Annotated in this window: 54 protein-coding genes, 1 tRNA gene and 1 riboswitch (2 of these 56 cut by a window edge); of the genes, 50 read left to right on the top strand and 5 right to left on the bottom strand. The window is 48.9% G+C overall.

Annotated elements, in window-relative coordinates; genetic code table 11:
• The 16 genes from HMPREF9453_RS11010 to brxL form a co-directional block, all read left to right on the top strand.
• Window positions 1-233, top strand: the 3' end of a protein-coding gene (locus HMPREF9453_RS11010) for a YadA-like family protein (protein ID WP_008858981.1). The gene continues 6,376 nt to the left of window position 1, outside the view; only the last 233 of its 6,609 coding nucleotides appear in the window; its start codon lies off the left edge, out of view; it ends in the stop codon at window positions 231-233.
• A 23-nt stretch (window positions 234-256) separates the two neighbouring features.
• Window positions 257-484: a helix-turn-helix domain-containing protein gene (locus HMPREF9453_RS02445; protein ID WP_232217306.1), complete on the top strand. Its 228-nt coding sequence runs from the start codon at window positions 257-259 to the stop codon at window positions 482-484.
• Between the two features lie 242 nt (window positions 485-726).
• The gene (locus tag HMPREF9453_RS02450; protein ID WP_008858983.1) at window positions 727-981 is read left to right on the top strand and encodes a hypothetical protein; all 255 of its coding nucleotides are present in this window, start codon (window positions 727-729) and stop codon (window positions 979-981) included.
• Between the two features lie 50 nt (window positions 982-1,031).
• Window positions 1,032-1,886: a MerR family transcriptional regulator gene (locus tag HMPREF9453_RS11015; protein ID WP_008858984.1), complete on the top strand. Its 855-nt coding sequence runs from the start codon at window positions 1,032-1,034 to the stop codon at window positions 1,884-1,886.
• Between the two features lie 326 nt (window positions 1,887-2,212).
• The gene (gene lepB / locus HMPREF9453_RS02460) at window positions 2,213-2,767 is read left to right on the top strand and encodes a signal peptidase I (RefSeq protein WP_008858985.1); all 555 of its coding nucleotides are present in this window, start codon (window positions 2,213-2,215) and stop codon (window positions 2,765-2,767) included.
• A 210-nt stretch (window positions 2,768-2,977) separates the two neighbouring features.
• Window positions 2,978-3,054: transfer RNA gene (locus tag HMPREF9453_RS02465), tRNA-Pro, on the top strand.
• A 60-nt stretch (window positions 3,055-3,114) separates the two neighbouring features.
• Window positions 3,115-3,978, top strand: coding sequence for a zinc metalloprotease HtpX (gene htpX / locus HMPREF9453_RS02470; RefSeq protein ID WP_008858986.1), 864 nt, complete (start codon window positions 3,115-3,117; stop codon window positions 3,976-3,978).
• Between the two features lie 23 nt (window positions 3,979-4,001).
• Entirely contained in the window at window positions 4,002-4,412 is a 411-nt protein-coding gene (ndk, locus tag HMPREF9453_RS02475) for a nucleoside-diphosphate kinase (protein ID WP_187368047.1), read from the top strand.
• A gap of 10 nt (window positions 4,413-4,422) precedes the next feature.
• The gene (locus HMPREF9453_RS02480) at window positions 4,423-4,926 is read left to right on the top strand and encodes a cob(I)yrinic acid a,c-diamide adenosyltransferase (protein WP_008858988.1); all 504 of its coding nucleotides are present in this window, start codon (window positions 4,423-4,425) and stop codon (window positions 4,924-4,926) included.
• A 936-nt stretch (window positions 4,927-5,862) separates the two neighbouring features.
• Entirely contained in the window at window positions 5,863-8,271 is a 2,409-nt protein-coding gene (locus HMPREF9453_RS02485; protein WP_008858989.1) for a U32 family peptidase, read from the top strand.
• The gene (locus tag HMPREF9453_RS02490) at window positions 8,272-10,620 is read left to right on the top strand and encodes an endonuclease MutS2 (RefSeq protein WP_008858990.1); all 2,349 of its coding nucleotides are present in this window, start codon (window positions 8,272-8,274) and stop codon (window positions 10,618-10,620) included. It begins immediately after the preceding gene.
• A gap of 1,504 nt (window positions 10,621-12,124) precedes the next feature.
• A complete protein-coding gene (locus tag HMPREF9453_RS02500) occupies window positions 12,125-12,730 on the top strand; it encodes an RNA polymerase sigma factor (protein ID WP_008858991.1) in 606 nt (201 codons plus the stop codon).
• A gap of 124 nt (window positions 12,731-12,854) precedes the next feature.
• Window positions 12,855-13,061 (top strand): DUF2922 domain-containing protein, encoded by a 207-nt coding sequence (locus HMPREF9453_RS02505; RefSeq protein WP_008858992.1) that lies wholly within the window; start codon window positions 12,855-12,857, stop codon window positions 13,059-13,061.
• Between the two features lie 14 nt (window positions 13,062-13,075).
• On the top strand, window positions 13,076-13,303 hold the full coding sequence (locus HMPREF9453_RS02510; protein ID WP_008858993.1) for a DUF1659 domain-containing protein: 228 nt from the start codon (window positions 13,076-13,078) through the stop codon (window positions 13,301-13,303).
• Between the two features lie 959 nt (window positions 13,304-14,262).
• Window positions 14,263-15,354, top strand: coding sequence for a hypothetical protein (locus HMPREF9453_RS02515; RefSeq protein WP_008858995.1), 1,092 nt, complete (start codon window positions 14,263-14,265; stop codon window positions 15,352-15,354).
• A gap of 183 nt (window positions 15,355-15,537) precedes the next feature.
• Complete coding sequence (gene brxL, locus HMPREF9453_RS02525; RefSeq protein WP_008858996.1) at window positions 15,538-17,013, top strand: protease Lon-related BREX system protein BrxL; 1,476 nt, start codon at window positions 15,538-15,540, stop codon at window positions 17,011-17,013.
• A 1,251-nt stretch (window positions 17,014-18,264) separates the two neighbouring features.
• Here brxL and HMPREF9453_RS02530 read toward each other — a convergent pair.
• Both HMPREF9453_RS02530 and HMPREF9453_RS02535 read right to left on the bottom strand, forming a co-directional pair.
• Window positions 18,265-18,540 carry a helix-turn-helix domain-containing protein gene (locus HMPREF9453_RS02530; protein ID WP_008858997.1) on the bottom strand — a complete coding sequence of 92 codons (276 nt, stop codon included), beginning with the start codon at window positions 18,538-18,540 and terminating at the stop codon, window positions 18,265-18,267.
• Window positions 18,541-18,581: 41 nt separating this feature from the next.
• On the bottom strand, window positions 18,582-18,851 hold the full coding sequence (locus HMPREF9453_RS02535; RefSeq protein WP_008858998.1) for a DUF7724 family protein: 270 nt from the start codon (window positions 18,849-18,851) through the stop codon (window positions 18,582-18,584).
• An 824-nt stretch (window positions 18,852-19,675) separates the two neighbouring features.
• Between HMPREF9453_RS02535 and HMPREF9453_RS02540 the strand changes: the two genes are divergently transcribed.
• The 20 genes from HMPREF9453_RS02540 to HMPREF9453_RS02635 all read left to right on the top strand — a co-directional run bounded on the left by HMPREF9453_RS02540 (window position 19,676) and on the right by HMPREF9453_RS02635 (window position 37,347).
• Window positions 19,676-20,740 (top strand): M24 family metallopeptidase, encoded by a 1,065-nt coding sequence (locus HMPREF9453_RS02540; protein ID WP_008858999.1) that lies wholly within the window; start codon window positions 19,676-19,678, stop codon window positions 20,738-20,740.
• A gap of 16 nt (window positions 20,741-20,756) precedes the next feature.
• Window positions 20,757-21,317 carry an elongation factor P gene (gene efp / locus HMPREF9453_RS02545; protein WP_008859000.1) on the top strand — a complete coding sequence of 187 codons (561 nt, stop codon included), beginning with the start codon at window positions 20,757-20,759 and terminating at the stop codon, window positions 21,315-21,317.
• A 12-nt stretch (window positions 21,318-21,329) separates the two neighbouring features.
• Window positions 21,330-21,695, top strand: a complete 366-nt coding sequence (locus HMPREF9453_RS02550) for an Asp23/Gls24 family envelope stress response protein (RefSeq protein WP_008859001.1) — start codon at window positions 21,330-21,332, stop codon at window positions 21,693-21,695.
• Window positions 21,692-22,039: a hypothetical protein gene (locus HMPREF9453_RS02555; RefSeq protein WP_008859002.1), complete on the top strand. Its 348-nt coding sequence runs from the start codon at window positions 21,692-21,694 to the stop codon at window positions 22,037-22,039. Before HMPREF9453_RS02550 ends, HMPREF9453_RS02555 begins: the two co-directional genes overlap by 4 nt.
• Before the next feature lie 11 nt (window positions 22,040-22,050).
• Window positions 22,051-22,437, top strand: a complete 387-nt coding sequence (gene nusB / locus HMPREF9453_RS02560) for a transcription antitermination factor NusB (protein WP_008859003.1) — start codon at window positions 22,051-22,053, stop codon at window positions 22,435-22,437.
• Between the two features lie 2 nt (window positions 22,438-22,439).
• The gene (locus tag HMPREF9453_RS02565; RefSeq protein WP_008859004.1) at window positions 22,440-23,378 is read left to right on the top strand and encodes a tRNA (adenosine(37)-N6)-threonylcarbamoyltransferase complex transferase subunit TsaD; all 939 of its coding nucleotides are present in this window, start codon (window positions 22,440-22,442) and stop codon (window positions 23,376-23,378) included.
• Window positions 23,379-23,757: 379 nt separating this feature from the next.
• The gene (xseA, locus tag HMPREF9453_RS02570) at window positions 23,758-24,822 is read left to right on the top strand and encodes an exodeoxyribonuclease VII large subunit (protein ID WP_008859005.1); all 1,065 of its coding nucleotides are present in this window, start codon (window positions 23,758-23,760) and stop codon (window positions 24,820-24,822) included.
• 4 nt (window positions 24,823-24,826) lie between these two features.
• The gene (xseB, locus tag HMPREF9453_RS02575) at window positions 24,827-25,075 is read left to right on the top strand and encodes an exodeoxyribonuclease VII small subunit (RefSeq protein WP_187368034.1); all 249 of its coding nucleotides are present in this window, start codon (window positions 24,827-24,829) and stop codon (window positions 25,073-25,075) included.
• Window positions 25,035-25,913: a polyprenyl synthetase family protein gene (locus HMPREF9453_RS02580; protein ID WP_008859007.1), complete on the top strand. Its 879-nt coding sequence runs from the start codon at window positions 25,035-25,037 to the stop codon at window positions 25,911-25,913. Before xseB ends, HMPREF9453_RS02580 begins: the two co-directional genes overlap by 41 nt.
• Window positions 25,914-26,786: 873 nt before the next feature.
• Window positions 26,787-27,608 carry a TlyA family RNA methyltransferase gene (locus HMPREF9453_RS02585; protein ID WP_008859008.1) on the top strand — a complete coding sequence of 274 codons (822 nt, stop codon included), beginning with the start codon at window positions 26,787-26,789 and terminating at the stop codon, window positions 27,606-27,608.
• A 48-nt stretch (window positions 27,609-27,656) separates the two neighbouring features.
• Entirely contained in the window at window positions 27,657-28,490 is an 834-nt protein-coding gene (locus HMPREF9453_RS02590; RefSeq protein ID WP_232217307.1) for an NAD(+)/NADH kinase, read from the top strand.
• A gap of 282 nt (window positions 28,491-28,772) precedes the next feature.
• Window positions 28,773-29,081: a 50S ribosomal protein L21 gene (gene rplU, locus HMPREF9453_RS02595; protein WP_008859010.1), complete on the top strand. Its 309-nt coding sequence runs from the start codon at window positions 28,773-28,775 to the stop codon at window positions 29,079-29,081.
• Window positions 29,081-29,407, top strand: a complete 327-nt coding sequence (locus HMPREF9453_RS02600) for a ribosomal-processing cysteine protease Prp (protein WP_008859011.1) — start codon at window positions 29,081-29,083, stop codon at window positions 29,405-29,407. Before rplU ends, HMPREF9453_RS02600 begins: the two co-directional genes overlap by 1 nt.
• A gap of 5 nt (window positions 29,408-29,412) precedes the next feature.
• Window positions 29,413-29,697 (top strand): 50S ribosomal protein L27, encoded by a 285-nt coding sequence (gene rpmA, locus HMPREF9453_RS02605; RefSeq protein WP_008859012.1) that lies wholly within the window; start codon window positions 29,413-29,415, stop codon window positions 29,695-29,697.
• A gap of 1,246 nt (window positions 29,698-30,943) precedes the next feature.
• Complete coding sequence (gene dapB / locus HMPREF9453_RS02610; protein WP_008859013.1) at window positions 30,944-31,735, top strand: 4-hydroxy-tetrahydrodipicolinate reductase; 792 nt, start codon at window positions 30,944-30,946, stop codon at window positions 31,733-31,735.
• 9 nt (window positions 31,736-31,744) lie between these two features.
• Complete coding sequence (locus tag HMPREF9453_RS02615) at window positions 31,745-32,779, top strand: aspartate-semialdehyde dehydrogenase (RefSeq protein WP_008859014.1); 1,035 nt, start codon at window positions 31,745-31,747, stop codon at window positions 32,777-32,779.
• Window positions 32,780-32,996: 217 nt separating this feature from the next.
• The gene (gene dapA / locus HMPREF9453_RS02620; RefSeq protein WP_008859015.1) at window positions 32,997-33,908 is read left to right on the top strand and encodes a 4-hydroxy-tetrahydrodipicolinate synthase; all 912 of its coding nucleotides are present in this window, start codon (window positions 32,997-32,999) and stop codon (window positions 33,906-33,908) included.
• 75 nt (window positions 33,909-33,983) lie between these two features.
• A complete protein-coding gene (locus HMPREF9453_RS02625; RefSeq protein ID WP_008859016.1) occupies window positions 33,984-35,282 on the top strand; it encodes a histidine-type phosphatase in 1,299 nt (432 codons plus the stop codon).
• 134 nt (window positions 35,283-35,416) lie between these two features.
• Window positions 35,417-36,004, top strand: coding sequence for a xanthine phosphoribosyltransferase (locus HMPREF9453_RS02630; RefSeq protein ID WP_148363710.1), 588 nt, complete (start codon window positions 35,417-35,419; stop codon window positions 36,002-36,004).
• A gap of 11 nt (window positions 36,005-36,015) precedes the next feature.
• Window positions 36,016-37,347: a uracil-xanthine permease family protein gene (locus HMPREF9453_RS02635; RefSeq protein WP_008859018.1), complete on the top strand. Its 1,332-nt coding sequence runs from the start codon at window positions 36,016-36,018 to the stop codon at window positions 37,345-37,347.
• A gap of 498 nt (window positions 37,348-37,845) precedes the next feature.
• On the opposite strand, the gene HMPREF9453_RS02640 is transcribed toward HMPREF9453_RS02635, so the two are convergent.
• Together HMPREF9453_RS02640 and HMPREF9453_RS02645 are read right to left on the bottom strand one after the other, a co-directional pair.
• The gene (locus HMPREF9453_RS02640; protein WP_008859019.1) at window positions 37,846-40,638 is read right to left on the bottom strand and encodes a heavy metal translocating P-type ATPase; all 2,793 of its coding nucleotides are present in this window, start codon (window positions 40,636-40,638) and stop codon (window positions 37,846-37,848) included.
• Window positions 40,639-40,881: 243 nt separating this feature from the next.
• Window positions 40,882-42,621 (bottom strand): Rqc2 family fibronectin-binding protein, encoded by a 1,740-nt coding sequence (locus tag HMPREF9453_RS02645; RefSeq protein ID WP_008859020.1) that lies wholly within the window; start codon window positions 42,619-42,621, stop codon window positions 40,882-40,884.
• Window positions 42,622-42,892: 271 nt separating this feature from the next.
• Here HMPREF9453_RS02645 and dapF point away from each other — a divergent pair, with 271 nt between their 5' ends.
• The 6 genes from dapF to coaBC are packed head-to-tail and all read left to right on the top strand — an operon-like array spanning window position 42,893 to window position 47,018.
• Window positions 42,893-43,726: a diaminopimelate epimerase gene (gene dapF / locus HMPREF9453_RS02650; protein ID WP_008859021.1), complete on the top strand. Its 834-nt coding sequence runs from the start codon at window positions 42,893-42,895 to the stop codon at window positions 43,724-43,726.
• Window positions 43,727-43,751: 25 nt separating this feature from the next.
• A complete protein-coding gene (locus HMPREF9453_RS02655) occupies window positions 43,752-44,642 on the top strand; it encodes a YicC/YloC family endoribonuclease (protein ID WP_008859022.1) in 891 nt (296 codons plus the stop codon).
• Between the two features lie 13 nt (window positions 44,643-44,655).
• A complete protein-coding gene (gene remA, locus HMPREF9453_RS02660; RefSeq protein ID WP_008859023.1) occupies window positions 44,656-44,928 on the top strand; it encodes an extracellular matrix/biofilm regulator RemA in 273 nt (90 codons plus the stop codon).
• 2 nt (window positions 44,929-44,930) lie between these two features.
• Window positions 44,931-45,578: a guanylate kinase gene (gene gmk / locus HMPREF9453_RS02665; protein WP_008859024.1), complete on the top strand. Its 648-nt coding sequence runs from the start codon at window positions 44,931-44,933 to the stop codon at window positions 45,576-45,578.
• Complete coding sequence (gene rpoZ, locus HMPREF9453_RS02670) at window positions 45,575-45,775, top strand: DNA-directed RNA polymerase subunit omega (RefSeq protein ID WP_008859025.1); 201 nt, start codon at window positions 45,575-45,577, stop codon at window positions 45,773-45,775. Before gmk ends, rpoZ begins: the two co-directional genes overlap by 4 nt.
• A 40-nt stretch (window positions 45,776-45,815) precedes the next feature.
• Window positions 45,816-47,018 (top strand): bifunctional phosphopantothenoylcysteine decarboxylase/phosphopantothenate--cysteine ligase CoaBC, encoded by a 1,203-nt coding sequence (gene coaBC / locus HMPREF9453_RS02675; protein WP_008859026.1) that lies wholly within the window; start codon window positions 45,816-45,818, stop codon window positions 47,016-47,018.
• Between the two features lie 102 nt (window positions 47,019-47,120).
• Here coaBC and HMPREF9453_RS02680 read toward each other — a convergent pair whose 3' ends face one another.
• On the bottom strand, window positions 47,121-47,774 hold the full coding sequence (locus tag HMPREF9453_RS02680) for a Crp/Fnr family transcriptional regulator (protein WP_008859027.1): 654 nt from the start codon (window positions 47,772-47,774) through the stop codon (window positions 47,121-47,123).
• A 130-nt stretch (window positions 47,775-47,904) separates the two neighbouring features.
• On the opposite strand from HMPREF9453_RS02680, the gene hcp reads away from it, so the two are divergent.
• The 8 genes from hcp to HMPREF9453_RS02720 form a co-directional block, all read left to right on the top strand.
• Window positions 47,905-49,533, top strand: a complete 1,629-nt coding sequence (hcp, locus tag HMPREF9453_RS02685; RefSeq protein WP_008859028.1) for a hydroxylamine reductase — start codon at window positions 47,905-47,907, stop codon at window positions 49,531-49,533.
• A 162-nt stretch (window positions 49,534-49,695) separates the two neighbouring features.
• Window positions 49,696-49,801: riboswitch (SAM riboswitch) on the top strand.
• Between the two features lie 66 nt (window positions 49,802-49,867).
• Window positions 49,868-51,052 (top strand): methionine adenosyltransferase, encoded by a 1,185-nt coding sequence (metK, locus tag HMPREF9453_RS02690; protein ID WP_008859029.1) that lies wholly within the window; start codon window positions 49,868-49,870, stop codon window positions 51,050-51,052.
• Window positions 51,053-51,130: 78 nt separating this feature from the next.
• Complete coding sequence (gene priA / locus HMPREF9453_RS02695; RefSeq protein ID WP_008859030.1) at window positions 51,131-53,509, top strand: replication restart helicase PriA; 2,379 nt, start codon at window positions 51,131-51,133, stop codon at window positions 53,507-53,509.
• 39 nt (window positions 53,510-53,548) lie between these two features.
• Window positions 53,549-54,016: a peptide deformylase gene (def, locus tag HMPREF9453_RS02700; protein ID WP_008859031.1), complete on the top strand. Its 468-nt coding sequence runs from the start codon at window positions 53,549-53,551 to the stop codon at window positions 54,014-54,016.
• Window positions 54,009-54,950 (top strand): methionyl-tRNA formyltransferase, encoded by a 942-nt coding sequence (fmt, locus tag HMPREF9453_RS02705; RefSeq protein ID WP_008859032.1) that lies wholly within the window; start codon window positions 54,009-54,011, stop codon window positions 54,948-54,950. The genes def and fmt overlap by 8 nt, the downstream gene beginning before the upstream one ends.
• On the top strand, window positions 54,931-56,277 hold the full coding sequence (gene rsmB, locus HMPREF9453_RS02710; RefSeq protein ID WP_008859033.1) for a 16S rRNA (cytosine(967)-C(5))-methyltransferase RsmB: 1,347 nt from the start codon (window positions 54,931-54,933) through the stop codon (window positions 56,275-56,277). Before fmt ends, rsmB begins: the two co-directional genes overlap by 20 nt.
• A 21-nt stretch (window positions 56,278-56,298) precedes the next feature.
• Window positions 56,299-57,333, top strand: coding sequence for a dual-specificity RNA methyltransferase RlmN (gene rlmN / locus HMPREF9453_RS02715; protein WP_008859034.1), 1,035 nt, complete (start codon window positions 56,299-56,301; stop codon window positions 57,331-57,333).
• A 258-nt stretch (window positions 57,334-57,591) separates the two neighbouring features.
• On the top strand, window positions 57,592-57,671 hold the beginning of the coding sequence (locus HMPREF9453_RS02720; RefSeq protein ID WP_008859035.1) for a Stp1/IreP family PP2C-type Ser/Thr phosphatase. The gene runs 646 nt beyond the window's last position; the window shows 80 of its 726 coding nt (coding positions 1-80); it begins with the start codon at window positions 57,592-57,594; the stop codon falls past the right edge of the window.

Below are 57,671 nucleotides of genomic sequence, written 5' to 3' on the forward strand. Positions count from 1 at the left end.
TTTCCATGGGTAACGGAGATCCCGGCTTCAATGCAGGCGTTTCCTTCAAGGTAGGACGCGGCGGCGCAGGACGCGAGGCCATGTCCAAGACAGAAATGGCAAAAGTCATCAACAGTCAGTCTAAGGAAATCGATGCCCTGAAGAAGGACAATGCAGACAAGGATAAACGTATCGATGCTCTTGAGCAGAAAATGGCGGAAATCCTGGCTAAGCTGGATAAAAACGGAAAATAGAGCAATCGATGGAAAAGGATGTGATGCCTATGAAAAATGCTGATGCTGTTTGGCCAGAGCGGCTGAAATTCCTTCGAAAATCCAATAATCTGTCACAGACCGATGTGGCCGGTGTGCTTCACTGCAGCCAGGCTGCCTATGGTATGTATGAGCTGGGCAAGAGAAAAATATCGGCAGATAAGCTGCTGATACTGGCACAGTATTACCATGTGTCCGTTGATTATCTGGTAGGACTTCGGGACGAAGTGTGATTAAAAAAAGCAGTGCAGATTCATGATCTGCACTGCTTTTTTATTATGGTTGAAGGATTTAGTGCATATGGTAGAAACATCATTATTTTCTGAATTTGTCGAAAAATCATTCTACTAATAAAGTAAATATCTTGTTAAAAACAGAAAGAATTAATCTTTTAATCCAAATCGTTTATTGACCTTTATGCTAATGATGGTTTATGATAAATATAATAAGTAAGTAAAGTATGGGAGGTTTATAAATGCTTTATCAAAATCCGGAAATGGGTCCCATAGCTCCTGTGTACGTTTCCAGTGGACAATTAGAGGAAATGTACCCCGGGGGGGAAAAAAAAACTGTCAGAAAACATTTTGATTTATCTGGAGAATTCTGTTTCAAAATGAGTCATATCTCCATGGTTTTATGGAAATATATGTACGCTCTGCATCCTTTGAAAATAGGTTTCCAGCAGGAAGGCGGGGTATTCATTTCTTTTAGAAGGATTGCAATGAGCTGACAAGACCAGCTTTGAGGTGTTTATGACAGCATTGCTGCTTGGAGGGAATCTTGAAAAATAACAGACTGTTAATCGGGCAGATGGCCAAACTGAATCACACTACTCTTGCTACACTTCGTCATTATGACAAAGTGGGTATCCTTTCTCCTGTTTATGTAAATCCGGAAACGGGATATCGCTATTATGATGTTCAGCAGTGTCTGGTATTTCATATGATACAGCATCATAAAGCACTCAATATGAGCTTGAAAGAGATAAAAGAAATATTGAGACGGAATGACTATGATTTTCTCGAACAGATATACAAAAAGAAGCTAGATGAGGTGAATCAGGCGCTGGCTGAATTTGAATTTCGGAAAGAGGAGCTGGAGCGGATGATGAAAGGGGCTGACCATTTCTGCCATCGCCCGCCCAATGGATTCATTCAGATGGGCTTTATTACAGCCGAATATGTATATGAAAAAAAGGCAGTTAGAAATTATGTGCTTGAAGATATAGGCAGTGTGATTTATGATGCATCCTCCATTGAAGGACAGTTGATTAAGAGTGGATTTACAGAGGGATATCTGAATTTTCCATTTGTCACACTGAGTCTTGATGATATCAAACATCAGCGGTACCGGACAGAAAAACTGGGAATCATTGTACAGGGAAAAAATAGAAAAATCGCTGGAGTAAAACAGCTGCCCAGCAGTACAAGCGTTTTTGTTTACTTCGAAGACTTCAGCAAGCTTTGCATATATACGGAACAGATTATCGCTTTCTGCCATGCCCATAATTATACCCCTGCCGGCGATATGATATGCCGTCTTATGGGAGTCCTGCACCTGGATGATTTCAAGAAGACTACAGAAGTTTTCCGCCTGTCCATACCGGTGGAGGCCGGAAATATCATTCAAGTCTGAGGGACGTTAATGGCAGGAGGAAGGATAGAGGCAAAGGTCCTTCCTGCATGAGGGTTTCTAAAGGAAATCACTGAAAAGGACTGTGAAAAAATGGAAATCATTTCTTCGCAGTCTTTTTTACATGAAAATTTTCTGATGGCAAGATGCCTGCCATGCATCATCTTGAGCAGGGAAATAGGAAGAAAGGGGCATTCCGTGGACTCACGGTTTTTTCATCAGCAGGTCCCGGGGATTTTATAGGAAAAACTGGCGGAAAGAGGAGTGATGTTGTACAATGAAACATGCGCAGAGGGATTTTACATTTTCAGATAGATGAAGGAGAGTTTATGCACGAAGTTTTAGATTGGGTCTATTCTATTGTGGTGGCCCTGTTTCTGGCCATGCTGATTCACATTTTTTTGTTTGTACCCACCAAGGTGTCCGGTGAATCCATGTATCCTACCCTCACCAACGGGGAATATCTCATTGTTTCGAAAATCAGTCATGTCCTTAGAGAAATGCCGAATTACGGAGATATCGTCATTATCGACAGCCGGACCCACAGGGAGCGTTCCTGGATGGATGATCTGGATGAACCGATGAAGAATTATATTGCCATTTTCGACAAATCTTCCCAGGGTCATAATGTATGGGTTAAACGGGTCATCGGCAAAGGCGGCGATAAGCTGGAGTTCAAGAACGGCCATGTCTATCGCAATGGCAGCGAGCTGGATGAGCCTTATATCAATGAACCTATGGAATTTTCCATGGATGGCTCCTATACGGTTCCCGAGGGCATGGTGTTTGTGATGGGGGACAACCGCAACCACAGCTCCGACAGCCGGTTTATCGGCCCTGTGCCGGTGGACCATGTGCTGGGCAAAGTGGTATTTCAATTCTGATCAAAAGCTTCCTGAGAAATCGGGAAGCTTTTTTTGCGCGCTCACAGGACCCATAATGCCACTCCAACCCTGGGGCCGAAGGCCCATCCATCTTAAAAACCTTCCCTTTGAACCCTATGGACCCTCATTTTCTTATTTTCCAAATAGAAATGTAAAATTTCTCTTGACAAATCTCTCTTCATTGTGTATCCTATTATTTGTAACCGATGTCGGGACGTAGCTCAGTTTGGTAGAGCGCTACCTTGGGGTGGTAGAGGTCGCATGTTCGAATCATGTCGTTCCGACCACTTTTTTTATTTCAACATATTCATAAATTTCTATTTATTGCGTAAAGTGAGGTCTTTTCTTTGAACAGAGTCAAATCGGTGATGCTGCTGACACTGCTCAGCGTGATTCTCATGGCAATCGGCGGTGTCGTGGGCGGCAGGAGTGGTGCTTTCACCATGCTTCTTATTTCATTCGCCATGAATTTCTATACTTACTGGAATTGCGATAAAATGGCGCTTCGCGCCTATAATGCCCAGCCTTTGTCGGAGTCCGATGTGCCGGAGCTGTACCAGCTGGTGCGGGAGCTGACGGAGAAGGCCCATATGCCCATGCCCAGGCTCTATGTGATTCCTACGGATGTGCCCAATGCTTTTGCTACGGGCCGGAATGAAAATCATGCGGCTGTAGCTGTGACAGAAGGGATTCTTTCCATGCTGGACCGGGATGAGCTGGCAGGAGTTTTAAGTCATGAGTTGTCACATATCCGTCATCGTGATACACTGATAATGACGCTGGCTGCATCTATTGCTACAGCCATCAGCTACATTGCCAATATTGCCCAGTGGGCTGCCATTTTCGGCGGCGGCCGGGACGAGGAGGGGAGAAGTGCAAACCCCATCGCTCTTCTGGTGACCATCGTGGTGGCTCCGCTGGCGGCGACTCTGATCCAGCTAGCTTTGTCAAGGTCCCGGGAATTCATGGCTGACGCTTCGGGCGCTGAGATTTCCGGTAAACCTCTGGCGCTGGCCAATGCGCTTCTGAAGCTGGATGCCTATGCCCATCATAAGGTAATGGCTGATGCAAAACCGGCTACCAGCGGGCTTTTCATTATTAACCCGCTGGCCGGTGTCGGCGGAATGGCAAATCTGTTTTCAACGCATCCTTCTACGGAGGAGCGGGTGGAAAAGCTGCGTGAGATCGCAGCACAAATGCATTCTTATTAAGGAGGGTCATATTTATGGCTGACATTCAGAAAACTCTTGTACTTGTAAAACCGGACGGCGTGAAGAAACACATCTGCGGCGAAGTGATTTCCCGTTTCGAAAGAAAGGGTCTTTCCATTCACGCAATCAAAATGATTAATGTTCCTGTAGAACTGGCGGAAGAACATTATGCTGAACATAAGGGCAAAGGCTTCTTCAAGGCTCTCATCGATTTCATCACTTCCGGTCCTGTACTGGCTATGGTTATCGAAGGTGAAAATGCAGTAGCAGCAGTTCGCCAGATCAACGGCGCTACCAACCCGCTGGAAGCTGTACCCGGCTCCATCCGCGGCGATTTCGCTACTTCCATCGATGAAAACGTAGTTCACGCTTCCGATGCTCCGGAAACAGCAGCAAGAGAAATTGCTCTCTGGTTCCCTGAATTGAAGAAATAAGGTGATTGTCATGGCAAAGGTATATACACGTACAGGTGATAAGGGACAGACCAGCCTCTATACCAATCAGAGGGTATCGAAAGGCAGTCTTCGCGTTGAAGCTTATGGTACAGTGGACGAAGCGGACTCCGTTCTGGGAATGGCCCGCGCTTTTGCGGCTCATGACAATGTGAAGGAAACGATTTACAAGCTCCAGAAGGAACTGTGGCTTCTGATGGCTGATGTGGCCAGCCTGGACCAGGAACCGAACATTACGCCGGAACATGTGACCAACCTGGAACACATCATCGACCAGTATACTGAATCCCTGGCACCTCTGGACCATTTCCTGGTGCCCGGAGCTACAAAGGGTTCCAGTTTCCTGGATGTGGCCAGATCCGTGGTACGCCGCGCTGAAAGATGTATGTGGCGTCTGGCAGAAGCAGAAGATGTACATGATGTGGATATCCGCTATCTGAACCGTCTCTCTGACCTCTGCTTCACTCTGGCCCGCTATGAAGCGGAAGTGAAATAATCGATTCCTGATTTGGAAGGAGATATTCATGGCGTTGAATACCTCCTTCTTTTATTTTATAATTTTATGGAAAGGACACACGAAGACGTCATTATGGACAAGCCCTGTCTGGCTTGAGGGTTGACGGCCCGATGGGCCGAGGGTGGCTGGTGGCTGGGGAGCCACGCCTCCCACTCGTCATCCTGAGTGAAACGAAGGAACGTCGGTCGACCAATTGAAAGGAAGGCCCTTTTATGGGCAGGCTCCTTCCTGCCTCCCACCGTCATCCGGGGTCGGTCAGCCGACAATAGGAAGGCCCTTTTATGGGCAGGCTAAGGGCCAACTTTGGCCGACTCGCGCATTCTATGCAGAATACGCGCAGTAAGAATAGTAAGTGAGAGGAGTGCCGGTAAATACCAGTCGGCGGGAAGTGTGCTTTCCTGTATTCCCACAGGGGCCTGCGCCTTATGGACAAGCCCTGTCGGGCTTGAGGGTTCAGGTGCCTTTCGGCGCCCCACTTGGAGGTCCTATGCAGGACCTCCACAGGGGCACTATAACCCGTGCTTACTGTAGGGCGAGGAAATGCACCCCTTTTGGTGGCTGGCGCCACCACCTTCCCCCCGGCGGGGGGACTTTATTCTTCGCTATGCGTTAGCTTTATTCTTCCCCCGCTTGCGGGGGAAGTCCGGCGTACCCGGATAAGGGGGAGGCGAGCGCAGCGAGCCAATCAGCAGAATGCTTATTACGTCCTATGACACAGAAAGGCAAATCTCGTAACGCTGACTTCATACTCATCGCCCGTAAGGGCGATACCATAACCCTCGGCCTGAAAGGCCGTCAAACTTAAGAACCCTTGGGCCGAAGGCCCATCCATCCTAAGAACCTTTCTCTCTGAACCAGCCTGCCGAAGGCCGGTCTAACTTAAGAACCCTTTTTATCATACACAGGAGGAATACCATGGAATTACTGGCACCGGCAGGATCGCCGGAACATTTGAGAGCAGCCCTGGATGCAGGGGCTGATGCGGTCTATCTGGGTGGCAAACTTTTCAGCGCCCGCCGGTTTGCCGGTAATTTTTCCAATGAGGAGCTGAAGGAGGCGGTACGGGAGGCCCATCTCCATGGGGCCTGTGTCTATGTGACGCTGAATACCCTCATTGGCGATGTGGAAATGAAGGATTTACGGGACTATCTTTCTTTCCTCGATACCATCAAGTTGGACGGGCTTCTGGTGCAGGATCTGGGAGTGGCGGCCCTGGCCCGCAGGCTGGCGCCTTCCATTCCTCTCCATGCTTCCACCCAGATGACTATTTCAAATCTGGATGGTGCCCTGTTCATGAAGTCCCTGGGATTCCAGAGGGTGGTGCTGTCCCGGGAGCTGTCCCTTCCGGAAATTAAAAACATTGTGGAAAAATCGGGCGTGGAAATCGAAGTTTTTGTTCACGGGGCGCTGTGCGTGTGCTATTCCGGCCAGTGTCTCATGAGCTCCTTTATGGGCGGCCGCAGCGGCAACCGCGGTGCCTGCGCCCAGCCCTGCCGCATGCCTTACCATCTGGTGGATGAAAAGGGTCAGGCGCTGAACCATAGGGGAAATTATATTTTAAGCCTGAAGGATATGCTGGGCATGGAGCGGATTTCCGATTTCCTCTCCGCCGGCGTATCGTCCCTCAAGGTGGAAGGCCGTATGAAGAGCGTGGAGTATGTGTATAACACCGTATCCGCTTACCGCCGGGCCATTGATGAGGCGGAGCGCGGGAGAAAGACGGATACGGCGCCTCTGGTGAATATATTGAAAGAGGAGTTCAACCGCGGCTATGCGTCTTCCTATCTGGATGACCACATCGGCAGTCATATGATGACAGCCCTGGCGCCGGGCAACCACGGCGTGGATGCCGGAAAGGCGGAGTCCATCAAAGGCAGCTTTTTCAGCTTCCGCAGCGGGGGAGACTTTTCCCGGGCTGTGGGGGTTTCCTATGAAACGAACCACCAGACCATGGCCTTTGTGCCGATGAAAGATGTACGGCAGGAGCGGGATGGCCGTTTCTCCGTCCGCTTTACGGAAAGACCGAGGGATGGGGGCCAGATGTACTTTGTGGTGGAAGGGGAAAAGCACTCCACCGCCATGAAGGATGTGAAGGGAAAGATACCTCTGTCTCTTTCCTTTAAAGCGGTTCCCGGCGAGCCCCTTGTCCTTACTGCATGGGACCAGGAGGACCACAAGGTGAGCCTTTCGTCTGACTATATTGCAGAAAAGGCCAATTCCCGGGTGACTGCAGAAGAGGACATAGAAAAGCAGCTGGGCCGTCTGGGAAATACCTGGTTCACCCTGAAAGAAGCGTTTATCAGGAATAAGGGATGCATGGTGCCGAAGAGCCTTTTGAACCATATGAGGCAGGAGGCGGTGGAACAACTGTCCGTCCTGCGGGAAAAGGACCATGAAAGGGACATCCCAAAGCAGGGGAAGGTTACCTTTTCTCCCCTTATTTCTGCGCCCCTTCCCGAGGAAAAGCCCCATGCAGTGCTGCGCACCGTTTCCCTGGACCAGGTGGAGGAAGGGCTGGCCCTGGGTGTTTCCCATTTCATCTTCGGCGGAGAAACATACGACCATTCCTCTGTGAGGGTAGAGGAATATAAAAAAGCCCTGTCCCTGGTAAAGGAAAAGGGCGGCATCATGATTTTTGCCCTGCCCAGGGTGGTGCGGGAGAAGAACAGGGAGAAGGAAGACCGTATGCTGACCCGTCTGGCCGCCCTTTCTCCTGACGCCATGATGGCGGAGTATTCCGGTGTTCTGAAGGTCTGGCAGGAAGAGGGATGGACGATTCCTCTTCTGGCAGGCACTTCCTTTAATCTTTTCAACGGGGAAGCGGTGAAAGAAATCGAAGGCTTTGGCATGAAGGGCGCCATGGTGTCGGAGGAGGCTACCATGCCCCAGATCCGGGACATGGTGAAAATGGCGTCCATCCCTCTGGCTGCCCTTGTGTATGGGCGCACGGAAATGATGGTTTCCGAGTACTGCGTCATTAACAGCGTTATGGGGGACAAAGACAAGAACCACTGCCCTCAGTACTGCAGGAAAGGCTCCTATTTCCTGGAAGACGGAAAGGGAGGCCGGTTCCCTGTGAAGACCGATGAATGGTGCCATATGCATATCTTAAATTCCCATGTACTGGATATGGCGCCCTATTTAAATGAATTGAAGCGCACAGGCCTTACCGGCTTCGTGCTGGATATGAGAGCGGAAAAAGACCAGGCCCCTGTGATTTCCGAATATATGGATATTCTTGGCGGCGTAAGACAAGCACCCTCTCCCTCTTCCCAAAAGGAGAAGGAATTCACCCGGGGGCACTTTTTCAGAGGAGTATTATAAATGGAAAAAGACATACTGGAAATACTGGAATTTGATAAAATCAGGGACAGGCTTGCCGAGCTGGCACCATCGGTGCTGTCGAAGAAAAGGGCCCTTTCGCTCACTCCCTCCTATGTGCCGGAAGTGGTGGAGAAAAGCCTGCAGGAAACAGACGAAGCATCGGTGCTTCTGGAAAAGGAAATCACCACGCCCCTGGGGGAAACCCATGATATTCCGGGCCTTTTGAAGAAAGCAGAAAAAGGCAGCATTCTCACGGCAAGAGAGTTCCTCGATCTGGCCAATTCCCTGGACACATACAAGAAAATGCATCACTATTTTGAAGGGGAACGCCATCTGCAGTACCCGGCGCTGGAAGAAATTTCCTCCCTTATCGTGCCCCAGGAAAGCCTGATTTCCCATATTTACCGGGTCTTTGACGAGCACGGAGAGGTGAAGGACCAGGCCTCCTTGAAACTGTACCGCATCCGCACCCAGAAGGAAACGGTGAAGTCAAGAATCCGCCGTTCCTTCCAGCATATCCTTCAGGATAAGGACATGGCGCCCTACCTGCAGGATGCCATTATCACCCAGAGAAACGGCCGCTACGTGGTGCCGGTGAAGGAAGAATACCGCTATAAATTCAGCGGCATCGTCCACGACCGCTCCTCCACAGGCCAGACCCTTTTCATGGAACCCATGGCTTCCGTGGAACTGAACAACGATCTGGCGGAAATGACGGCGGCGGAAAAGCAGGAAATCCAGGACATCCTGCAGAACCTGACAGACGAGGTGAAGAAGACGGTGGAAGTGACGGAAAATAACTGCCGCCTGGCTACGGATATGGAATTCATCTTCACCAGGGCCAGACTGGCTCTTTCCATGAAAGCCGTCAAGGCCCGCCACTCCGAAGGAGTGCTGGACCTTCGTAAGGCCCGCCATCCTTTAATCCCTGATGATAAGGTGGTGCCTGTGTCCATGACCCTGGGCAAAACATTCCGCATCCTCGTCATCACAGGCTCCAACGCCGGCGGCAAAACTATTGCTATCAAGACCGCGGGACTTCTATCCCTCATGAACCAGGCGGGCCTCTTCATTCCGGCGGAAGAAGGGTCCATGCTCCCCGTGTATGAACATATCTATGCCATCATCGGCGATGAACAGAGCATCCAGGATAACCTCTCCACCTTTTCCAGTTACATTACACAGCTCGTTTCCTTCCTTCCATCGGCAGGACCAAAGGATCTGGTGCTGCTGGACGAACTGGGCTCCGGCACAGATCCTGTGGAAGGCGCTGCCCTGGCCCAGTCCGTTACGGAATACCTCCAGATGGAAGGGGTACCGGCCATCATTACCTCCCATTTCAGTGAAATGAAGAAACTGGCCTATGAAACGAAGGGAATCGAAAATGCTTTCGTGGAATTCGACGAAAAGACCCTGGCTCCCACCTACCGCCTCATTATCGGGGTTGCAGGAAACAGCAACGCCTTCAACATCTGCCGCCGCTTCGGCATGCCCGATATGATTCTGGGAAGGGCCATCCAGCTCAAAAACGAATCGCCCCTCCATAACATGGAAGAAGTCATGGAACGCCTCAACCAGCAGAGTCGGGACCTGAACAAAGAAAAGGACCGGGTGGACAAAACCCTGCATCAGGCGGAAGAACTGAAAAACTCTCTGGAAGACGCCAGAGACGAATTTTACCGGCGGAAAGACTCCATCCTTGAAAAGGCAAGAGAAGAAGCGGAAAATATGAAACGGGACCTCCGGGTGCAGTCGGAAACCATTATCAAAGATTTGAAGAAAAACGCCGCCGCTTTGAATAAAAACAAACTGGGCGACAAGATTTCCGACATCCGCGGCCGGATCGACGGCCTTGCTGTGCCGGGCAGAGAAAACAGGAGAGACCCCCTTCCCAAAGACAAGATCCGGAAAGGGACCTATGTGTACATCGACACCATAGACAGCGAAGGCACCATTGTTTCCGTCAGCAGAAACCAAGTATCTGTCCAGTGCGGCCTCATCCAGGTCAAAGTCACCCCGGAACACCTCTTCAAGGCTAAAAAGCCAAAGAAACAGGAGAAAATCCTGCCCTATGCCCATAAAAAGACACTGACCCGCTCCGTGGCCCAGGTGCATACAGAACTGAACATTATAGGGAAAACAGTGGACGAAGCCATCCCCGAAGTAGACCGCTTCCTCAACGACTGCTTCATGGCCGGCATCTCCCCGGTGCGCATCATCCACGGCAAAGGCACCGGAAGCCTTCGAAGAGGCGTGCAGGACTACCTCAGAACATTAAACTTCGTCACCGACTTCCACGAAGCTGACCCCACCAACGGAGGCGCCGGCGTGACGGAAGTGTACTTCTGAGAGTTTGGACAAGCCCCTTTTGGGGCTTGAGGGTTCAAAAGGTCCAGAGTGTTCAAAGGGGAGGCGAGAAGAAATTAAGGCAACATCGGTCGTTGGATGGCCCCTTGACTCCTGTCATTCTGAACGCAGTGAAGAATCTCGGTACGTGGCAAATATGAAGCCATAGGAATTCATGCAGGGGCCTGGTACCTGGAGGACACTTCCTGCCGACTGGTATTTACCGGCATTCCTCTCACTTACTATTCTTACCAAGATCCTTCGCTTCGCTCAGGCTGACGGTGGGAGGCGGGAAGAAATCGAGGCAGCACCGGTCATGGGATGGCCCCTTGACTCCTGTCATTCTGAACGCAGGGAAGAATCTCGGTGCGTGGCAAATATGAAGCCATAGGAATTCATGCAGGGGCCTGGTACCTGAAGCACACTTCCCGCCGACTGGTATTTAGCAGCGTTTCCCCTACTTACTGTTCTTACCGAGATCCTTCGTTTCACTCAGGATGACGAGTGGGAGGCGGGAAGGAGCCTGCCCACAAAAGGTCTTTCCTATTCATTTTGAGAGCGTTGAGATTGGCGCTATGCAGGAACAGGGCGGACCCTGGATTACAGCGGCATGGCCTTATCATAGCAGCTTGAAGCCTCATTATACTTTTTCATCTGCTTTGAATAAAAGTCTCCCAGTGACAGCAAGCATACGGGGTGGTCCGGACGCTCGTTCAACGCTGTGGGAGAGGAAACTACGCTTCCATAACTTGCCTCCCACTGCCTGTAAGGGAAGCGATAATCATCGGACTATCATATTTTTTCAAAAAATTTTTCTAAGCGGGGGTCTAGAGATGGAACTTTCAACGATATTAATAATAGAGGGATGAAAAGACCTCATGAGATGATGAATCTGATTTCCAAACGGCCATCCTCCATATCCGCGGTAAGGAGAAGGGCAGGGGAGAGAAGAGACATCAGGGAATTCCACTTTTTATCCCTCTGCTTCTGGAAACCCGGCCGGGAATCAGAAGGAAATGTAAGAAAAATGAAGACAGAAAAGCAATAAGGAAGAGCGATCGCAGGACTTTCCTCTCTCTGACGACATGATCCGAGCAGCACCCACGGAAGTGGGAGGGCCAAGGCGCGGACGCCTGATTCATTGGTTGAACTTACCTGGATACTCCCCTGATAGGCTTTTCTGTCTTTTTATTGCCTGATTTCATTTGGTTTCAAAAACCTGTCAAGTCCGCTGTTTTATTTTTTAGCGCCCATTTGCTCCGATTTTATCGGAGCTTTTTAGCTTGTTAAAGAAATTGAATGTTTTTATCCTTTCAAGATGCAGGAAAGAGTGAAAACATAGTTTCGGATTTTGTGAAAGAGTGAAATTTATCCTTCAGGAAGTTCGAAGCGATTTTTATGAGTAAAAAATGAGAAAAATACGACCATAAGTCGAAAAAAGCCATGCTATAGTATGGCCAGCCGGTAAATACATACCGGAGCGCGCTTCGGAGAAAGTAGATTTCTCATGAAAATTGCATATGAACACGACTATATTGATTCTCTTGTTTTGAAAGCACGGCAGGGCGATGACAGGGCGAAGGAGGATTTGTGCAAATGCTTCCGTCCTCTGGTATACAAGCTTACAAAAACCGCTTATGAGACCATTGAGTACGAAGACATGGCCCAGGACCTGTGGGTGGTATTTCTGGAAAAACTTTCTCTCTATGATGCAGGAAGGGGGCTTCCTTTCCCGGCCTATATGAAGAGACATCTCACCTATGCCGCCTTGAATTACATGCGGCAGCATGAAATGCTCCTGAAGCACAGCGGCATCAAAGATGGGAAAACGAAGGAGCTTCTCCTTTCCGGGGAAATCCGGCTGGATGGGGTTCGGCAGAACTGGTATGAAATAGGGGAGCCGTCCCTTTCCGAAAAGGAAGTGAACGCACTGATTCACGGATTCCATCTCACAAAGAGGCAGGAGGAGGTGCTCCGCCTCCGCATGGAGGGATACTCCTGGCTTACCATCGGTGAAATTTGTCACATTTCCTATAAGAATGTGTACAAGCACAAACGGAAAATCCAGGCCCTGGCCAGAAATGATGAAAATTTCAAAAAATATTTTGCCTGAGGGGGTCTAGAAAAGGAAGTTACCCCGATTGTAGTACCAGAAGGGAGAAATGAGAAACAGAACAACCCCGGCGGCCGAGGGGTTGAAAAATCTGTAAGTGGTTCCCTTCGGAAAGGGGAGCGAAATGAAAACGCTCAATCTTGTATTCAGAACATCCGGTAAGTCCACAATGACTGTCACTTTGACCAATCCCAAGGACAGCCTCACCAGGGAAGAAGTGAACGCGGCAGCGGCCAAACTGATTCCCATTCTTATCACCCGCAGCGGGGCGGAAGTGACGGAGCTTGAAAAAGTCACCATTTCCACCACCACCACGGAAGAGTTGGCATAAGGAGGTGATCTATCATGGCTGCAACAAAAAACATGACTGATATCAAGCTGCAGGTCATCGTTGAAAATGGTACCACCGCAAGCGGCAAGAAAGCCACCAAAAACATTTCCTTCAACCAGATCAAGCTCAGCGCCACAGACGACGAGCTCCTGGATGCAGGAAAAGCAGTGGCAGGCCTTCTCTCCACCAGTCTCGCCGGCATGCGCCTGGTCAATACCTATGACCTCACCGATGCAGGATAAGACATGAAAAAATCCCCGCTCTCCATGGGCGGGGATTTTTTTATGTCTGCAGGAAATAAGGCTGATTAGATTCACATCATTTTATATATTACAAAAGAGTAGGTAAATGAAAGAGAAACGATAAAAACAAGAGCAAAGTAATAAATATCGAAATGAATCTGCCATTTTATCAGGATATTATAAATTCTTATATTTATTAATAAAAAACTTTCATAGTTATTCACACCAGAACAATCCTTCTTTTTCGAAACTGTGAATAACTGTATATTTAACCATTTTGATTAACTCTAAAAGAATATTCTTCATTTCCTATGTTTCAAAGAAATTTTTCCAAACTGGCAGTATATAGCGGTTTGCAGCGTAATGGATAATGCCAGCTAATGAAAAAACTGCAAGTTCCGATAATTTCAGCGGAAATAAAACTAGAAAGCCTCCATGCGGTAAATGAAAAATTATACAAAACTCACGCATAATATTAGAGAGTTCTATACCCCCGATACCGTGATATATACCCTATAAATACAGTATATTTGACAGTTGTACCTTGCGTTTGGTCCTTTACATTTTTTTACAAATCAAGTATGCTATTGTTAACGAATAAAGCCACTGTATTATATGGGGATATTAATACAGACTTTATCACTTTCGGATAAGAAATATTTCCACTTCCAGGGAAGTTTGGGTATATGGTGCCCTCCTCCAGCGCGGCTGTTTTTCCTGCAGTATACACTGTGCTTTGCCTGAAATGAAATATTTCCGAACAGGCGTTACAGTTTTCCTCTCGGTAGAAAGGAATCGGGTCGACGAGGGAAGGGAGTCCCTCACAATAGGAGGAGCAGGAATGATATGTGTAATTGTCAGAAAAGTGAGATGGTTTATCAAAAAAAGCAATGACATGATGAATAGGGGGGACTTGTTCGATTTTATCATCATTGTTTATTTTTTAAGAGGTCTAAATAATGAATAATAATATCAGAAAACTGCGATGTGTCATTCCGGACCGCACCGCAGGCAAATATCCAAGGTTACTTTCTTTATTTGACAATAATGAGGCCATGACACCGGAGTATAGCTCCATGACAACCTTTTTGAATCATCTCATCGGTGACATGGAATCACAGGGAATTTCAGTGGAGCGTTTTTCTCTGTTCAATACAAGCCGCGGCATTGCATATAAATTCTCGGATGGCCTCCTGCTGGTGCCCGTTCCTGTATACCAGAAAGGCGGAACAGGACTCTTTTCTTTCCATGATATTGAATCCGTTTTCAAAGACGTGGATGGCTGCGGCACCATCCAGCTCTATCAGCTGCAGGGGCAGAAGAAGCCTATGCTGATTCACACCGCCTGTAGTAGGGACGCTATTATGAAGCGGCTTGACTGTGCACTTGAAATTGCAGGCAACAGAAGCCCCGTGCATGCATGGGTTTATAATCCTGATGTGCAGGCCATGACAGATCGTCTTTCCACGGAAACCTATGGAGAGCCTCTTTGTGTATATTCCCCGGAAGCGGAAATTTCAGCAGAGGATATAGCCCGTAACCTTTCTGGAAAACCAAAGGCAGAACAGGCCAGAATCCTTGCAAATGTAATCCAGTCTCTGGGGTGGAATGCGCTGCAGTCTGATGAACGGAAACAATTTGTTCGTATGGTTGTGGATAAGGCCTTCCATGTGACAGCTGCGGCGGACATGGCAGCTATCGCATCACAGATTGATGAGGACTCTGCAGGAGATAAGAAAGAGGCTGAAAAGAGTTCCCATTCGCCAGAGCAGAAGAACGTATCTCTGCCGGAGTGGGAGAATCGGCTTATTTGGCAGCGGGATACAGAGACAGGACGGTCCTGCTCTCTTGAAAAAGCACGGGACTCTATGGAAAGGGATGATAGTGCATTTCGTTCCTGTTGGAGAAACATTATCTCCTACTTGAAGGGTAATGTGGTTGAAACCACGGAGGATACTTTCATTTCATCTGAGTACCATTATAAGATACCCTTATTCAGAAAAGATACGATTTCATCCGATGACGACGCAGTTTCATCGGATGACAAATAAGGAAGTTATTGAGGCTCTGCCGAAAGGCAGGGCCTTTTTAGCTGTAGAAACAGCTTCTCTTAATACCATGGCGACTACAGTGAAGAGGGGTAATTTTCCGGATGAAAGCAGCCGACGGCTGCTTTACAAGAAAAGGTGGAATGTAAATTTTAGATGTAAAATGAAAGGGGACGCCTTGAAAATGTGGCAGGCGTAGAAACCTGTTCACAGGATGCCAAAGCCCGCTTAAGGGAACGGGAGCTTCTCCTTTGCCGCATGGTGCCGCTGGTGGAAAACAATTTCAACTACTGTGAGCTGGGCCCCCGGAGTACAGGAAAATCCCATCTCAATAAGGAAGTGTCGCCGAACAGTATCCTTGTATCCGGCGGTCAGACCACGGTGGCGAATCTTTTCTATAATATGGCCAGTAAGCAGATAGGCCTGGTGGGCCTGTGGGACTGCGTGGCCTTCGATGAGGTGGCGGGCATCCATTTCAAGGACCACGATGGCATTCAGATCATGAAGGACTATATGGCCTCCGGTTCCTTCTCCCGGGGCAAGGAGGAAAAGTCTGCCTCGGCGTCCATGGTTTTCGTAGGGAATATCAACCAGAGCGTGGAGTCCCTGCTAAAGACGTCCAGCCTTTTTGCCCCCTTCCCTCCGGAAATGGGGGAGGACACAGCCTTTCTGGACCGTATGCACTGCTATGTGCCGGGTTGGGAAATATCCAAATTTCGGCCAGAACATTTCACCGACAGTTACGGCTTCATCACCGACTACCTGGCGGAGGTGATGCGGGAGCTTCGGAAAGTGGAACTGGGCGATGAAATGGACCGGTATTTTCACCTTGGCAGCAACCTGAACCAGCGCGACACTATCGCTGTAAGAAAGATGGTGGACGGCCTCATGAAGCTCATGTATCCCGACGGCCGTTTCACAAAGGATGAAGTGGAGAATATACTGAAACTATCTCTGGAAATGCGGCGCCGCGTCAAGGAACAGCTGAAGAAAATCGGGGGCATGGAATTCTACGATGTAAATTTCTCTTACATTGACAACGACAGCTTTGAAGAAAAGTACGTCAGCGTGCCGGAGCAGGGGAGCGGCAGCCTCATCCCCGACGGTATAGTAAGCCCCGGACAGGTCTACACCATCGGCACCTCCGCCGACGGCCGCATAGGCTGCTACCGTCTGGAATCCCAGATACTTGAGGGAAACGGGAAATTTGAAAAGACAGGCCTTGGCAGCGGCCACGAAGCCAAAGAAGCGGCCAATACCGCCTTCAACTACCTCAAAGCTAATGGAAAGCGTATCAGCGGTGCCATTTCCACGGACACCAAAAACTTTATCATCAATTACCAGGACCTGAACGGCATAGGCATGACCAGCACCCTGACCCTGCCCACACTGATTTCCCTTTCCTCCATCGCTTTGGGAAAACCGGTCATCAGCTCCGCCGCCGTCATAGGCGAAATCAGCATAGGCGGCTCCATCACCCGCCCCGAAAACCTGGCGGACATGCTGCAGGTGGCTTTAAACAGCGGCGCCAGAAAAATCATCCTCCCCATTACCAGCGCCGCCGATCTTTCCACGGTACCGCCGGAACTTATAGGCAGTTTCTCCCTGGTGTTTTATAAGACAGCGGAAGACGCGGTGTATAAAGCACTGGGCGTGGAATAGGGAAGTGGAAAGGGGATAAGAAAAAGGCAGTGAGGAAATAGAAAATCATTTCCTCATTGCCTTTTTGAGTTGTTCACAGGAAGTGGTCAATGGGGGAGTATCGGGAGGCTGCTTAGTAAATCATATTTCATTCCTTTCAGCTGCCCTGATGTCATTTTCATTATAGAAGTACCTCCAGATATTGACGGATGAATGTGTCCACATGGAAAAGGGGAGCGTAGGTCATGAGCCGGTTCAGGTCCTTGTCGGGGCGGGATATGTAATTTTTAAGGGCGGCCTGTAAATCCTGAATTTCAAAGGAGCTGCGGCTTCTGACCAGGTCGCAGATGGTTCTTTCAAGGTCGTAAACAGGTATGAGGTGGTTAAGGAAGCACTGATTAATTTATAGAGCTTTCTTTTATAAGAATTTTTATGCACTGTTTCGTCATGAGCTTCCTTAAATAGCTCGCTATTCGCGTCAGCCCATTCCTCGCATTGCATAAAAATTCAAGAATAAAAGCAAACAATGATTTAATCAGCGCTTCCTTAAAGGAGTTCCTGTATTCCATGCGTCCCAGGGATAGGAGGTCCTAGCGCAAGGAGGTCCTAGCGCAAAAGATAGAAATTTATTTATAAGTTTTACTTGCAATCCGGATGGCAGGCGTTTATAAAATAGATAAAGAAAGACGTCAGAACCTTCGCCCGTTTCGGTGGGGGGCTGGCGCCTTTTCTTTTTTTATAGAGCTTTTCTATTGGGAAAAAAACGTAGTTTCCATCGGGCCCGATGATTACGCACCGGCGGAGAGGGAATAGCGTAAGGATTAGTATCTTGTAGCCGGTAGCTTGCAGCTAGTTGCTGGGAGTGCCTTACGGCGCGATCGAGACCGGGACCGGGGCGCCTGGCAGCGGACTACCTCACTGTCATTTCGACCGTAACGCAGTGGAGTGGAGAAATCTCACTGCAAATTGGTGCAGGCCGCATTACGGTGGGAGATCTCTCAGCTCAGAGTATCAATGGAGCTCTGATACTTTTTTCCTCATACCGGTTCAGAGCTCCGCTCGAGATGACGTGTGAGGCGGCGCGGCCGGGATCGGAATCGGGATCGGGACCGGAACCGGGCTTTCCCTTGAAGCGGTGGAAAAGATGAAGGAGAGCATGGAATAAAAACTGTAAGCTGCATAGATAAAAAGAGCTGTGAGGAAATGTCATTTATTTCTTCACAGCTCTTTTGTGGTCATCCAGGACTAAGGGGCCGGGATGTTTTTTGCATGTCATGCAGTGGCGACTGTCAATTTTAAATCAAGGACCTGCATTAGTTTGATGAGGGTGTCCAGCTTAGGCGTTGTTTTGAGGGCCTCAATGCGGGCCACGGAGGACTGGGGGATGCCGCAGCGCTCAGCCAGAGCGCGCTGGCTCATTCCAAGTTCCTGTCTCCTTCCAATGATGGAGGAAACGATAGCACTGACTTCTTCGATTTCTTCCATGTTTCTCTTTTCATCTTTGCTGATGGACTTGACATGGTTTTTATAATCTTCCCAGGTTCTCATGACTCTTCCTCCTTTTGGCATCATCGGCCACTTTGCGCAGGTTAAGCATTTCTCAACCGTACCTCCTTTATGTCTTTCAAAAATGTGTCGGGGGAAATATATAAGTCTTTGAGGATAGGAATCAGGTCAATATATTCCTCTTCACTTTCTTTATTATGCCTGTACTTGGCCATGACTACCAGGTAACCATGGTCCCATTCTTTGATGGAAGTATAGCGTTCCAGTGAGTAGGGGGCTTTGAAACGGATCGTGTAGGGACCGTATTTGAATATGGTATAGTTCTTATCGTTACTTAAGTAAGCACATTCCATTTTTGGCACCTCCCTTGGAAACATCGTCTTTGGCTATATTATACAAAATTACAGGGGATGTTGGGAATAGTAAGAAGAAACTGGATGGACACGCCCTGCGGGCGTGAGGGTTGACGGCCCGCTGGGCCGAGGGTTGCTAGTGGCTAGTGGCTGGTGGCTGGGAAAATCAGCCACGGTGCAAACCTTCCCGCTGACTGGTATTTAGTAGCGTTTCCCCTACTTACTGTTCTTACCAAGATCCTTCGCTTTGTGGAGACCCTGCAGAGGGTCTCCAAGTCAGCCGAAGTTGGCCCGAGAAGAACGATGGTGAGTTTCATTGGTATGTTTACCCTCGTACACCCTTTTGCCACTACGTGGCATTTCCCCTCAAGGGGAAACGAGAAATTCAGAGGGGCCTTCCGATTGTCGGCTGACCGACCCTAGATGAGGATGAGGGCGGGAAGGTAGTCCCGTAACGCTGACTTTATAAGCATTGCCGCAGAGCGGCAATCCGCAACCCTCGGGGCCAAAGGCCCCGTCAAACTTAAGAACCCTTGGGCCCGAAAGGGCCCATCAATCCTAAGAACCTTTTTCCACAACCCTTCTACACAACCTGCCGACGTAGTCGGCCCCAACCAGCGGCGCCGGCCGCGCCCCCTTTATACTGCGGCGAAGCCGCCACCACAACCTTCAGCCCGAAGGGCTGTCAAACTTAAGAACCTTCCGGCCACAGCCGGTCAATCTTAAGAACCTTCCCCGCCGAACCCTTCCGCTCCCGCAGGCCGTGTCAAAAAATCTAGACAAAAGGCCCAAGATACTGTATGATTATAGGGTAATGGAAGAGAGTGATCTTTTTGATTGATAAACAAATGATTTCCAAATCCCTGTCCAAATGGGGCGTAGACGGCCTGTTTGTACAGAAGGATGAGAATTTACGGTACATCAGTGGATTCACCGGTTCTGACAGTTATCTTTTTGTGACGCCGGAGTCTTTTTATCTTCTGACTGATTCCCGGTATGTGGAGCAGGCGAAGGAGGAAGCGAAGGGGTTCACTGTGGTGGATTACAGGGGGAAGCTGGCGGAGACGCTGGCCCGTCTCTCCAGTTCCCACCATGTGAAGCGTCTGGGCATTGAGTCGGTTTTGTCTTACAGGATGTATCTTTCTTTTGATGAGACCATGCCGGATGTGGATTTTGAGTTCTGCCCGGTAGATGATGTGCGGCGCATCAAGTCGGATGAGGAGCTTTCTCTTTTGAAGAGGGCCTGTGAAATTTCCGATGAGGGATTTAAAAATACGATTCCTTATATCCGCGCCGGTGTGACAGAACGGTATCTGCAGGCGGTGCTGGAGTGCGAGATGCTGAAGGCGGGGTCTGAGGGAAAGTCCTTTGATACCATCGTGGCATCCGGCGAGCGGGGGGCTTATCCCCACGGCACGGCTACAGAGAAGGTCATCGAGAATGGGGACCTCATTACCTTTGATTTCGGCGCCATTTATAAGGGATATCATTCCGATATTACAAGGACCGTGGCAGTGGGAGATATTTCCAGCCGCCAGCGTTTCCTTTACGATAAGGTTCTTGGCTGCAACGAGCATGTGGAAGGCCTTCTGAAGGCAGGCATCAGGGCCGATGAGGCCGATACGGCAGCCAGGGAGTATTTTAAGAAATGGGATCTGGATGCTTATTTCACCCATGCCCTGGGTCACAGTGTGGGCCTTGAGATTCATGAAGCCCCTGTGCTGGCCCAGAGGGACCATTCAGTTCTGGAAGTGAATATGACGGAAACTGTTGAACCGGGGGTCTATATCCCCGGCACCGGTGGAGTCCGTATCGAAGATACGGTTGTTATAAAGCAGGATGGCATTTCCATTCTGACTCAATTTCCCAAAAAATTTTTGCAAGTGTAGCAGGAGGAAGATTTAAATGATTTCTAGTAATGATTTACGTCCCGGTATTACCGTTGAACTGGATGGCCAGGTTTGGCAGTGCGTTGAATTTCTGCATGTAAAACCGGGCAAAGGGGCCGCTTTCGTACGTGCCAAGCTGAAAAACCTGCAGAATGGTTCCGTAGTGGAACGTAAATTCAATGCAGGCATTAAGCTGCAGCCCGCAACAGTAGAACGCAAACCTATGCAGTATCTTTACGAAGCTGATGGCTCCTACTGCTTTATGGATACAGAAACTTATGAACAGATCATGCTTAACAAGGAACAGCTGGGTGACAAGATCAACTTCCTGAAGGAAGAAATGGAATGCACCGTCATGTTCTTCAACGGCAACATCATCGGCGTAGATATTCCGAATTCCGTAGAACTGAAGGTCGTTGAAACTGAACCCGGCATCCGCGGCGATACAGCAACCGGCGGCTCCAAACCGGCTAAACTGGAAACAGGCTATACCGTTTCTGTTCCGCTGTTCATTAACGAAGGAGAAGTTCTCCGCATCGATACCCGTACCGGCGCATACATTGAACGTGTAAAATAATCCGGTCATCCTATGGAAACGGTATCTCAGGAAAATGATCTGGGAAAGGTGCGCCTGACGGACCGGGTGATTGCGATCACCGCCAGGGCGGCAGCGCTGACCGTTCCGGGCATTGCAGGCATGGGGGAAACTTTTCTCCAGAGCCTTTCTTCCGTAATGTCCGACAAGGATACCGATGGCGTCCATGTAGGATTCAAGGACGGCGCTGTGGAGGTAGATCTCTATGTCTGCGTTCGTCACGGGATGCGGATTCCTGCGGTGGCTTTGAAGCTGCAGGAAACGGTGAAAGAAGCGTTGTCTGACTCTCTGGGTATCCGGGTATCTGCGGTGAATGTGAATGTGTCCCAGGTTATTTTTGATAAGGATAAAGCAAAATGAGTCAGGATGAATCCGTTACCATCGTGCCGGAAGAGGAAGTGTATGAGAAAATCGAGAAGGCCGTACTGGCTCTTCCCGAGGTTTCTCATTTTACTGCCGACGGTTATCAGGAGATGATTTCCGGTATTTCCCAGGCCTTTGGCTTTCGTGGCCATAAGGGGCTTCTGCTGCGCCGCAGCAGAAAGAAGGGAATCAAGGTCTATATGTCCCTGGCCCTCCATAAAGGGTGCCGGGTCAATGAAACGGCCCGCTATATACAGATGGTAGTGAGAAATCTTCTCCTTTCCCTTACCGATGAAACCATTTATGGAATCGATGTAACCATTACTGATATTGTGGATTGAAAGAGGTCATCATGAGCAGAAGAAATGCAAGAGAATATGCTCTCAAGGTTTTATATTCCCGGGAGCTGAATCCGGATACGGAAACGATTGATTCCGACGGATTGGAGTTATCCGAAAAGGACAGGGATTTTGCAGATGCTCTGGTGAAGGCGGTATCTGACCATGGAGAAATCGATGATATGATTTCTGCTCATGTGACGAACTGGTCTCTTTCCCAGCTGAATGTGGTGGATAAGAATATCCTTCGCCTGGCGCTGGCTGAATTCCATTTCATGGGTGATGAGGCGGAAGACAGGAAGCTGATTATCAATGAAGCTGTGGAAATGGCCAAAGTCTACGGCGGTGAATCCTCTTACCGCTTTATTAACGGCGTTTTAGATAAGGCAATGAAAGGATAATTATGGCCAGGTTTCTTGGAATAGATACCAGCTGCTACACTACATCGGCCGCTGTTTATGACTCTTCCGGGGAGCTGGCAGGGGAAGAAAGGATCGTGCTGTCTGTGAAGGAGGGAAACCGGGGACTTTCCCAGTCCCAGATGGTTTTCCAGCACACGAAAAATCTTCCTGTCATTCTGCAGAAATTATCTCCTTTACTGCAGGATATCAAAGGAATAGGAGTATCTTCTTTTCCACGGAGGCGGGCAGATTCCTACATGCCCGCTTTTCTTGTTGGCAAAGGAGCTGCCTTTTCCCTTGCTGCTGTGCTTCATGTACCGGTATTTGAATTCAGCCATCAGGAAAATCATGCGATGGCTGCCTTGAGAAAAGAACCTTCCCTGTGGGGGAAGCCTTTTTATATGATGCATATGTCCGGCGGCACGCAGGATGTGCTTTCCTGCACCTGGGAAGGGGAATTCATGGAAATTAAAACCCTTATGGACTCCCGTGACATTACGGCCGGCCAGTTCATTGACCGGATCGGGGTAGCGCTGGGTCTTCACTTTCCCTGCGGTAAAGAATTGGAAAAACTGGCTCTTGATGGACGCCATATTTACCATATTCCCCGTTCTTCGGTGAAAGGTTCCTTTTCTTTCTCCGGTCCGGAAACGAAAGTACAGAGGGACATCGCATCGGGACAGTACAATAAAGAGGATATAGCGGAAGGGGTGCTGGAGCATATTGGGAAAGCACTGGATAAAGAGCTCACCGCCTATCCTTTCAAAAATGACCGTCCCTTCATTGCCGTAGGCGGTGTCATGTCTAATCGGTACCTTAGAAACAGGGTAGAAGAAATTCTCGGAAAAAAGGGGATCAAAGCCTACTTTGCCGATATCACTGCCAGCAGCGATAATGCCACGGGGAATGCCTTCGGGGCGTATATGCTGGCTGAGGCTTGAGGGTTGCTGGCGGCTAGTGGCTGGGGAGCCCCGCCTCCCACTCGTCATCCTGAGCAAAGCGAAGGATCTCGGTAAGAATAGTAAGTGAGAGGAGTACCGGTAAATACCAGTCGGCGGGAAGTGTGCTTCAGGTACCAGGCCCCTGCATGAATTCCAATGACGTCATCCTCGCCACGCACCGAGATTCTTCACTGCGTTCAGAATGACAGGAGTCAAGGGGCCATCCCATGACCGGTGCTTGCTCAATTTCTTCCCGCCTCCCACCTTCCCCTTGAGCGAAGCACACAACCCTTCTACACAACCCGCCGCCGTCAGGCGGCCATAACCTTCGGCCCGTAGGGCCGTCCACCCTCACGCCCAAAGGGCGTGTCATAAAACTATGAAAATCTACAGCGTAAATGAATGCACCCGCCTTCTGGCAGGGCGCATGAAGAAAGATTATATTTTCAGCCATGTGGCTGTACGGGGGACCATTTCTTCCGTTCATACCCACTTTTCCGGCGTCACCTATTTCACTCTTCTTGGTGAGGAGTCCCGGCTTTTCTGCGTCATCGGCCGCATGGGCAGTTCTTTTCTCACCCGGAACCTTATGAGCGGCATGGAGGCTACGGTAATCGGGGATATCCGGTTCAATACTCTTTCCGGCTGGCCCAGTCTTTTCGTGGAACGGGTCATGGATATTCATAAAAGCCGGAACCAGGAAGAGAAAGAAGATATGGTGAAGGAACTGGAAAGAGAAGGCTACTTTGATCCTTTACGAAAGAAAGGGCTTCCTCCTTTTCCTTTTCATATCGGCATCATTTCCTCTGAAAGTGGCGCCGTGGTCCATGATATTGTGAAAACGGCGGGGCTTCGGAATCCCTGCGTCCGGTTTACCCTTTACAGTACATCGGTGCAGGGGGAAGAAGCAGCCCGGGACATGGCGGATAGGATTCGTGAAGCCTGCAGGGCGGAGGACAAACCGGATATACTGATACTGGCCCGCGGCGGCGGGGCAGAGGATGATCTTGGCCCTTTCAATGAAAGAATCCTTTTGGATGCAATTCATGAAAGTACTATTCCTTTAATTTCCGCTGTAGGTCATGAAACGGATACCACTCTATCGGACCTTACGGCAGACCGGAGGGCATCTACGCCCACCCAGGCCGCAGAAATAGCCATACCGGAAAGGACAGTGTGGCTCTCCCTTCTAAGGGACAGGATCAGGGAGCTGGAAGAGGGGCGAAAATCCTGTTTCCTTTCTAAAAAACAGGAAATTGCAGATATGCTGATTTCCATGAAGGAACACACTTCACCAAAGGGTCTGCAGGATCTTCGCCGGGAGATTCAATCGCAGGTTCTGCTTTTGGACCAGCAAAAGGAAATGCAGCTCAAATCCCGTTATCGGAGTGTGCTGGAATCGCTCATGAGCCTGCAGAAATGGAGTAGCGGACATGGAAACTAAGTCAATGACTTTTGAAAAAAGTATGGAAACCTTAAAAGAAGCTGCCCGCCGGATTTCTTCCGGAGAAATCAGTATCGATGAAATGGCTGCTGTTTATAAAAAGGGTATGGAAGCGGCTGACCGCTGTTTGTCCATCTTAAATGAAGTGGATGGAGAGCTGGCAGTGATTTCACAAAAGACAGAAGATTTACTGACAAAGGAGATGGAGTCCCATGATTCAGGAAATACTGAAAGAAAAGCAGAAACTCATTAATCACAGGCTGGCCCTTCTTTTAAAGGCGGACCGGGTGGAACATGAGACTCTTTACAGCGCCATGAATTACAGTCTGCTGGCGGGAGGCAAGCGGATCCGGCCTTTCCTTTTTCTCACGGTACTGGATATACTTGGCGTGGACAGCGGTCTTTATATAGATGCTGCCTGCGCTTTGGAATGCGTGCATACCTATTCCCTGATTCATGATGATCTGCCTGCCATGGATAATGATGATTACCGCCGCGGCCGGCTGACAAACCACAAGGTTTACGGCGCCGGCATGGCTACGCAGGCAGGGGACGGCCTTTTGACCTTTGCATTCCAGCTTCTCTCGGAGCAGAAACAGATAGCTTCTGATATCCGTGTAGAACTGATTTCCCTCCTGGCCCGCGCTGCCGGTCCGGAGGGCATGGTGGGGGGACAGGCTCATGATATAGAGGCGGAAGGAAAGCATCTCACTCTTTCTGAACTTAAAATTCTGGATGCCTGCAAAACGGGCTGCCTTCTTTCTGCTCCCGTATCCATGGCCTGCGCTGTGGCAGGAACGGCGCTGAAAGACAGGGTGCTTCTTGAGAACTTCGCTGCCCATCTGGGCCTCCTTTTCCAGATCACCGACGACCTTCTGGATGAAAAAGGAAATCTGGAGGATATGGGCAAAATGCCTGGACAGGACGAAAAGGACCATAAATCCACCTTCGTTACCATTCTTGGCGTGGAAGAAGCAGAGAAATACGCAGAAGAAGAAGGGGCCCTGGCAAAAGAAGCATTGGCAAAACTTCCTTTTGATAGTACAATTCTCTATGAACTCACCGATCTGCTGCTGCATAGAAAGAAATAATGGACAAGCGCCTTATGGCGCGGTCGGGACCGGGATCGGTGCGGTGCTTGCCGGTATTCCCGTAGGTTGACGCGGCTTCGCCGCGAGGGTTGATGGCGCCGCCGGGCCTTTGGCCCTGGGCGCCAAGGGTTCTGTCCGGGACTGGCTGACGCCTTCCGGACGGGTTGAGGGCTCCCGCCCTAGGGAGTTATATAGTACTGTGGAGGTCCTGCATAGGATCTCCAAGTCAGCCAAAGTAGGCCCTTAGCCTGCCCATTAAAGGGCTTACCTATTGGTTGGCTGACCGTGCCCGCTGGCGAGGTACGGCGCCTTCGGCGCCATTTCTTATGCCGCCTTTGGCGGCTAAAACCATACAACCGCCCTGCGGGCGTTGGAAATGCATCCCCCTTTGGTGGCTGGCGCCACCACCTTCCCCCCACTTCGTGGTGGGACTATGGGTACTTAGCCATGGAGCCATGTCTCTACAGGAAAGCATAGAAATCTATTCTGCCCCCTGAATAGGGGTGGCAAGGGAACACGATTCGTAAGGAAGCGAAGCGACCTGAGAATCGTGTGACACGCTTTCCCGTGGAGAAGTCCGGCGCAGCCCGGAAAGGGGGTGGCGAGCCAGTCAGCAGAATGTTTTTCATGCTATATGACTCATAAAGCCAATTCCGTAACGCTGGCTTTATACTCATCGCCCGATAGGGCGATACCACAACCCTCGGCCTGAAAGGCCGTCAAATTTAAGAACCCTTGGGCCTGAAAGGGCCCATCAATCCTAAGAACCTTTCCCTTCACAACCCGCCGCCGTGAGGCGGCCACAACCCTCGGGCGAAAGGCCCGTCAACCCTCACACCGCAGGTGTGTTAATTTTCAAAAAGAGGTTTCACATTGGCTAACCAGAAAGTAAAAAAAGAACGGCTTGACGTGCTCCTGGTGGAGCAGGGATTTTTTGAAAGCCGGGAGAATGCAAAACGTCATATTATGGAAGGCATTATTCTTGTAAATGATGTGCCTGTAGATAAAGCGGGAACGAAGGTGCCGGTGGACGCCAGGCTCCGCATCAAAGGCCATGTTATGCCTTATGTGGGCCGCGGCGGTTTCAAGCTGGAAAAGGCGCTGAAAACATTTTCCATTGATCTTAAAGGGAAAGTGATGGCCGATATCGGCGCTTCCACCGGCGGTTTCACGGACTGCGCCCTGCAGAACGGGGCGGCAAAGGTATTTGCCATTGATGTGGGTACCAACCAGTTGGACTGGAAGCTTCGTTCCAATCCGCAGGTGGTGAACATGGAGAAAACCAATATCAAGGTGGTGACGAAGGACCTTCTGGGAGAAATGGTGGATTTCATTTCTACGGACGTTTCCTTTATTTCCGTTACGAAAATCATTCCTGCCGTACACTCCATTCTGAAGGAAGAGGGATCTCTGGTTATCCTTATTAAACCCCAGTTCGAGGCAGGCCGTGAAAAGGTAGGGAAGGGTGGAATTATCAAGGACCCCAAGGTACATGCCGAAGTAATTGAAGATACGCTTCAGGCTTTTAAGGAAGAGCATCTTTACTGCCATGGCCTTACCTATTCGCCCATTAAGGGGGGCTCCGGAAATATTGAATTTCTTGCCTGGCTGAAGCAGACGCCGCCGGAAAAGGAAATAAGGGCAGCGGATATGGTGAAAGTGGTGGAGGAAGCCCACAGCGGGTTGAAAGGATAAGAAATGAAATTTGGCATTTACCCGAACCTCGGGAAAAAGGATTTAAAAATGGCTCTGGAAAGGCTGACCGCTCTTTTGAGAGATAAGAATATAGATTACAGCCTGCCTCTTTCCATGAAAAAAGGCCTGATGGACATGGGTTTTACAGAGGATACCTATGAAACCGATGAATCCATGGGAAAAAGGGATTTTATCCTGTCCGTGGGAGGTGACGGTTCCTTTCTCGGCGCTGCCCGCGCATTCAGGGATTATCCTGTTCTCATGGCGGGGCTCCATCTGGGAGATTTAGGCTTTTTAAATTCCATGACCTTAAGGGATATGGAAAAAAGGGTGGACCAGATTCTGTCGGGAGATTATCAGGAAGAGCATCGCCTCTATCTTTCCGCTGCTTTGATTCATGGGGATGGGAGAAAAGAGAAACTGCCCACCGTGCTGAATGATGTGGTCATCGGCCATGCCTCCATCGGCCAGCTGGCAAGGATCCGTCTTTTCATTAATGACAGCTTCATTCAGGAATATGCGGCCGACGGGCTTATCATTTCATCGCCCACCGGTTCCACCGGCTATTCCCTTTCCTGCGGAGGCCCCGTGCTTGGGCCTTCTGATGACCGGATCATCATCGTCCCTATCTGCGCCCACACGCTGCAGCGTTTTGCCATGGTTCTTTCCAGGGATGATGTGGTTAAAATCACTGTACCGGAAAGAGAAAAGGAACTCTGTCTTTCTCTTGATGGAGCCTGCACCTTCCGTTTTAACAAAACGGACACTTTACTGGTCAGAAGCATAGAAAAACCGATCCGTTTCCTTCGTTTCAGGGACCAGGATTTCTTTGGAAGTATAACAAGGAAATTGGTAAGGAAAGTGGCGGACTGCGGGAAGTAGGACAGGCCCCTTTGAGGCTTGTCCATCATGGCGCCAGTTTGTATAAAACCGTACCATCGGACTTTCGGCCGTGGGAAAACAGGCAGACTGACGCAAGGCCCGGTGGCAGGGATTTTCTCCGCTGCGTCTGGAAATCAAAATTTCTATTGACATTCCCTTTTTCTTTTTGTATAATAATCAAGTCATTGTACATAGGTGCCATGACGCAACCGCACGAATAAGGCTTTGAAAATGCAGAAATGCTGCCTGCATCGGCGAGTATAGTAAAGAGGAGGTGCACAAATGTACGCAATTATCAAAACCGGTGGAAAACAGTACGTTGTTGAAGAAGGCAAGGTTATTTCCATCGAAAAACTGGACGTTGAAGAAGGCGCTGAAGTAACTTTTGATGAAGTTCTTCTGGTTTCCGGAGATGACGTCAAGATTGGCCAGCCCAACGTAGCAGGTGCCAAGGTAACAGGCAAGGTTCTTGAACAGGGTAAGGAACGCAAGATCCGTATCTTCAAGTACAAGGCTAAGTCCAACTACCGCCGCCGCCAGGGCCATCGTCAGCCTTTCACAAAGGTAAAGATTGAAAAAATCGAAGCATAATGATCACTGTAAAAATGCTTCATGATGGGAAAGGGCTGTACAGAGGCTTTTCCATCCATGGACACGCAGATGGTTATGAAAAGGATGGGGAATATGATCTCATCTGTGCCGCGGTCAGTGCCATTACATTGACAACTGCCGGCGGCCTGGAAGATGTGCTTCATAGAGAAGGAACCTATGATTCCGACTTCGGTTTCATGCATGTGGAGATTTCCACACCGGAGGATGAAAAAAGCCAGGTTCTTTTTCAAACCATGGTTCACGGTCTTCGAGCTGTAGAAACCCGGTACCCCCGCCATTTAAAGATTCTAGACATAAAGGGGTGAATTTCATGTTACTTTTTGATCTTCAGTTATTCGCTCATCATAAAGGTGCTTCCAGCACAAGCAACGGCCGCGATTCCAACGCGCAGCGCCTTGGCACAAAGATGCACGCAGGACAGATTGCTAAACCGGGCAACATCATCGTTCGCCAGAGAGGCACTCATCTCCATCCCGGCCTGAACGTTAAGATCGGCAAGGATGACACACTCTTTGCTACTGCAGAAGGCAGAATTGCTTTCGAACGTCTTGGCAGAGACAAGAGACAGGTCAGCGTATATCCTGTTGAAGACTAAGAGCAGAAAGAGCTGCAGGAAACTGCGGCTCTTTTTTTGTGCTCTGCGGAGGGCCTAGGTCGGGATCGGGACGGTGCTTTCCAGTATTCCCGAAGGTTGATGTGCACATCCTGCATAGGATGTGCAAGTCGGCCGACCGTGGTCTTTCGCCGCGAGGGTTGATGGCGCCGCCGGGCCTCAGGCCCTGGGCGCCAAGGGTTCTGTCCGGGACTGGCTGACGCCTCCCGGACGGGCTCCGGGCTCCCGCCCTCGGGAGTTATATAGTATCGCTGCGCTGGCGAGGTACGGCGCCTTCGGCGCCATTTCTTATGCCGCCTTTGGCGGCGAAAACCTTTACAACCGCCCTGTCGGGCGTCGGAAATGCAATCCCCCTTTGGTGGCTGGCGCCACCACCTTTCCCCCGCAGTTCGGTGGGGCGGCAAAAGGAAAGCGTCTTAATGGGCAGGCTAGGCGCCTTACTTCGCCCCACTTGTAGGTCCTATGCAGGACCTCCACAGGGGCACTATGGATGCTTAGCAATGGAGCCATGTCTCTACAGGAAAGCATAGAGCGATTTATTCTGTCCCCCGGATGGGGTGGCAAGGGAACACGATTCGTAAGGGAGCAAAGCGACCTGAGAATCGTGTGACACGCTTTCCCGTGGAGAAAGTCCGGCGCAGCCGGATAAGGGGGAGCCGCGTAGCGGCTAATCACCAGAATGCCAATCAAGCCATATGACACTGAAAGTAAATCCCGTAACGTTCTTGCGTCCCCTTTAGGGGAAGAGGGCCACGAAGTGGCGAAGGGTGTGCAAGCGAACTGGATTCATAGGGGAGCCCCGCGACCCGCGAATCCAGTGAGACGCCATCCAGCGAAGTCGGTATGTGCGAGGGTAAGAATGATTATGATACTCGATGTGGACGTGACCGCCGAAAGGCGGCATTATAATACTTATCGCCCGATAGGGCGATACCTCAACCCTCAGCGCCGCAGGCGCTGTCGCCCCCTGAGCGAAGCGAACACAACCCTTCTACACAACCTGCGGCGCCAGCCGCCATCACCACCCTTTGAACCCTCTGAACCTTTTGAACCCTCTGAACCCGGGCCGCTCTGGCGTGTCCATAGGGTGTCCCAAATCTTTTCCATATATAAAAAATATATTTTTCCTGTATTGACGTTATTGTCAATTTATACTACCATAGATTCAAACTAACAAATGCCTTATAGGGAATTTTTGCCTATAGAGCCATAGAAGGAGGAGTTACGCATGATTGAAGTTTTAGTAAACGGCGCATCCGGACGCATGGGCAGTGAAGTGGTCCGTTCCGTAATGGCTGAAGAGGGACTCGCCATTGCCGGCGCAGTGGATCCTGCTGCTGCAGGAAAAGATCTGGGTGAGGTAGTGGGCATCGGCCACAATGGCATCACCATTTCCCCTAATCTTGAGGAAGCCTTTAAGGTAAAGAAGCCGGATGTGGTCGTCGATTTCACAAGCCCGAAGGTGATTTATGAAAATGCGAAGTTCGTCCTTTCTCATGGAGTGAATATGGTCATCGGTACAACCGGCCTCACCGCTGACCAGAGAAAAGAACTGTCTGAAATTGCCAACAAATCCGGTGCCAATGGACTGGTGGCTCCTAATTTCTCCCTGGGGGCTGTCCTTCTCATGAAGGTTTCGGCTGAGATTTCCAAATACATGCCCAATGCAGAAATCATTGAGCTCCATCATAACCATAAATATGATGCTCCTTCCGGTACGGCCAAGCTCACTGCGGAAAAGATGGCAGCCGCAAGAACAAAGGCTCCGGAACCGGATGAAACAAAGGAAAGCCTCCCTGGTGTAAGGGGCGGCAAGTATGAAGGGATTACCATCCATTCTGTCCGCCTTCCCGGCTACGTAGCTCATCAGGAAGTGCTCTTTGGCGGTTATGGTGAAATCCTTACTCTCCGTCATGACTCTTTGGATCGCAAGTCTTTCATGCCCGGTGTCATGCTGGCCTGCAAAAAATGCATGACTGTCAAGGGCTTTGTTTATGGTTTGGAAAATTATCTGGAATGAGGTGTTTCTATGAGTAAACTTCCGCGAGTGGCAGTCCTTGGTGCTACCGGCGCTGTGGGACAGGAATTCATCCGCCTTTTTGAAGAAAGGGATTTTCAGTTTGCTTCCCTGAAACTCTTGGCATCGAAACGGTCTGCAGGGAAAAAGATGATGGTCAAAGGGAAAGAATACACCGTAGAAGAAGCAAAGCCGGAATCTTTTGAAAATATCGACATTGCACTTTTTGCAGGCGGCAGCATCAGCAAGACCCTGGCTCCGGAGGCTGCTAAACGGGGAGCCGTAGTCATTGATAATTCTTCCACCTTCCGTATGGATCCGGAGGTGCCGCTGGTCATTCCGGAAATCAATCCGGAAGATATCGCCAAACATAAGGGCATCATTGCCAATCCGAACTGCTCTACCATTATTATGCTTATGGCATTAAAGCCTATTTATGATATTTCCAGAATTAAGAGAATCATCGTAAGCACCTATCAGGCTGTTTCCGGTGCAGGTAAGGATGGCATTGATGAGCTTTTGGATGAAGCGTCAGCCATTGCGAAGGGGGAGACCTATGAACCGAAGATCCTTCCTTCTGCCAGCCTGCCTAAGCATTATCAGATTGCTTACAATGTGATACCTCAGATCGACGTTTTCCTTGACAATGAATATACCAAGGAAGAAATGAAGATGGTGAATGAAACCCATAAGATTTTCCATGATGACACCATCGCCATTACGCCGACGGCGGTGAGGGTGCCTGTTATCAGAAGCCATGCAGAATCCATCTATATTGAAACAGAAAGGCCCCTTTCCACCGATGAGGTGAAGAAGGCTGTTCAGGGCTTCAAAGGCGCTGTTCTTGTGGATGATATCAAGAATATGGTTTATCCCATGCCTCTTGACACTTCCAATAAGACCGATGTGGCTGTAGGCCGCATCAGAAAGGATCTGTACTGCAAAAACGGCATCAATCTCTGGGTATGCGGTGATCAGATCCGCAAAGGGGCAGCCCTCAATGCACTGCAGATTGCAGAGTACATGATGAATCATGATATGATTTAATATTGGATCTTATTGCAGAGGGGAAAGGTTCTTAAGATTGACAGGCTGCCTCCCACCGTCATCCTGAGCGAAGCGAAGGATCTCGGTAAGAATAGTATGTAGGAGAAACGCTACTAAATACCAGTGGGCGGGAAGGTTTGCTAGTGGCTGATTTTCCCCAGCTGCCAGCTCACTAGCCCACCAGCTTACTAACATATATCAAAGGAGATACTAAAAAATGGCAACAGCAAAATTTGGACGGGTCATTACCGCCATGATTACTCCATTTCTTGAAGATGGTTCCGTAGACTATGAAGGAGCGGCTGCACTGGCCAGGCACCTGGTAGCCCACGGTTCCGAAGGCATTCTGGTAGGCGGCACCACCGGTGAAGGCGCCACCATGACCACGGAAGAAAAACTGAAACTTTATAAAACCATTGTGGATGCTGTAGGCAGGAATGCACCGGGTAAAAAAGTTCCCGTTATGGGAAATATCGGCACTATCAGCACAAGGGATACCATTTTGTTCGGCCGGGAAGCAAAGAAAACGGGCATTGACTGCGCTCTTGCCATTGTTCCTTTCTATGTGAAACCGAACCAGGAAGGTATGTACCAGCATTTCCGCGCTATTGCCAAACATGTGGATCTGCCCATTGTGCTCTACAATGTTCCGGGGCGCACCGGTGTATCCATCCAGCCGGAAACCATCAAGCGGATTGTGGATGAATGCCCCAATGTGGTAGGTATTAAAGACGCCACCGGCAACTGGGACCAGGTAACGAAGGAAAAGACTCTGCTGCCCGATGATTTCATGATTTACAGCGGCGACGACGCATTCACCCTGCCTATTCTGGCAGGAGGCGGCGTAGGGGTCATTTCTGTTGCCAGCCATGTGATTGGTGATGATCTTCTGGCTATGGTGGATGCTTTTGAAAAGGGAGATCTGGAAAAGGCAAGAGCCCTTCATCTGAAAATGTATCCTATTATGAAAGGTATGTTCTTCGTTGCCAGCCCGATTCCTGTCAAGACGGCAGTCAACCTCATCGGTCAGCCTGGCGGCCATTTCCGTCTTCCCATTGTAGAACCGTCGGAAGAAGAAAAGAACCATGTGTACCAGATGCTGAAAGATTATGGCGGATTAGTCAAATAAAGAATGATAGAAAAGGCTTCCTCCGTGAAGCCTTTTTTACTGAAATGCATCATTCAGTCTATGGAAGGAGGAAATATGTTTATTTCCAGATGGATTCGATCGTTTGGCTCCTGTAAAAAATCGGCGGGACTTATGATTTCCGCCCTTGCCCTTTCACTGGCGCTTGTGCCTGATTTTCCTGCAGAAGCCAGGGTAGGACTTCACCAGAACTATGAACTTCAGAAAGTTGTTATTTTCAGCCGCCATAATCTGCGTTCTCCCATGGCAACGGACAGCGAAAAAAGGAAGAATCTGACGCCTCACCAGTGGCAGGATTCCCAAATTCCTCCGGGATATCTGTCCAACCGGGGCGGCCTTGTAGAAACGATGATGGGGGAGTCGGTGAAAGATGAACTGACTCGGGAAAATTTCATGATGTCACCGAAGGACTGGGAAGGGAAGGCTTCCTATTTTTACGCCGATTCGGACCAGCGCACCATTGCCACCGCCCGTTATTTTGCTGCCGGCGCCGCTCCAGAAGCCAATATCAGGGTACATCACAAGATGGAAGGGACGAAAGATCCCGCCTTTGATACAAAGCTGCCGGATACGCTGGACAGGAATACTCTTTCTGCTGTCCGCGAGGGGGAAGATATCTGGATTCGTTCTTTCCTTTCTGCCAATAAAGAAGAAATGAACAGTGATTTCCGGGAATTGGAAAAGATACTGGATATATATTCTTCACCGGACGCCCAAAAGGGAGATTTCAAAGGATTTGTACCGGAAGACCTTCAGATCACCATGAAGAGCGGCGAGAAGCCGAAGATGAAGGGATCCCTGAAAACGGCCCATTCCCTGGCAGACTCCCTTTTAATCCGCTATTATGAAACGGAAGATGACAGGGAAGCTGCTTTTGGCCACACCACGACCTTTGAAGATTGGAAAAAAATCGGCCGCATTAAAGATGATTTTGGAATTCTCCTCTATGGGGAGCCCCAGGCCGCCCGTTACATGGCGATGCCTCTGGTCCGTATGATGGAGAGGGAAATGAAAAACAGCCGGAAATTTTCCTTCATCTGCGGCCATGACTCCAATATGACGGCTATTCTTTCCGCATTGGGCACCTATCCCTATGAGCTGCCCAAGTCTTTGGAAGGAAGGGTTCCCTTCGGCGTGAAACTGGTGATTGAAAAATGGAGGGGAACTGACGGAATTCTTTATGGATCCGCCTGCCTCCTTTATCCTGCTTCCCGGGATATCCGTCATATCACCGTACCTCGGGAAGATGTGACGCCTCTTAGGTATCCTTTAACTTTTCACGGGATTTCGCAAAATGAAGACGGCATGATGAAATGGGCTGACCTGGAAAAACTGTTCCATCAGGCAATCCTTTGACAGTATCCGGAAAAAATCAGGAACTATGGTTGAAAACTCCATAGTTCCTGATTTTTTTGCATTGATTTGCCTGCCATGATACAATAAGTTAATACTATCTTTATATTTTGGGTATGAGAAAGGGAGCAGAAATGATGGCATCCGAATTAAATCTGTTACAGAAGAAGATACTGACCGATGGAGTGATTAAACCGGGAAACGTACTGAAAGTGGACAGTTTCCTTAATCATCAGATCGATGTGCCTTTTATCAGTGAGCTGGGGAAAGAATTTAAAAATATATTTGCCCATAAGAAAATAGATAAGATTCTGACCATCGAAGCTTCCGGCATCGGTATTGCCTGCCTGACAGCCGTATATTTCGGCGTGCCCGTGGTATTTGCCAAAAAGTCGGCCGGTTCCAATATGGATACCGAAGTATATACAACGGAAGTGAAGTCTTTTACCCATAATAAAGTGAACCATGTGGTCGTTTCCAAAAAATACCTGAATCAGGGTGAACATATCCTCATTATGGATGATTTCCTTGCCAACGGCTGCGCCGTAGAAGGGCTGATGGACCTGGTTTCCCAGGCAGGCGGTATCGTAGAGGGCGTAGGCATCTGTATTGAAAAGGGCTTCCAGGGAGGCGGTGATGCCCTGCGTGCCAAAGGAGTGGATGTCAGGTCCCTGGCTATCATTGACAAGATGGATGCTGCTACCGGCACCATTACATTCCGGTGAGGTTTCTGACCATGAAAACAAATGACCCCATTTACCAGCTGAAGGGTGAAATTTCTGTCCGCAAGGCAGTGCCCTTCGGCCTGCAGCATGTGCTGGCCATGTTTGTGGCCAACATTGCGCCTATCCTTATCGTAGCAGGAGCCGTGAAAATGTCGCCGGAAGAGTCCGGTGCCCTGGTGCAGTCCGCCATGATTGTGGCAGGCCTGGGCTCTCTTCTGCAGATGTTTCCGCTGTGGCGGCTTGGGAGCGGCCTTCCCATCATTATGGGTATCAGCTTCACCTTCGTATCGGTGGCCTGCGTCATTGGTACAAAGTACGGCTACGGCGCCGTACTGGGGGCAGCCCTTATCGGCGGTGTGCTGGAAGGGATTCTTGGCCTTGGAGCCACCTGGTGGAAAAGATTTGTGCCGCCTATTGTATCTGCTTCCGTAGTGACGGCCATCGGGTTTTCCCTTCTTCCCATTGGGGCCAATTCCTTTGGCGGCGGCTTTGGCGCTCCCGATTTCGGCGATGCGAAATATCTCATTGTAGGTTCCATTACCCTGGTTTCCTGCCTGATTTTTAACGTGAAGGCCCATTCTTTCTATAAGCAGCTCTCCGTTCTTTTTGGTCTGGTAGTAGGTTATGCAGCTGCCTATTTCTACGGCATGGTGGATTTGTCCCGTATCAGCCAGGTATCTATTATTTCCGTTCCCTCCATTCTTCCGGTTCCCCTGGAATTTCATGCTGATGCGATTTTTTCGATTTTCCTTATTTTTCTTGTTTCTGCCACCGAGACCCTGGGTGATACCAGTGCCCTGGCAGCCATGGGTTTTGGCAGGACACCCACCAACAGGGAAGTCTCCGGCTCCATTGCAGTGGATGGCTTCATTTCAAGCCTGTCATCCCTTTTCGGCTGCATGCCTATTACTTCCTTCAGCCAGAACGTAGGCCTCATTGCCATGACTCACGTGGTAAACCGTAAAGCTATCGGCTGTGGTGCGGTTATCATGATTCTTGCAGGCCTCATTCCCGCTCTTGGCGTCATTCTGGCTTCCCTGCCCAATGCGGTGCTGGGCGGCTGCACCCTCATGATGTTTGGTTCTATTGTGGTGAGCGGTGTCCGTATGCTGGGGGACTGCGGTTATTCCCAGAGAAATATGAGCATTGCCGCCCTTTCCCTTTCCATCGGCTTGGGATTTACCCAGACACCCCAGATTTTCCACATTTTCCCCGATCTTTTCCGCAGTGTATTCGCTGACAACTGTGTGGCTGTAGTCTTCATTGTGGCCATGGTATTGAATCTGGTATTCCCGAAAGATAAGGAAAAAGATGAGGGAGATAAGCCGGAAATCGTGGAGTAGGACTTTTGCTGACACGCCCTTTCGGGCGTGAGGGTTGACGGCCCTTCGGGCCGAAGTTTGGCGCGCCTATGGCGCGAGGGTTCTTGGGTTTGACAGCGGCTCCGCCGCTGAGGGTTCTGGTAGGTGCCCTTCAAAAGAAGGGGCGCCAGTTTGGAATAAACCTTTATAACCGGGCTTTCGCCCGGGGAAAACAGGCAAACCGCCCTGCGGGCGAAGGGGAAGCCCCCTTTGGCGGCTGATTCACCGTAATACTGCCCTCGCTGATGAATCCAAAGTTATGATTTTTGCCCGCTGCCCTCCATGTCAAGGCAGCTTCGAACCGCCATAGGTTTTATTAAAAAATTTCTCATCAAAAAACAGCTGTGAAAAATGTTTCATCATTTTCACAGCTGTTTTTATTTGACTATTTTACCAGCTCACTAGTCCACTAGCCCACTAGTCCACCAGCTCACTAGCTCACTAGTCAACCAGCTCACTAGTCCACCAGCTCACTGCCATTCATAGTTTCATCCGAAGGAGACGTACGGAGTAGAGGATGCAGAGGAGGGTGACGCCGGTGTCTGCAAACACGGCTACCCACATATTGGCATAGCCCAGAAGGCCCATAATCATAACGGCGATTTTGACGAAGAGGGCGAAGGCCACGTTCTGCCAGGCCGTGGAAATGACTTTTCGGGACAGTTTGATGGCCTGGGGGATGGCATGGACGTCGGAATTGAGGAAAACCACATCGGCTGCTTCAATGGCGGCGTCAGCGCCGCTTCCCATGGCGGCCCCTGCATCAGCACCGGCAAGAACAGGGGCATCATTGATACCGTCTCCTACGAAGAGCACGGATCCTTCCTTCCTGCGCAGGTCTTTCATAATGGAAAGTTTATCCTGAGGAAGAAGGCCGGCATATACTTTAGAAATGCCTGCTTTTTCTGCCACGGCTTCTGCGCTTTTCCGGTTATCACCGGTCAGCATAATTGGCGTAACGCCCAATTTTTTGATTTCGCTGATGGAAGAAAAGGCATCTTCCTTCAGTGCATCAGATATGGTGATACATCCCAGAAGGCTTCCTTCCTTTGCCATATACACCACGGTGCCTTCTCCATGAAGCGCATCCAGTTCCTGTTCGGAAATGCCGGCCTTTGCCATGAGGCTTCTGTTTCCGGCATAAACGGATTTCCCATCCACCATGCCTTCCACACCAAGGCCAGCCGTTTCATGAAGATTTTCTACATGACACAGGGGGAGATCCTTTGCATGGGCAGCTTCAACAATGGATTTTCCAATGGGGTGGGTGGAGTAGATTTCACAGGAAGCGGCCAGGGAAAGAATGTCTTCTTTCTTATATTTCCCATAGGGAATGATGGAGCGGACTTTGAATTTTCCTTCTGTAATGGTGCCTGTTTTATCCATGACAGCTGCTTTGATTTTGGCAATCACTTCCATCACTGTGTCGCCCTTAAAGAGAATGCCATCTTTGGAAGCTCTTCCTATGCCTGCAAAGAAAGCCAGAGGAACGGAAATGACAAGGGCGCAGGGGCAGGAAATAACCAGGAAGGTGAGGGCAGTATAAATCCATTTTTCCCAGTCAGCGCCAAAGAAAAGGGGAGGGACCACAGCCGTCAGCAGGGCGGCTGCTACGACGGCGGGCGTATAAATTCTGGAAAAACGGGTAATGAAGCGGTCAATCTTCGGCTTACTGGCCACTGCATTTTCCATGGAATCCAGAATACGGCTGACCATGGATTCGGAAAGAATCTTCATGACCTGGATTTTAATGGTACCGGTCATATTCACGCAGCCCGAGTCTACATGGCTGCCTTCTTTGGCAGTTACTGGTTTCGGCTCGCCGGTAATAGCAGATGTATCGATTTCCGTACTTCCTTCCACAATCAGTCCGTCCAGGGGGATACGGTCGCCGGGGCGGACCAGAAGGATATCGCCCACTCTGGCATCTTCCGCCGGAAGTGTTTCCATCTTATCCCCGGTTATGCGGTGAACCACCTCGGGACGAAGGTCTACAGCCGCCATAATCTGGCTGCGGCTTCTGTCGCTGGCCAGGTCCTGCAGATATTCACCGATGCGGTAGAAGAACATGACGCCCACAGCTTCAGGATATTCCTGTATGCCGAAGGCTCCCAGGGTGGCAATGGTCATGAGGAAAGTTTCATCGAAGAATTCCCCATGGGTCACATTTTTCAGGGCTGTCCATACAATGGGGCCGCCTAGAATAAGGTAGGAAATAAAGAACAGCATGTTTCCGTACAGTTCCGGCATAGCCAAAGCCTCGACAGGATGATAGTGGAACAGCATGCCCAGAACGAAGAAAAAGCCGCCAATCCAAAGCTGTCCTTCTTCTGTGAATATTTTTTTGTAAAAAGGAATATCCTCTGTCTTTGGAGAAATTGATGTTTTTGGGGGACGTACTTTCTTTTTGATTTCCGTAGGCGATTCCACTTCATTGCACTTTTCTGTAAGCTCCGGAATCAGGCTGTCCGGATCCTCTGCGGTGAGTTTCATGGTTTTGGTGGCATAGGAAATGGAAGCGGAGAGAACACCGGGCTGGCGGTTAATCAGCTTTTCCAGCTTCAATGCGCAGGCGGCGCAGTCCAGAGTAGGAATCTCATAAGTTTCCGTCCGGTAATTGGACTTATCTTTTGGCGGAACGATACCGACCGATTCATCTACGCTCCGGCATACAGCAAGGACTTCCTTCAAAAGGGTATCGGGGTCCTCTTTGGAAATGATGCGCAGTTCCTTATTGCGGAAGGAAATGGCCGCAAAGAAAACAGAAGGCATTTCCCGAATCTTCCCTTCCATTTTAGCGGCGCATTCCATGCAGTCCAGATGCTCCATATGGTAAAGGGAGCGGTGGTAGGTTTTTCCAAGGAAATCACAGCGGCAGCTGTCAAGGCTTTTCCCACAGATGTCGCAGTCCTCTTCCTCTACACAGGCAGAACAGTGGCAGTTCGGCATGTGGCCTTTTTGATGATGGATTCCTTTATCATGGAAATGGCCGAAGGCCCGCCGTTCGTCGGCATCAATGGCCTTCTCGTCTTCCATAATATCTTTTTCGTTCGCTTTATACCTGGCCATTTCAGGATCATGGGAATGGTCGTGATGAAGGGGCTCTTCTTCATGGTGGTGGTCATGACCGCAGCAGCCATGATGATGGCTCTCCTCTCCTTCATTCTCACTTCCGGAATCATCTTCATGAACATGACTTTCTTCGTGATGCTGGTGATGGCAGTGGCAGCAGCCGCAGTTATGGGCATGCACTGTTTCTTCTTTTTTATTCATAGGGTTTCCTCCTTACAGATATAGGATACAGGGTTCTTTCTTTATCTGATTTTAGCATCGCCGCAATATAGAGTAAACCGTTCATGAAAAACACTTTAAAAATTCAAGTGATAAGCAGGACCATATAAAAGCAGCGCCCTTGAAAGAAAAAGAGCGCTGCTTTTGTATTCCATCCCAGGTCATTGAGAACACCGCCGCATTGGTGCCTTTAGGCAGGGGGACTCAAAAAATTTTCTGTATTTTTTATTCATTTTCCTTCACATTTTCCGGTACTACGGTCAGTGTTTTCTGGTGGGTATAGTTCACCAGCCCCGGCGGGCCTCCGGGAATTTTCTTCACATAGCGGATAAGGGTATAGTCCACATCCACCTTACCGGAATCTCTTCCTTTGCTGTTCCAGGCGGCCAGGGCGGCAGCCTTCACCAGGGTGTCTTCAGGAATGGTATCACCGGATGCTTCAATCACTACATGGGAACCGGGAATGGCTTTGGCATGGAGCCATACATCGGTTTTTGCCGCCTTATGCAGGGTGAGATATTCATTCTTTGTATTACTGGTGCCAAACCATACCCGAAAACCGTCAATCATACGGTTTTCTATCTGGGGGGCCTGGGATTTTTTATTCGATTTCCCAGATTTTTTCCTTTGTCCCTGCTTTCTATCAATACCCAGATTCTTCAGCTCTTCCTTTAATGCTTCCAGTTCCTGTTTGGTGGTAACCTGTTCGGCAAAGTAAAGAGTATCATTCAGATAGGTAAGTCGTTTATCGCATTCGTCCAGCTTTTCCTTTCCGATGGCAGTCCTTGTTTTCATTTTATTGTATTTCTTGAAATACATCTGGCTGTTGGCGGAAACGGAAAGAAGGGGGTTCACCGGTATGGTCTCATCTTCCGGCGGATCTTTGAACAGATTGGAAAGGGTAAGGGAAGTCCGGTGGTTGATTTTTTCATAGGCATAGATGGAAAGGAGGGTGCCCCAGAGCTTGTACTGGTCCATACGGGACGTTTCTTCCATTTCTTCTCCTATTTTTCTTTTCTTTCTTTCTTCTCTTTTAATAAGAGTATGAAGCTGCTTTTTGTAGTCCTGTACAGCCTGACTGATGGAACCGGCTCCGCTTTCCGCCTCTTTTTCTATAAAGGGGAGGACATCTGCTTTTTCCGGCTCCTGCTTCATCATGTGAAGAGGAACGGGGCTGGCAGATTTCTTTCCTTTTTCATTCTTATATATATATAGGACATCGGATTTGGCAATGGCCGAGGAAAGAGCACACAGGGCGGTGACTACACGATTTTCTTCCTCTTCGGTCATGGAAGAAAGAGAGAGGTCGGCAGGCACCCTGCTTTCATGGGCCAGTTCGTCTGCTAGGTAACGGGAAAAACCGTTAAACTTGGAAAAGAGCCAGCTGTCTAAAGGGATGTCTTCATTTTTGGAAAAATCCAGAATGTTTTTTATTTCTGCTTTGTTAAATTTCATGAAATCCATGCGGGCAGAGCGTCCCGGAAGACTGTAGGTCTCTCCAGGCACCAGGAGACGGTCCAGCTTTTTGCCCCGGAGACAGGCATCTATGATTGTATTTCCTTCCGTAAGAACTATGTTGGGGGAAGCAGGGAGAAGTTCCACCCAGAGGGTGCGGGTCACGATTTCACTGCCTGCTTCGATACGGTCAAAGGAAAGAGATACGACCCGGTCCATATCTGCCTGTTCGATTCTGGACAGGCGGCTCCCTTCCAGATATTTTCTGAGGGTCATACAGAAGGTCTGGGAAGGGGAGTACTGCTTCCTGTTTTTTGCCCTGCCCGTAAGGTAAAGAAGAGGCGGATTATAGGTGTTGATGATAAGACTTACAATATCTCCGTCCTGGCAGAAAAGCTCTAAATCCATAATGCGGTTATCTATCTGGTGCACCTGCCGTACCTGACAGGAATCCAGCTTTTCTTTGAGTTTTTTTACAATCATATATAATACAGCGCTGTCTATCTGCATGATTTCCTCCTGCATAAGCGTTTAAAGATAAATAGTTATGGTTTAAGTATATCATACTTGAAGGGTCCTGGTGCGGCAGGAACAGGGGATTTCAGCTCTGCCCTTTTAGGGCAGGTATAGGCGCTGCCTTTGGAAGAAAATACCGGGCGTTCCCTGTATAAACAGGAACAGGCTGATTCCTGTGGTTGATAGAGACGTGACAGGAATGGTAAAATATAGATTCAGAATCAGAAAATCTTCATTCATATACAGCTATAAGCAAGGAGGAATTATGCATTTTGTAAAATGGCAGGCCTTGGGCAATGATTTTGTTTTTGTCAATGGCTTTAAGGAAAAACTGGAAGAAGTCACAAAGCATACAAAAGAAATCTGCGATCGTCACTTCGGCATCGGCGCTGATGGTATTATATTTGTTCTCCCTTCTGATAAGGCCGATTTAAAGATGCGGATTTTTAATTCCGACGGTTCAGAAGCAGAAATGTGCGGCAATGGTATCCGCGCTTTTGCCAAGTGGGCCCACGAACTGGGACTGGTGAAGGAAAAACGGATTTCCGTGGAAACCGGTGCCGGTATCCTTTATCCGGAAATACTGGATAATGGCATGGTACGGGTAGACATGGGGTGCCCCCATTTGGATGCTAAAGAAATTCCGGCAGAAGGTTTCGGCGAAGGTCCTATTATAAATCAAACGCTGGCCAATGAGAAAAATGGAAAATCCTACCAGGTTACCTGCGTGTCCATGGGGAATCCCCATTGTGTTATTTTTGTTGATGATGCAGAAGCTGTTCCGGTCACGGAGGAAGGCCCCAACCTGGAAACAGACCCTCATTTCCCAAAGAAGACCAATGTAGAATTTGTAGAACAGCTTTCTCCAAACCATCTCAGGATGCGGGTGTGGGAAAGAGGCGCCGGCGTGACTCTGGCCTGCGGCACCGGTACCTGTGCCACTGTGGCAGCCGCTATTTTAAACGGCCGGGTTTCCGGCGGTGCTGACGTAACCCTGGATGGCGGACAGCTTCATATCGAATGGGACGGAAATCCCAAAGACCATATCTTTATGACTGGTCCTGCAGAAAAAGTATTTGAAGGAGACTATCTGCTGTAATTCATCATAAATGGAGGCATTGCATATGAACAGCATGACCGGCTACGGACGAGGCAGCGCAGAAAATGGACGGGGCATCGTGACAGCAGAGCTGAAATCGGTGAACAGCCGTTTTTTGGAAATTAATATGAGAAGCGACCATTTCTCTGCTTTCCTGGAAGACAGGGCATCCCGGAAAATCAAAGAAGCCCTGCATCGTGGTAAAGTGACCGTTTACCTTTCTTTCCAGCCTTCTGCAGAAGGAAGAAATCTGAAGGTAGTACTGGACAGGAATCTTCTGGAAGCCTATGCAGCCGCTTTAACGGAAGGCCGGCGTATGAAGGGACTGAAAAACAGAAAACCTTCTATTTCCGATCTTCTAACCCTGCCGGAACCTTTTCTCCATGTAGAAAAAGAAGTCCTGTCCGATGAAGAGCTGGCGCCTCTGGTGGACGAAGCCATGGAGAAGGCGCTGACTGAACTCACAGGCATGCGGGCAAGGGAAGGGGCCAACTTGAAGAAGGACCTGGAAAAACGAATTTCTTTCCTTAAAGAAAAGAGAGAATTCCTTTTATCCCGGCAGGATGATGCGGCCCGGGCCTATGAGGAAAGGCTGAAAGAGAGAATCAATAAAATCCTTGAAGACAGGAACCTTTCCATAGATGAGGGGAGAGTACTGGAAGAGGTGGCTCTTTTTTCAGAGAAGGCTGACTATACGGAAGAAGTTGTGCGTTTTGGAAGCCACCTGGACCAGTTCAGTCATATCCTTGAAAGCAATGAGCCTTCAGGCAGAAAACTTGATTTTCTCCTCCAGGAAATCAACAGGGAAGTCAATACAACCGCTTCAAAAGCCAGTGACACCGAAGTGGTTGACTGTGTTATAATAATCAAGACAGAACTCGAAAAAATACGCGAGCAAGTCCAAAATATTGAATAAGGAGCTATCAAAAGTGGGTTTTTCTTTAATTAATATCGGTTTTGGCAATATGGCGGCGGCAGCCAGGGTTATGGCTATCATCAGTCCGGAATCAGCACCGGTTAAACGTATGATCCAGGACTGCCGGGACAGAGGCGAACTGATCGATGCCACCTATGGCAGAAAAACAAGGGCTGTTCTCATTATGGACAGCGGACAGATTATCCTTTCTGCCGTACAGCCTGAAACCATTTCTCACAGATTGACCAATAAGGATACAGTCATTAACGAAGGATCGGACGATTAATCATGGATACAAAGAAGAAAGATGAGGGAATTCTGCTGGTGGTGTCAGGCCCCAGCGGTGCCGGGAAGGGAACCATCTGCAGTGCCATTCGTTCCATTTATCCCAATCTCCATTATTCTGTTTCTATGACCACCAGAGAGCCCCGTAAGGGAGAGGTGGAAGGGGAAAGCTACTATTTCCGGACCAATGAGCAGTTTGAAGAACTCATCAAGGAAGATGCTTTTCTGGAATATGCCAGGGTTTATGACCATTACTACGGCACGCCGAAAAAATATGCCCTGGATTTGATTAATGAGGGGAAATCGGTACTTCTTGAAATCGATATCCAGGGAGCCATGCAGGTGAAGAAGCGCTATCCCAAGGGCGTTTTCATCTATATCGTCCCGCCGTCCCTTAAAATTCTCTCCGGCCGTCTCCATGATCGCGGAACCGATTCGGAGGAAGTCATCCAAAAACGTCTCTCCCAGATTACCAGCGAACTGGCCATGGCCCATCAGTATGATTACATCGTGGTGAATGATATACTGAAAGATGCGGTGCATAAGACCTGCTCCATTCTGGAAGCGGAGAAATGTAAACTGTCCCGCAATGAAGGACAGATTGAAACCATTTTCAAACAATATATCAATAAGGAGGTACCTTTAAAATGATGTGTTTTCCATCCATTGACAGCCTTGTGAAGAAAGTAGATTCCAAGTATACCTTGGTTACCCTGGCAGCGGACAGGGCCCGTGAGCTGACCGATGGCCAGCCTCCGCTGATTCCTGATGCAAAGAACAAGAAACCGGTGACTGTGGCACTGGAAGAAATTTACAAGGATAAGATTACCTACAGCTTTGATAAATAACAGACTTTGAGGAAACAGGATTTCCGGGAAGGATTTGTAAATGTTTGAAAATAAACATATTGTGGTAGGCGTCTGCGGCGGCATTGCTGCCTATAAAGCAGCCGGCCTGGTCAGCCATTTAAGACAGGCCGGTGCCGACGTGCACTGCATTATGACCGCCAATGCGGCCAAGCTGGTTACCCCCATTACCTTTGGCGAACTGTCCGGCAACGATGTGACGGTTGATATGTTTGCCAATATCTATAAATGGGATGTGGAGCATATTGCATTGGCCCGCATGGCTGATGTATTCGTCATTGCTCCGGCCACTGCCGATATCATCGGTAAAGTGGCAAACGGTATTGCAGACGACATGCTTTCTACCACCGTCATGGCCACGAAGGCCAAAGTGATTTTCGTGCCGTCCATGAATACCAATATGTATGAAAATCCCATTGTACAGGAAAACATGGCTAAACTCCGTGCTCACGGCTATCTCTTCGTAGAACCGGAATCAGGACATCTGGCCTGCAACACCAATGGAAAAGGCCGTTTCCCTAAACTGGAATCCATTATGGATGCTGTAGAAAAGGCACTCTTCGGCAAAGGCCTCCTGAAGGGTAAAAAGATAATCGTCAGTGCCGGCGGCACTCAGGAAGCCATCGATCCTGTCAGGTACATCAGCAATCGTTCCAGCGGACGCATGGGCTATGCCATTGCCCGGGCAGCTGCCATGGAGGACGCTGATGTGACTCTGGTAAGCTGCACTACGGCACTTCCTGTTCCTTCAGGTGTTAAGATAGAATACGTCCGTGATGCCCGGGAACTCTGCCGTGCCATGAATTCCCATTTTGATGACTGCGATGCCGCCATCATGGCAGCAGCTGTGTCCGATTATCGCCCCAAGGTGCAGGCCACCCAGAAAATCAAAAAAGAGTCCCATGATGTTCTGAACATTGAGCTGACCCAAAACCCTGATATTCTTTATGGTCTGGGGCAGAAAAAGAAAGGCCAGTTCCTTGTAGGCTTTGCTGCAGAAACGAATGATGTCATAGAGCACGGCAAAGAAAAGCTGAAAAGGAAAAATCTGGATATGCTGGTGGCCAATGATGTGGCCATGCCTGGCGCCGGTTTCAATGTACCCACCAATATTGCTTCCCTTCTTTATAAAGACGGTACCATGGAACAGTATCCGAAAATGACAAAGGATGAACTGGGTCACATTATCGTTGAAAAAATTTCTGAAGGCTTGAAACAGCAGTAATAACTGAAAAAAGTGAAAAAAGCGCCGTTTTCTGCGGCGTTTTTTTCGTGGATAGAATAGAGGCAATAGGGCTATGGGAAATGCAGGCGGAAATTTTTTCTTCTATTTTTGAAGGATATGGCATTTTCTTCCCTGCAGGGTAATTAAACCGTCTTTTTCCATGGCCCTTAATTCCCGGGAAAGAGCGCTTCGGTTGGCACAGATATATTCAGCCATGTCCTCCCTGGAAAAAGGAATGGTGAAATCACAGCTTCCTGCTTTTTCCGCTTCCATGGAAAGAAAGCACTGGATTTTTGCTCTGAGGGATTTTCTGGAAATCACATTGATTTTCCTCATGAGTTCCTGGCTTTTGGAAGTCATCATGGCTATGAGATTTTTAATAAACACAAGCACATCTCCATCTCCCGCATGACGGAGGAGACGGTCATAGGGGATAAAAAGCACTTCCGCTTCCTCCTGGGCATAAAAAGTGACAGAAGAAGCAGGATGAGGAGAACAGGCAAAATTTTCTCCAAACAGTTCTCCTCGGCCCATGCGTACCAGAATATCCTTTTCTCCCCACAGGTCTTCCCTGATCATATATACATGACCGGAAAGGATAAGGCCTATGCTGCGGATGATTTCATTCTCTTCATAAATATAATTGCCTTTTTTGAAATTCCTGATATAGCAGCCGGCAGTGAGAAGTATTTCCCGAATACGGCTTTCTTCCATATCCCTGAAAAGGGGAAGCCCTTCATAATTTTTATGATTCATGGCAGCCTCCTTAAAAAATATTCTTTTTTTATCATTATATCTATTTTATGTTGCGGCGGCAACAATATAGCTTATAGGTATTTCGTATAATAAAAGTATCAATTCTTTATTTTACATGAGGAGGAAATCAATGGAAAATCAGATGTTTTGCTATCAGTGCCAGGAAACCGCAGGCGGCAGGGGATGCACCATTCAGGGGATGTGCGGAAAATCGGCCCGTACCGCCCATCTGCAGGATGTACTTATTTATGTGACCAAAGGCCTTTCCGAAGTCTCCTCCGCATGCCGGCGGAAAGGGACTACGGTGCCTGACCATGTGGCCCATCTGATTGAAGATAATCTCTTCGTCACCATTACCAATGCCAACTTTGATGATACCATGATTGAAGAAAGAATACAGAAAACAGCAGCGGTGAAGGAGGAGCTTCTCCGTTTACTGCCGGATCAGTCCTCTCTTTCTGATGCTGCTCTCTGGAAGCCTTCTGATGGTTCCTATGACAATCCGGAAATTGGCGTACTTTCCGAAAAAGACGAAAATATCCGGTCTCTTCGTGAGCTCATTACCTATGGCTTGAAAGGTCTTTCCGCTTACCTGCGCCATGCAAGGGTTCTTCATAAGGAATCTAGGGAAATCAATGATTTTCTTGAAGATACACTGGCCCGTCTTTTGGATAAGCACCTTTCCGTAGATGACCTTTTCGCCCTGACCATGAAAACCGGCGAATACGGCGTTAAGGGCATGGCTCTTCTGGATGAGGCCAATACGTCAGCCTATGGACAGCCGGAAATCACAAAGGTGGATATCGGTGTACGCAGCAATCCGGGCATTCTCATTTCCGGTCATGACCTGAAAGATTTAGAGATGCTTCTGGAACAGACTGAGGGGACCGGTGTAGACGTGTATACTCATGGGGAAATGCTCCCTGCCCATTACTATCCTTTCTTTAAAAAATACAGCCATTTTGCCGGAAACTACGGCAATGCATGGTGGAAACAGAGGGAGGAATTCGAATCCTTTAACGGTCCTATCCTCATGACCACCAACTGCGTGGTGCCTCCTAAGGACAGCTATAAAGGAAGACTTTGGACCACCGGTGTGGTTTCCTTCCCCGGCGCCGGCCATATTGATGAGAAAGACGGCAAAAAGGATTTCACTCCTATTATCCGTCAGGCCCTTTCCTGCAAGGGGCCGAAGGAAATCGAAAAAGGCTTTATTACCGGCGGTTTCGCCCATAACCAGGTGCTTGCTCTGGCAGATACGGTGGTGGAGGCAGTAAAGTCCGGCGCTATTAAGAAATTCATTGTCATGGCCGGCTGTGATGGAAGAGCAAGGAGCAGGGAATACTACCGTCAATTTGCAAAAGCTCTTCCTGCGGATACAGTGATTCTGACTGCCGGCTGTGCCAAGTATAAATATAACAAGCTGAATCTGGGAACCATCGGCGGCATTCCCCGGGTGCTGGATGCGGGGCAGTGCAATGATTCCTACAGTCTGGCCCTCATTGCCCTGAAGCTGAAGGAAGTTTTCAACCTTGACGATGTGAATGAACTCCCCATTGTTTATAATATTGCCTGGTATGAACAGAAGGCGGTCATCGTCCTTCTTGCCCTCCTTTCCCTGGGCGTAAAGAACATTCATCTGGGACCCACACTTCCGGCATTCCTTTCGCCGGCAGTGGTAAACGTACTGGTGGATAAATTCGGTATTGCCGGTATCACTACGGTGGAAGAAGATATGAAGATTTTCTTTGGAAAATAGGAAATAGCCAGGGAAAAGCAAAAGGAATGCAGGCTGCCTTCTGGGCCACCTCGGAAAAAGCACTGAAATTTTCAGTTTCCTTCGTTAACTCCTATGACCAAATAACAGTTAACTATTGCTAAAATAAAGAAATAACGGTATAATAGTACTCAAGTGAATAAAGACTCATCAAGAGCAGCTGAGGGATTTGGCCCGGGGACGCTGCAGCAACCATTCCTGAAAAAGGAACCGGTGCTAATTCCATCAGCATATTGCTGGCAGATGAGAGGATAGGCTCTCCCTGCGGAGAGCCGTTTTTTATTATATTTTCACATTTCAAGTGAGGAGGACTTATATGTCTAAGAAAGTATTATTTACATCAGAATCCGTTACGGAAGGTCATCCTGATAAAATTGCCGATCAGATTTCTGATGCTATTCTTGATGCCATCCTGGCCCAGGATCCCAATGGCCGTGTGGCCTGCGAGACCATTGTAACCACCGGTCAGGTCCATGTATTTGGTGAAATTACCACCACCGCCTATGTACCTATTCCCCAGGTTATCAGAAAGACCATTAACGATATAGGATACACCGATGCCCGTTATGGCTTTGACGGCGAAAGCGTCGGCATTAACGTGGCCATTGACGAACAGTCTCCCGATATTGCCATGGGCGTCAACCAGTCTCTGGAAGCCAAGGAAAAGAAAGCTGATAAATATGATATCGGTGCCGGCGACCAGGGCATGATGTTCGGCTACGCATCCAATGAAACGCCGGAATACCTGCCCATGCCGATTGCTCTGGCCCATCGGCTGGCACGGCGTCTGGCTGAAGTAAGAAAGAACGGAGACGTTCCTTATCTCCGTCCTGATGGAAAGACCCAGGTTACCGTGGAATATGACGATGGCAAACCGGTCCGCGTGGATACCGTAGTCATTTCCGCCCAGCATAACCCTGATGTTACTCATGAACAGATCGAGGAAGACATGATTAACAAGGTCATCAAGGCCACCATTCCTGCCAGGTTCCTTGATGAAAATACAAAATACCTTATCAACCCCACCGGCCGCTTTGTTATCGGCGGTCCCCAGGGCGATGCCGGCCTGACAGGCCGTAAGATCATTGTAGATACCTACGGCGGCATGGCTCGTCATGGCGGCGGCTGCTTCTCCGGCAAGGATCCCACAAAGGTAGACCGCAGTGCTGCCTACGCTGCCCGTTATGTGGCTAAGAACATTGTGGCAGCCGGCATTGCAGATAAATGTGAAATCGAACTGGCTTATGCCATCGGCGTAGCGGAACCGGTTTCCATCTTCGTTGATACCTTCGGCACCGGAAAAATTGATGATGAAAAAATCGTGGACCTTATCCGCCGGAACTTCGAACTTCGTCCTGCAGGCATTATCGATATGCTGAATCTCCGCCGTCCTATCTATAAGCAGACTGCTGCTTATGGCCATTTCGGAAGGACAGACATTGATCTTCCCTGGGAACACACTGACAAAGCAGATGTGCTCAGGAAAGAAGCAGGCCTCTGATTTCTTAAACAGCCAAAAATATGATAAAATAATGGATAGCCTTCGGGCTGTCCATTTTTTATTGGGAAGGAGCATCCTATGCAGGAAACCATTGCAGAAGTTCTGATTAACAGACCTTCCAAGCATCTGAATCGAACCTTTTCCTATCGTATTCCTGAAACCATGAAAGGGGCAGGTGTGGGCTGGCGCTGCGTAGTGAATTTTGCCAGACGGAAGGAAGAGGGAATTATTCTTTCCGTTCATGAAGAAGATACATCTCAGTTATCCTATAAACTTCTGGATATTCTGTCTCTGGTAGATTCCTTTCCCTGGTTTACTGATGAAATGATACGGACTGCCCTTTGGATTTCCTCCTATTATATGTGTACGCTCATCGATGCCCTCCGTCTCTTCTATATCGATAAGAAAGCAGTCAAAACTAAAATTACCTATACTGTGAACTGGGAAAAAATAGAGAAGGAACCGGTGGAGGACATAGAAGGACTGGTAGACCGGTCCGTGGACAGTCTGGATGATAAATCGGCGGCCCTCCTTTTTGGGGACAGGCTGATGGAATACGTGAAACAGAATTTTCTCATCAAAAAGGAAACCCTGGCAGCCGCTCATAAAATACCTCTGGAAAAATGGATTGTGCCGGACAGGGAGCTCACGGATAAAGAAAAGGGAAGGAGCCGAAAGCAGGCAGAACTTTCTGAATTTCTGAAGGCCCATGGTTCCCAGCCGGTGAGCAGGTTGAAGGAAAAGGGATTTTCCACTGCCCTTATTCATGCATTTCTTTTGAATGAATACGGCCATGCGGTCTATCATAGAAAGGAAACCTATTCTCTGATTACCCGGGAAGGGGAAAAGAAGGAAAAGACACTGACCGAAGAACAGGAGAAGGCAGTCAAAGCCCTGTGCGATTCCATAGATCGAAAGGCCTATGAAGGGTTTCTTCTAAAAGGGGTGACTGGGAGCGGGAAGACCGAGGTTTATCTCCAGGCTGCCCGTCACGCTCTGGAAGAAGGGGGATCCGCCCTCATTCTTGTGCCGGAAATCGCCCTCACCAGCCAGATGACTTCTTATTTTGCCTCCATCTTTGGAGATAAAGTAGTATTTATGCACAGCGGCCTCAGCAAAGGGGAGCGGTATAACAACCGTATGCGTATCATGAGCGGAGAGAGTCCCATTGTCATCGGCTCCCGATCCGCCATTTTCATGCCCTTCAAGAATCTAAGGCTCATTGTGGTGGATGAAGAATATGATACCTCCTATAAGCAGGGGGAAACTCCAAGGTATAACGGCCGGGACGCGGCTAAAGTCATGGCGGTCATTTATCACTGCCCTATTGTACTTGGCGCCGCCACTCCTTCCATAACCACCTATTATGCGGCCTGCCAGGGGAAAATCAGTCTCCTCACCATGAAGGAAAGGGTGTTCAAAACGCCGCTTCCTCAGATTCATGTATGTGATTTGAAGGAGAACCCGCCGATTGACAGAAGCGGTCTTATTTCTGCACCTTTAATCTCCCTTCTCCAGAAGACGATCCTTGAAAAGAATAAAGCCATTCTCCTTTTGAACCGGCGTGGATTTGCCACCACCCTTATGTGCTCTTCCTGCGGCCATGTGTTCAAATGTCCCAACTGCGATGTATCTCTGGTGTACCATAAGGAAATGAACCGGCTGGAGTGCCATTACTGCGAAACAGTGCACCCCCTTCCCGGAGAATGTCCTGTATGTCATGGCACCCGTATCCTCTACCTGGGGGCGGGTACGGAACGAATAGAAGAAGAGCTGGCTGATTTCCTGCCTGAGGCCAGAGTCAGAAGGTTTGACCTGGACAGTACCAGAAGGAAGAACAGTGCCAGGGAAATTCTGGATGATTTCAGACAGGGGAAATTTGATATACTTTTCGGCACCCAGATGGTGGCTAAAGGCCATGATATTCCCGGTGTGCAGACGGTAGGCATTCTTTCTGCCGACAGCATTCTGAATATTCCTTCCTATCTGGCGGCGGAACAGACTTTCAACCTCATTACACAATGTGCCGGAAGGGCCGGTCGGAGCAGGAAACAGGGAGAAGTGATTCTGCAGACCTATAACCCTTCCCACTATGTCATCCAATGCGCTGCGCGGCAGGATTATGAAAGCTTTTACAAACAGGAGCTTCGATATCGGAAACTTTTGGAATATCCGCCTTTTGCGAGACTTATGAAGATTACCTGCTTTAATGAAGATGAAAAAAAAGCAGACTCCCAGGCCGCCAGGATTCACAGCTGGCTTCAAAGCGTCATTCCCCGGCTTTCGGGAAATGTAAAGTGCACGGCCCCTTTCAGTGAACCTATCAAGCGTGTTCGAAATCTCTACTACATATCTATTCTTGTCAAGGGCAAAAGTCTTACCTCTTTAAAAAACGCCATGCGCGGGACGCCCCTGTTTGAGGAAAATGATATAATTATAGATGTAGATCCTTTATAAAAGGACTCATAATAACCATAAAAGAAAGAAGGAAATGAATTGAGTACCATTATTACTGCCGGCAACCCCATTTTAAAAATGAAGGCACAGCCGGTTGAAAAATTTGATAAAAGTTTGAAATTCCTTGTGAATGATATGAAGAAGACTCTCTATGAAGCAAACGGTGTTGGCCTGGCTGCACCGCAGATCGCTGTTTCCAAAAGAATTTTCGTAGCCGATGACGGAGTATCGGGATTCGAAGCCTACATAAATCCGGAATGGAAGCCCGATGGCGATGAAATGAACACAGATACGGAAGGCTGCCTTTCCGTTCCTGAATTCTTTGGTGAAGTGACCCGTTATTCCAATGTCATCATCCGCTATCAGGATATTCACGGGAAAAAGAAAACAAAAAAAGCCTCCGGCCTTCTTGCCCGCTGCATTCAGCACGAAACAGATCACCTGAACGGTATTCTCTTCATTGAAAAGGCCATTTCTCTTCATAAAGGACCGAAAACAAATGAATAAGTATCGTATCGTCTTTATGGGAACTCCCGATTTTGGCGTTCCTGCACTGGAAGCCATGACTCTCCATGGTTATCAGCCGGTGGCGATTTACTGCCAGCCGGACCGGATTAACGGGCGGGGCAGAAAGATTAATTATTCCCCGGTGAAATCCTTTGGTCTCTCTCATGATATCCCGGTTTACCAGCCGGACAGTTTGAAGAATCCGAAAGAGCAGGAGAAACTGAAAGCTTTATCTCCGGATCTTCTTGTGGTTATCGCCTATGGAAAGATTCTCCCCAAAGCAGTCCTTGATATTCCCACCTATGGAGCTATCAATGTCCATGCGTCTCTTCTTCCGAAATACAGGGGCGCTGCCCCCATCCAGCGGGTCATTATAGATGGAGAAAAGGAAACCGGTGTGACCATTATGCAGCTGGATGAAGGCATGGATACAGGAAATATCATTTCCGCCGTGAAAATGGCCATTCCTTCCCACATGAATGCAGGAGAACTTTTTGACCAGCTGGGAAGCCTGGGGGCCAGAGAGCTCATTCACGTACTGGATGACCTTCCCGAAAAACTCAAGCATTCTGTTCCCCAGAATCAGGAAGAAGCTTCCTATGCTGAAAAAATCACAAAAGACATGGGCCATTTGGATTGGAATCTTCCGGCGGATAAGATTGACTGCCTGATTCGAGGCATGAATCCAAACCCCGGTACCTACAGCTTCTATCGAGGAAAAAGAGTAAAAATCCATAAAGCAGCGCCTGAAGCTGTAAAGCACTCCGCCCAGCCCGGCACCATCCTGTCCCTTGCAGAGAACCGGATTCATGTGGCCTGCGGCAGTGGTGCCCTTGTTATTTCAGAAATCCAGCCGGAAAACCATAAAAAGATGGATGCTTCCGACTTTATTCATGGATACCAGGTGAAAGTGAATGATACATTCGACCGCTAAGCCCCTGCCTTCTGCCCGGAAGCTTGCTTATCAGGCTTTATACGACATTCTGGAGAAAAAGGCCTATGCCAATCTTACCCTCCAGCATGTGCTGAAGGAATATCCATTAAATGGACCGGAAAGCCGGCTTTTAACGGAACTGGTGTATGGAGTGCTTAGGAAATATAATTACCTTCTCTGGATTATTTCCCGCCTCAGCACCTATTCTTTAAAAAAAATCCATCCATCTGTAAAAATCCTTCTCTGTCTCGGTCTTTATCAGCTTCTTTACCTGTCAAGAATTCCTGCTTCTGCCGCAGTCAATGAAACGGTAAAAATAGCAAAGAAAATCACCCATAAAGGAAATGTGGGTTTTATCAATGCCGTCCTCCGGGGATATATCCGTAAAAAGAAGGAACTTGCTTTATTTCCCAGAAATGACAATCCGCTGCTTTACGATTCCCTTTACTGGAATGAACCGGAATGGCTGGTGAAATGGTGGCAGTCCCATTACAGCAGGGAAGCAGCGTCCATTTTAGAGGCTTTCAATGAAACGCCGAAGCTGGCTGTAAGAGTCAATACATTAAAGACAAACCGGGATGCCCTTCAAAAAATGATGGCGGAAAAAGGCATCAAAACAGAGGCCGTCCCCTGGGATAACAATGCCCTCATCCTTTTGGAAGGAGCCCATGCATTCTGGCCTCTGGCAGAAGAGGGTCTTGCTTATGTACAGTCCCTTTCCTCCATGATTCCGGCTGCCATTCTTTCTCCGAAGGAAGGGGACAGGGTGCTTGATATGTGTGCTGCCCCCGGCAGCAAGACCACCCAGATGGCAGAAATGATGAAGAATAACGGAACCATTGATGCCTGGGACCTGTATCCCCATAAGATTTCACTCATAAAAAATAATGCAAAGAAACTGGGGATTTCCATCATCCATGCAGGAGCTAGGGATTCAGGAAAACCTTTCCCTGCTCTCTTTGGGAGATACGATAAGGTTCTTCTGGATGCTCCCTGTTCCGGCCTGGGCGTTCTTTCCCATAAACCGGAAATCCGCTGGCACCGGAAGGAAGAGGACCTGAAAGAATTCCCGCCTCTCCAGGAGAAACTTCTTTCCTGCGCTGCTTCCTATGTAAAAGAAGGCGGCCTTCTGGTATACAGCACCTGCACCTTGAATCCTGCAGAAAATGAAGACAGAGTCCGTCAGTTCTTGAAAGAACACCAGGAATTCACTCCCCTTGAATTTTCGCTGGGAGATCAAAAGAAATCGGCCGATGGTATGATGACCATCCTGCCCTATGAACTTCAAAGCGACGGTTTCTTTATTGCCAAACTGCTGAAAAAATAATTCTTTATAGAAGGAGCCATTATGCCTTTTAATATCTGGGGACACACCCTGCCAGAAATGGAAGAATGGGTGGTGTCAAAGGGATTTCCCAAGTTTCGAGCCAAGCAGCTGCAGGACTACCTGTACCGCCGCTATATCTATGATTTCTCTGAAATGAAGCAGCTTCCTGCTTCCATGCGGGATATGCTCAAAGAAGAAGCCCTGCTCAATAAACCGGAAATCATGAGCACCCTTGCCTCCAATGACGGGGATACCACGAAAATCCTCCTGAAGCTTTCCGACGCCTCCCTGATTGAGACAGTATGCATGCATCATACCTATGGAAATTCCATCTGTATATCCACGCAGGTGGGCTGTGCCATGGGATGCGTCTTCTGTGCATCCACCAGAAAGGGGCTGGAACGAAACCTTAACGCATCGGAAATGCTGGCCCAGGTGTATGCGTTCAAAGAAAAACTGGATGCGCCTATCCATTCCATCGTCCTCATGGGTTCCGGCGAACCGCTCACCAACTATGAGGAAGTTCTCCGTTTCATCCGACTGGCCAATGATCCGGGTCTGCTGAATATCAGCCTTCGAAATATCACCCTTTCCACCTGCGGCATTGTGCCCCAGATTTACCGATTGGCCGAGGAGCACCTGCCTATTACCCTGGCTATTTCCCTCCATGCCCCTAATGATGAAATCAGAAACCGGATTCTTCCGGTGAGCCGCAATTTCAAAATCGAGGATGTAGTAAAGGCGTCCCGTTATTATTTCAAAACCACGGGGCGGAGAGTGACCTTTGAATACATACTCATTAAGGATATCAATGCCTCTCCGGAAAATGCCGAAGAGCTCTGCCGTCTGACCGGAAAGATGAACTGCCATTTCAATCTTATCCCCATTAATGGTACGGAACATATCCAGCTCTATCCGCCGGATATGAATGAAATCCGGAAGTTCGTTTCTATTTTGGAAAAGCACGGGAAAAGTGTGACTGTCAGAAGACAGATGGGTGATGAAATCCAGGCTGCCTGCGGACAGCTGAAGCGCCGTTTCCTCTCTGACAAGTAAGGGCGCGGTATCTGTTTCTATGATTTTCCATTTTACTCTGTTTTTTCCTGTCATTTTGGGGACTGCCCGCAGAATCACCCCTGTTTCATGAAAGAAATTCCCACTTTTTACTCAAAAAGAGCCTCTCAAAGGGAACAGAAAATTGACTATCCCTGCTGATGATGTTAGTATTAAATTAATTGGATAAGTTAAGGTTTATCAGTCCCGGCAAATGAACATGCCGGGCGTGGGGTTGCTTCTTGATAGGAAAAGACTTAGATGATACTAACTTATGGAGAATCGGAAAAAGGCCTTGTAAGAAAGGTCAATGAGGACGCCATCAATCTGTCTGTGAATAA

Source organism: Dialister succinatiphilus YIT 11850 (assembly GCF_000242435.1).
Taxonomy (GTDB): Bacteria; Bacillota; Negativicutes; order Veillonellales; family Dialisteraceae; genus Dialister; species Dialister succinatiphilus.

What these genes read in the sequence shown, in the direction of transcription:
- HMPREF9453_RS02445 (WP_232217306.1), top strand. Translation starts at nt 257, where the DNA reads ATGCCTATGAAAAATGCTGATGCTGTTTGGCCAGAGCGGCTGAAATTC.
- HMPREF9453_RS02450 (WP_008858983.1), top strand. Translation starts at nt 727, where the DNA reads ATGCTTTATCAAAATCCGGAAATGGGTCCCATAGCTCCTGTGTACGTT.
- lepB (WP_008858985.1), top strand. Translation starts at nt 2,213, where the DNA reads ATGCACGAAGTTTTAGATTGGGTCTATTCTATTGTGGTGGCCCTGTTT.
- HMPREF9453_RS02480 (WP_008858988.1), top strand. Translation starts at nt 4,423, where the DNA reads ATGGCAAAGGTATATACACGTACAGGTGATAAGGGACAGACCAGCCTC.
- HMPREF9453_RS02485 (WP_008858989.1), top strand. Translation starts at nt 5,863, where the DNA reads ATGGAATTACTGGCACCGGCAGGATCGCCGGAACATTTGAGAGCAGCC.
- HMPREF9453_RS02490 (WP_008858990.1), top strand. Translation starts at nt 8,272, where the DNA reads ATGGAAAAAGACATACTGGAAATACTGGAATTTGATAAAATCAGGGAC.
- HMPREF9453_RS02500 (WP_008858991.1), top strand. Translation starts at nt 12,125, where the DNA reads ATGAAAATTGCATATGAACACGACTATATTGATTCTCTTGTTTTGAAA.
- HMPREF9453_RS02505 (WP_008858992.1), top strand. Translation starts at nt 12,855, where the DNA reads ATGAAAACGCTCAATCTTGTATTCAGAACATCCGGTAAGTCCACAATG.
- HMPREF9453_RS02510 (WP_008858993.1), top strand. Translation starts at nt 13,076, where the DNA reads ATGGCTGCAACAAAAAACATGACTGATATCAAGCTGCAGGTCATCGTT.
- HMPREF9453_RS02515 (WP_008858995.1), top strand. Translation starts at nt 14,263, where the DNA reads ATGAATAATAATATCAGAAAACTGCGATGTGTCATTCCGGACCGCACC.
- HMPREF9453_RS02530 (WP_008858997.1), bottom strand. Translation starts at nt 18,540, where the DNA reads ATGAGAACCTGGGAAGATTATAAAAACCATGTCAAGTCCATCAGCAAA.
- HMPREF9453_RS02535 (WP_008858998.1), bottom strand. Translation starts at nt 18,851, where the DNA reads ATGGAATGTGCTTACTTAAGTAACGATAAGAACTATACCATATTCAAA.
- efp (WP_008859000.1), top strand. Translation starts at nt 20,757, where the DNA reads ATGATTTCTAGTAATGATTTACGTCCCGGTATTACCGTTGAACTGGAT.
- HMPREF9453_RS02550 (WP_008859001.1), top strand. Translation starts at nt 21,330, where the DNA reads ATGGAAACGGTATCTCAGGAAAATGATCTGGGAAAGGTGCGCCTGACG.
- HMPREF9453_RS02555 (WP_008859002.1), top strand. Translation starts at nt 21,692, where the DNA reads ATGAGTCAGGATGAATCCGTTACCATCGTGCCGGAAGAGGAAGTGTAT.
- nusB (WP_008859003.1), top strand. Translation starts at nt 22,051, where the DNA reads ATGAGCAGAAGAAATGCAAGAGAATATGCTCTCAAGGTTTTATATTCC.
- HMPREF9453_RS02565 (WP_008859004.1), top strand. Translation starts at nt 22,440, where the DNA reads ATGGCCAGGTTTCTTGGAATAGATACCAGCTGCTACACTACATCGGCC.
- xseA (WP_008859005.1), top strand. Translation starts at nt 23,758, where the DNA reads ATGAAAATCTACAGCGTAAATGAATGCACCCGCCTTCTGGCAGGGCGC.
- xseB (WP_187368034.1), top strand. Translation starts at nt 24,827, where the DNA reads ATGACTTTTGAAAAAAGTATGGAAACCTTAAAAGAAGCTGCCCGCCGG.
- HMPREF9453_RS02580 (WP_008859007.1), top strand. Translation starts at nt 25,035, where the DNA reads ATGATTCAGGAAATACTGAAAGAAAAGCAGAAACTCATTAATCACAGG.
- HMPREF9453_RS02590 (WP_232217307.1), top strand. Translation starts at nt 27,657, where the DNA reads ATGGCTCTGGAAAGGCTGACCGCTCTTTTGAGAGATAAGAATATAGAT.
- rplU (WP_008859010.1), top strand. Translation starts at nt 28,773, where the DNA reads ATGTACGCAATTATCAAAACCGGTGGAAAACAGTACGTTGTTGAAGAA.
- HMPREF9453_RS02600 (WP_008859011.1), top strand. Translation starts at nt 29,081, where the DNA reads ATGATCACTGTAAAAATGCTTCATGATGGGAAAGGGCTGTACAGAGGC.
- rpmA (WP_008859012.1), top strand. Translation starts at nt 29,413, where the DNA reads ATGTTACTTTTTGATCTTCAGTTATTCGCTCATCATAAAGGTGCTTCC.
- dapB (WP_008859013.1), top strand. Translation starts at nt 30,944, where the DNA reads ATGATTGAAGTTTTAGTAAACGGCGCATCCGGACGCATGGGCAGTGAA.
- HMPREF9453_RS02615 (WP_008859014.1), top strand. Translation starts at nt 31,745, where the DNA reads ATGAGTAAACTTCCGCGAGTGGCAGTCCTTGGTGCTACCGGCGCTGTG.
- dapA (WP_008859015.1), top strand. Translation starts at nt 32,997, where the DNA reads ATGGCAACAGCAAAATTTGGACGGGTCATTACCGCCATGATTACTCCA.
- HMPREF9453_RS02625 (WP_008859016.1), top strand. Translation starts at nt 33,984, where the DNA reads ATGTTTATTTCCAGATGGATTCGATCGTTTGGCTCCTGTAAAAAATCG.
- HMPREF9453_RS02630 (WP_148363710.1), top strand. Translation starts at nt 35,417, where the DNA reads ATGGCATCCGAATTAAATCTGTTACAGAAGAAGATACTGACCGATGGA.
- HMPREF9453_RS02635 (WP_008859018.1), top strand. Translation starts at nt 36,016, where the DNA reads ATGAAAACAAATGACCCCATTTACCAGCTGAAGGGTGAAATTTCTGTC.
- HMPREF9453_RS02640 (WP_008859019.1), bottom strand. Translation starts at nt 40,638, where the DNA reads ATGAATAAAAAAGAAGAAACAGTGCATGCCCATAACTGCGGCTGCTGC.
- HMPREF9453_RS02645 (WP_008859020.1), bottom strand. Translation starts at nt 42,621, where the DNA reads ATGCAGATAGACAGCGCTGTATTATATATGATTGTAAAAAAACTCAAA.
- dapF (WP_008859021.1), top strand. Translation starts at nt 42,893, where the DNA reads ATGCATTTTGTAAAATGGCAGGCCTTGGGCAATGATTTTGTTTTTGTC.
- HMPREF9453_RS02655 (WP_008859022.1), top strand. Translation starts at nt 43,752, where the DNA reads ATGAACAGCATGACCGGCTACGGACGAGGCAGCGCAGAAAATGGACGG.
- gmk (WP_008859024.1), top strand. Translation starts at nt 44,931, where the DNA reads ATGGATACAAAGAAGAAAGATGAGGGAATTCTGCTGGTGGTGTCAGGC.
- rpoZ (WP_008859025.1), top strand. Translation starts at nt 45,575, where the DNA reads ATGATGTGTTTTCCATCCATTGACAGCCTTGTGAAGAAAGTAGATTCC.
- coaBC (WP_008859026.1), top strand. Translation starts at nt 45,816, where the DNA reads ATGTTTGAAAATAAACATATTGTGGTAGGCGTCTGCGGCGGCATTGCT.
- HMPREF9453_RS02680 (WP_008859027.1), bottom strand. Translation starts at nt 47,774, where the DNA reads ATGAATCATAAAAATTATGAAGGGCTTCCCCTTTTCAGGGATATGGAA.
- hcp (WP_008859028.1), top strand. Translation starts at nt 47,905, where the DNA reads ATGGAAAATCAGATGTTTTGCTATCAGTGCCAGGAAACCGCAGGCGGC.
- metK (WP_008859029.1), top strand. Translation starts at nt 49,868, where the DNA reads ATGTCTAAGAAAGTATTATTTACATCAGAATCCGTTACGGAAGGTCAT.
- priA (WP_008859030.1), top strand. Translation starts at nt 51,131, where the DNA reads ATGCAGGAAACCATTGCAGAAGTTCTGATTAACAGACCTTCCAAGCAT.
- fmt (WP_008859032.1), top strand. Translation starts at nt 54,009, where the DNA reads ATGAATAAGTATCGTATCGTCTTTATGGGAACTCCCGATTTTGGCGTT.
- rsmB (WP_008859033.1), top strand. Translation starts at nt 54,931, where the DNA reads ATGATACATTCGACCGCTAAGCCCCTGCCTTCTGCCCGGAAGCTTGCT.
- rlmN (WP_008859034.1), top strand. Translation starts at nt 56,299, where the DNA reads ATGCCTTTTAATATCTGGGGACACACCCTGCCAGAAATGGAAGAATGG.